This is a genomic window from Intestinirhabdus alba (assembly GCF_009711095.1).
In the GTDB taxonomy this organism is placed as follows: domain Bacteria; phylum Pseudomonadota; class Gammaproteobacteria; order Enterobacterales; family Enterobacteriaceae; genus Intestinirhabdus; species Intestinirhabdus alba.
This window is the reverse complement of the sequence record NZ_WMJZ01000008.1, coordinates 56,355-114,025: the sequence shown is the minus strand read 5'-3', so window position 1 is coordinate 114,025 and position 57,671 is coordinate 56,355. Positions and strand designations below refer to the sequence as shown.

At 57.7% G+C, this 57,671-nt stretch carries 44 protein-coding genes and 4 pseudogenes (2 of these 48 cut by a window edge); 15 read left to right on the top strand and 33 right to left on the bottom strand.

From position 1 onward, the window contains the following. Positions 1-429 carry the final stretch of a D-alanyl-D-alanine-carboxypeptidase/endopeptidase AmpH gene (ampH, locus tag GJV78_RS08100; RefSeq protein ID WP_155107843.1) on the top strand. It extends 729 nt beyond the left edge of the window, so only the last 429 of its 1,158 coding nucleotides appear in the window; the start codon falls outside the window, past its left edge; it ends in the stop codon at positions 427-429. Here ampH and iprA read toward each other — a convergent pair whose 3' ends face one another. Beyond that, positions 430-1,053: a hydrogen peroxide resistance inhibitor IprA gene (iprA, locus tag GJV78_RS08095; protein ID WP_155107842.1), complete on the bottom strand. Its 624-nt coding sequence runs from the start codon at positions 1,051-1,053 to the stop codon at positions 430-432. It abuts the gene before it with no gap. An 83-nt stretch (positions 1,054-1,136) separates the two neighbouring features. Next, positions 1,137-4,055, bottom strand: coding sequence for an autotransporter adhesin EhaB (gene ehaB / locus GJV78_RS08090; protein WP_155107841.1), 2,919 nt, complete (start codon positions 4,053-4,055; stop codon positions 1,137-1,139). A gap of 617 nt (positions 4,056-4,672) precedes the next feature. On the opposite strand from ehaB, the gene hemB reads away from it, so the two are divergent. Continuing rightward, on the top strand, positions 4,673-5,647 hold the full coding sequence (gene hemB / locus GJV78_RS08085) for a porphobilinogen synthase (protein ID WP_155107840.1): 975 nt from the start codon (positions 4,673-4,675) through the stop codon (positions 5,645-5,647). Positions 5,648-5,697: 50 nt separating this feature from the next. Here the strand turns inward: hemB and tauD are convergent, their stop codons facing one another. From tauD to tauA, 4 genes are read right to left on the bottom strand one after another with little or no spacing between them, the layout of a single operon-like run. Beyond that, positions 5,698-6,549: a taurine dioxygenase gene (tauD, locus tag GJV78_RS08080; protein ID WP_155107839.1), complete on the bottom strand. Its 852-nt coding sequence runs from the start codon at positions 6,547-6,549 to the stop codon at positions 5,698-5,700. Beyond that, on the bottom strand, positions 6,546-7,370 hold the full coding sequence (gene tauC, locus GJV78_RS08075; protein ID WP_155107838.1) for a taurine ABC transporter permease TauC: 825 nt from the start codon (positions 7,368-7,370) through the stop codon (positions 6,546-6,548). Before tauC ends, tauD begins: the two co-directional genes overlap by 4 nt. Continuing rightward, complete coding sequence (tauB, locus tag GJV78_RS08070) at positions 7,367-8,134, bottom strand: taurine ABC transporter ATP-binding subunit (protein WP_155107837.1); 768 nt, start codon at positions 8,132-8,134, stop codon at positions 7,367-7,369. Before tauB ends, tauC begins: the two co-directional genes overlap by 4 nt. 10 nt (positions 8,135-8,144) lie before the next feature. Continuing rightward, positions 8,145-9,104 (bottom strand): taurine ABC transporter substrate-binding protein, encoded by a 960-nt coding sequence (gene tauA / locus GJV78_RS08065; protein WP_155107836.1) that lies wholly within the window; start codon positions 9,102-9,104, stop codon positions 8,145-8,147. 247 nt (positions 9,105-9,351) lie between these two features. Between tauA and GJV78_RS08060 the strand changes: the two genes are divergently transcribed. From GJV78_RS08060 to GJV78_RS08030, 7 genes and pseudogenes are all read left to right on the top strand, one after another. Next, positions 9,352-9,981, top strand: a complete 630-nt coding sequence (locus GJV78_RS08060) for a response regulator transcription factor (protein ID WP_155107835.1) — start codon at positions 9,352-9,354, stop codon at positions 9,979-9,981. Then, a complete protein-coding gene (locus GJV78_RS08055; protein ID WP_155107834.1) occupies positions 9,981-11,522 on the top strand; it encodes an MASE1 domain-containing sensor histidine kinase in 1,542 nt (513 codons plus the stop codon). The genes GJV78_RS08060 and GJV78_RS08055 overlap by 1 nt, the downstream gene beginning before the upstream one ends. An 84-nt stretch (positions 11,523-11,606) precedes the next feature. After that, positions 11,607-12,908: an MFS transporter family glucose-6-phosphate receptor UhpC gene (uhpC, locus tag GJV78_RS08050; RefSeq protein WP_155107833.1), complete on the top strand. Its 1,302-nt coding sequence runs from the start codon at positions 11,607-11,609 to the stop codon at positions 12,906-12,908. Then, positions 12,908-13,939: an ABC transporter substrate-binding protein gene (locus tag GJV78_RS08045; protein WP_155107832.1), complete on the top strand. Its 1,032-nt coding sequence runs from the start codon at positions 12,908-12,910 to the stop codon at positions 13,937-13,939. The genes uhpC and GJV78_RS08045 overlap by 1 nt, the downstream gene beginning before the upstream one ends. A gap of 64 nt (positions 13,940-14,003) precedes the next feature. After that, positions 14,004-16,082: an ABC transporter permease gene (locus tag GJV78_RS08040; protein WP_155107831.1), complete on the top strand. Its 2,079-nt coding sequence runs from the start codon at positions 14,004-14,006 to the stop codon at positions 16,080-16,082. 11 nt (positions 16,083-16,093) lie between these two features. Beyond that, positions 16,094-17,143 (top strand): ferric ABC transporter ATP-binding protein, encoded by a 1,050-nt coding sequence (fbpC, locus tag GJV78_RS08035; protein ID WP_155107830.1) that lies wholly within the window; start codon positions 16,094-16,096, stop codon positions 17,141-17,143. 341 nt (positions 17,144-17,484) lie between these two features. Continuing rightward, a pseudogene (locus GJV78_RS08030) lies at positions 17,485-17,805 on the top strand (MFS transporter); the annotation flags it as partial. Positions 17,806-17,845: 40 nt separating this feature from the next. On the opposite strand, the pseudogene foxA reads toward GJV78_RS08030, so the two are convergent. The 24 genes and pseudogenes from foxA to GJV78_RS07910 form a co-directional block, all read right to left on the bottom strand. Next, positions 17,846-19,953 (bottom strand): annotated as a pseudogene (gene foxA / locus GJV78_RS08025) (ferrioxamine B receptor FoxA). Between the two features lie 121 nt (positions 19,954-20,074). Beyond that, positions 20,075-21,061, bottom strand: a complete 987-nt coding sequence (locus GJV78_RS08020) for an AraC family transcriptional regulator (protein ID WP_155107829.1) — start codon at positions 21,059-21,061, stop codon at positions 20,075-20,077. A 604-nt stretch (positions 21,062-21,665) separates the two neighbouring features. Beyond that, positions 21,666-22,223, bottom strand: coding sequence for a hypothetical protein (locus GJV78_RS08015; protein WP_155107828.1), 558 nt, complete (start codon positions 22,221-22,223; stop codon positions 21,666-21,668). A 346-nt stretch (positions 22,224-22,569) separates the two neighbouring features. Continuing rightward, entirely contained in the window at positions 22,570-23,115 is a 546-nt protein-coding gene (locus tag GJV78_RS08010; protein WP_155107827.1) for an OmpH family outer membrane protein, read from the bottom strand. A 192-nt stretch (positions 23,116-23,307) separates the two neighbouring features. Further along, a complete protein-coding gene (locus GJV78_RS08005; RefSeq protein WP_330998790.1) occupies positions 23,308-29,886 on the bottom strand; it encodes an autotransporter outer membrane beta-barrel domain-containing protein in 6,579 nt (2,192 codons plus the stop codon). 651 nt (positions 29,887-30,537) lie between these two features. After that, positions 30,538-30,927, bottom strand: a complete 390-nt coding sequence (locus tag GJV78_RS08000; protein ID WP_155107825.1) for a winged helix-turn-helix domain-containing protein — start codon at positions 30,925-30,927, stop codon at positions 30,538-30,540. Positions 30,928-31,591: 664 nt separating this feature from the next. Beyond that, positions 31,592-31,995, bottom strand: a pseudogene (locus GJV78_RS07995) (IS630 family transposase); the annotation flags it as partial. A gap of 45 nt (positions 31,996-32,040) precedes the next feature. Then, positions 32,041-32,688 (bottom strand): annotated as a pseudogene (locus GJV78_RS07990) (cytochrome ubiquinol oxidase subunit I); the annotation flags it as partial. A 93-nt stretch (positions 32,689-32,781) separates the two neighbouring features. Further along, positions 32,782-32,883 (bottom strand): hypothetical protein, encoded by a 102-nt coding sequence (locus GJV78_RS07985; RefSeq protein ID WP_155107824.1) that lies wholly within the window; start codon positions 32,881-32,883, stop codon positions 32,782-32,784. 303 nt (positions 32,884-33,186) lie between these two features. Beyond that, positions 33,187-33,489, bottom strand: a complete 303-nt coding sequence (locus GJV78_RS07980) for an NTF2 fold immunity protein (protein ID WP_155107823.1) — start codon at positions 33,487-33,489, stop codon at positions 33,187-33,189. 117 nt (positions 33,490-33,606) lie between these two features. After that, positions 33,607-35,157, bottom strand: coding sequence for a peptide MFS transporter (locus GJV78_RS07975; protein ID WP_155107822.1), 1,551 nt, complete (start codon positions 35,155-35,157; stop codon positions 33,607-33,609). Between the two features lie 467 nt (positions 35,158-35,624). Continuing rightward, the gene (locus tag GJV78_RS07970) at positions 35,625-36,461 is read right to left on the bottom strand and encodes a hypothetical protein (protein ID WP_155107821.1); all 837 of its coding nucleotides are present in this window, start codon (positions 36,459-36,461) and stop codon (positions 35,625-35,627) included. Next, on the bottom strand, positions 36,454-37,488 hold the full coding sequence (parM, locus tag GJV78_RS07965; RefSeq protein ID WP_209439239.1) for a plasmid segregation protein ParM domain-containing protein: 1,035 nt from the start codon (positions 37,486-37,488) through the stop codon (positions 36,454-36,456). The genes GJV78_RS07970 and parM overlap by 8 nt, the downstream gene beginning before the upstream one ends. Positions 37,489-37,531: 43 nt before the next feature. Further along, positions 37,532-38,257, bottom strand: a complete 726-nt coding sequence (locus GJV78_RS07960) for a C40 family peptidase (protein WP_167519442.1) — start codon at positions 38,255-38,257, stop codon at positions 37,532-37,534. A 94-nt stretch (positions 38,258-38,351) separates the two neighbouring features. Continuing rightward, positions 38,352-39,344 (bottom strand): MotB family protein, encoded by a 993-nt coding sequence (locus GJV78_RS07955; protein WP_155107819.1) that lies wholly within the window; start codon positions 39,342-39,344, stop codon positions 38,352-38,354. Further along, a complete protein-coding gene (motA, locus tag GJV78_RS07950; RefSeq protein ID WP_155107818.1) occupies positions 39,344-40,207 on the bottom strand; it encodes a flagellar motor stator protein MotA in 864 nt (287 codons plus the stop codon). The genes GJV78_RS07955 and motA overlap by 1 nt, the downstream gene beginning before the upstream one ends. Before the next feature lie 7 nt (positions 40,208-40,214). After that, a complete protein-coding gene (locus tag GJV78_RS07945) occupies positions 40,215-40,910 on the bottom strand; it encodes a FliA/WhiG family RNA polymerase sigma factor (RefSeq protein WP_155107817.1) in 696 nt (231 codons plus the stop codon). Positions 40,911-40,929: 19 nt separating this feature from the next. Next, complete coding sequence (locus GJV78_RS07940) at positions 40,930-41,397, bottom strand: flagellar basal body-associated FliL family protein (protein WP_155107816.1); 468 nt, start codon at positions 41,395-41,397, stop codon at positions 40,930-40,932. A gap of 13 nt (positions 41,398-41,410) precedes the next feature. Then, positions 41,411-42,472 (bottom strand): flagellar hook-length control protein FliK, encoded by a 1,062-nt coding sequence (locus tag GJV78_RS07935; protein WP_230979096.1) that lies wholly within the window; start codon positions 42,470-42,472, stop codon positions 41,411-41,413. Positions 42,473-42,483: 11 nt separating this feature from the next. After that, positions 42,484-42,786: a hypothetical protein gene (locus GJV78_RS07930; protein WP_155107815.1), complete on the bottom strand. Its 303-nt coding sequence runs from the start codon at positions 42,784-42,786 to the stop codon at positions 42,484-42,486. After that, positions 42,783-43,175 carry a flagellar export chaperone FliS gene (fliS, locus tag GJV78_RS07925; RefSeq protein WP_155107814.1) on the bottom strand — a complete coding sequence of 131 codons (393 nt, stop codon included), beginning with the start codon at positions 43,173-43,175 and terminating at the stop codon, positions 42,783-42,785. Before fliS ends, GJV78_RS07930 begins: the two co-directional genes overlap by 4 nt. Positions 43,176-43,198: 23 nt before the next feature. Beyond that, the gene (gene fliD / locus GJV78_RS07920; protein ID WP_155107813.1) at positions 43,199-44,527 is read right to left on the bottom strand and encodes a flagellar filament capping protein FliD; all 1,329 of its coding nucleotides are present in this window, start codon (positions 44,525-44,527) and stop codon (positions 43,199-43,201) included. A 205-nt stretch (positions 44,528-44,732) separates the two neighbouring features. Beyond that, positions 44,733-45,602, bottom strand: coding sequence for a flagellin N-terminal helical domain-containing protein (locus tag GJV78_RS07915; protein ID WP_155107812.1), 870 nt, complete (start codon positions 45,600-45,602; stop codon positions 44,733-44,735). A 207-nt stretch (positions 45,603-45,809) separates the two neighbouring features. Then, positions 45,810-46,688, bottom strand: a complete 879-nt coding sequence (locus tag GJV78_RS07910; RefSeq protein ID WP_155107811.1) for a flagellin N-terminal helical domain-containing protein — start codon at positions 46,686-46,688, stop codon at positions 45,810-45,812. 892 nt (positions 46,689-47,580) lie between these two features. Between GJV78_RS07910 and GJV78_RS07905 the strand changes: the two genes are divergently transcribed. From GJV78_RS07905 to GJV78_RS07880, 6 genes are all read left to right on the top strand, one after another. After that, the gene (locus GJV78_RS07905) at positions 47,581-48,513 is read left to right on the top strand and encodes a winged helix-turn-helix domain-containing protein (protein ID WP_155107810.1); all 933 of its coding nucleotides are present in this window, start codon (positions 47,581-47,583) and stop codon (positions 48,511-48,513) included. Then, entirely contained in the window at positions 48,485-48,964 is a 480-nt protein-coding gene (locus GJV78_RS07900; RefSeq protein ID WP_155107809.1) for a hypothetical protein, read from the top strand. The genes GJV78_RS07905 and GJV78_RS07900 overlap by 29 nt, the downstream gene beginning before the upstream one ends. A gap of 898 nt (positions 48,965-49,862) precedes the next feature. Beyond that, on the top strand, positions 49,863-51,416 hold the full coding sequence (locus GJV78_RS07895; RefSeq protein ID WP_155107808.1) for an L-lactate permease: 1,554 nt from the start codon (positions 49,863-49,865) through the stop codon (positions 51,414-51,416). 119 nt (positions 51,417-51,535) lie between these two features. Continuing rightward, positions 51,536-52,255 (top strand): (Fe-S)-binding protein, encoded by a 720-nt coding sequence (locus GJV78_RS07890; protein WP_167519441.1) that lies wholly within the window; start codon positions 51,536-51,538, stop codon positions 52,253-52,255. A 10-nt stretch (positions 52,256-52,265) separates the two neighbouring features. Further along, positions 52,266-53,693, top strand: coding sequence for a LutB/LldF family L-lactate oxidation iron-sulfur protein (locus GJV78_RS07885; RefSeq protein WP_155107806.1), 1,428 nt, complete (start codon positions 52,266-52,268; stop codon positions 53,691-53,693). Beyond that, positions 53,686-54,381 carry a LutC/YkgG family protein gene (locus GJV78_RS07880; RefSeq protein ID WP_155107805.1) on the top strand — a complete coding sequence of 232 codons (696 nt, stop codon included), beginning with the start codon at positions 53,686-53,688 and terminating at the stop codon, positions 54,379-54,381. The genes GJV78_RS07885 and GJV78_RS07880 overlap by 8 nt, the downstream gene beginning before the upstream one ends. 153 nt (positions 54,382-54,534) lie before the next feature. On the opposite strand, the gene GJV78_RS07875 is transcribed toward GJV78_RS07880, so the two are convergent. The 3 genes in view from GJV78_RS07875 to flgK are tightly spaced (at most 21 nt apart) and all read right to left on the bottom strand, a layout consistent with a single transcriptional unit that may run on beyond the window. Beyond that, positions 54,535-55,542 carry a hypothetical protein gene (locus GJV78_RS07875; protein WP_230979095.1) on the bottom strand — a complete coding sequence of 336 codons (1,008 nt, stop codon included), beginning with the start codon at positions 55,540-55,542 and terminating at the stop codon, positions 54,535-54,537. A gap of 2 nt (positions 55,543-55,544) precedes the next feature. Further along, the gene (gene flgL / locus GJV78_RS07870) at positions 55,545-56,462 is read right to left on the bottom strand and encodes a flagellar hook-associated protein FlgL (RefSeq protein WP_155107804.1); all 918 of its coding nucleotides are present in this window, start codon (positions 56,460-56,462) and stop codon (positions 55,545-55,547) included. Positions 56,463-56,483: 21 nt separating this feature from the next. Then, a protein-coding gene (flgK, locus tag GJV78_RS07865; RefSeq protein ID WP_155107803.1) for a flagellar hook-associated protein FlgK crosses the window boundary here: on the bottom strand, positions 56,484-57,671 show its 3' portion. 195 nt of this gene lie beyond the right edge of the window; the window shows 1,188 of its 1,383 coding nt (coding positions 196-1,383); its start codon lies beyond the right edge, outside the window — the gene reads right to left on this strand; its stop codon occupies positions 56,484-56,486.

Here is a 57,671-nt window from a genome sequence, read left to right as displayed (position 1 = left end):
AATACGCTGGCGGCGGTGGGCAGCGGCGGCGTCTATTCCACGCCGGGAGATATGATGCGCTGGATGCAGCAGTATCTTTCTTCAGATTTTTATCACCGCAGCAGTCAGGCCGATCGTATGCAAACGCCGATCTATCAGCGCTCGCAGCTGACTAAAGTCATAGGGATGGATGTGCCCGGAAAGGCGGATGCGCTCGGTCTCGGCTGGGTGTATATGGCACCGAAGAACGGCCACCCGGGCATCATACAGAAAACCGGCGGCGGCGGCGGATTTATCACCTATATGGCAATGATTCCGCAGCAAAATATCGGCGCTTTTGTCGTGGTAACCCGTTCTCCACTCACCCGATTTAGTAATATGAGCGATGGGATCAACGATCTGGTGAGCGAGTTGAGCAGAAGTAAGGTGCAGAGTGTTCCTGCCACCTGATTAATATTCAAAAGGCAGGCGGGTAATATTGACCAGTTTGCCTTTTTTCATTTCGATGTAGCCGCCCTTGCGCAGGGCCGCAAGGATCTCCGCCACGACCGAGCGAGAAATACGGGTTTTTTGATGAATATAATTCATTACGCCAATTCGACTACGCAACTGCTCATCCCACTTTATCATTGACAGCAGGGTGGCGCGAATTTGTTCATAAGAGTTGTTGCCTATTAACTGAACATCGCGTAGTTCCAGCGTACGATTTTGCCATGCCAGCCAACAAAACGCCTCCCGCCACAGCTGTTTTTCTTCAATAATTTTTATCATTTTAGATGCGGGGAGATAATAGCCGGTACAGTTACTTTCAGTTATTAATTTATAATCAACCTCATTTTTTATTACGCCATCAGCTAACCCCATAATAAACGGTGCCTGGTCAATGCCGATCAGTACATTTTCTCCCCTACGCAGGGAAAAAACGCCCTCTGTAATAAAAAATGTGTTGTCTTTATTTAAATCGGTAGAATATAGAGGTTGTTTTTCATCGGCGATCTCAAAACGTGTGCCGTATGCAGACAAACATTTATCAAGCTTCCCAAACTCCCGTAAAGGTTTACTTAGTGATAGCATGCATACTTCCCTTGCATTAATGCCCGTCATATCCATGACGGGCATTTTTTAGTAAATAACTTTACTCCCTTAAAGGGAATTGATTACCAGGTGTACTTCACGCCCAGGTTAGCAGACCAATCCTGGTCTACATCGCCACCACCCAGATAGTTAACATCGGTGTACGCGCTGAAGTTTTTGGTAAAGCTGAACTGCGTACCCAGACCCACGCGAACCGCAGAGCCTTTAACGCCGTTGTCGATGGAATCACGGTTTACGTCGCCATCGTTGCTGGCGTCGTCATAAACGTAGGCCAGTTTGAAGTACGGCGTCAGCGCCTGGTCATCACTGTAAGTGAAAGTGTAGCCCGCATCAACACCCAGTTCATAACGGATGCTGTCATAAGACTGCCCGTCAACCTTCATGTTGTTGCTCAGACGATAGTCATCACCAGACTGGAACAGACCGGATACGCTGCCGTAAGGCGTAACGTAGCCCGCTTCGCCCAGTTTCCAGTCGTAGCCCAGCTTCAGGCCAAAGCCCCATGCGTCGGAGGAGGTGTCGCCGCTGACGTACTGGCCGTTGCTCATGTTAGCCGTTAAATCACTGTTGAAGTGAGAGTAGCTCAGAGAGCCATCAACAAAGATATCATTGGCGAAGCGAGCGGACGAGTAGATGTACGCAGACTGGCTATCCTGATCGACCTGGCCGCTGTGGTGGCTCATGTCACCCTTAGCAAAACCGGCCGCCGCACCGACGATCCACTTAGCGTAGTTGCCGTCAACTTTGGTATCAACACCAACCATAATACCGTGAACGTCCTGGTCGTAGCGGATGGTGCCGTTGTCGCCATCGAAGCTACCGCCGAAGTAGGAGACCCATACGCCGCCGTTGTCCGCCAGGCCATGACGCGCGTTGGTCAGACGGTTACCGAGGGTATCCTGCTCCAGGTTCCAGATATTGGTGTTGGCCGACGGAATGCTCAGCGCCATGTTAGCGTAGTCGGTCAGGCCCATCTGCTGCAGAACAACGGTGTTGCCTTCCTGCCTTGCCTGGTAGGTATAAGCACCCAGATCGGCTTTGTTAGCAGCAAAGAATGTAGCGGTGCTGTGCTGGTCATTCACGTAGATCAGCTCTTTGCCTTTGTAATCAGCGACGGAGCCTTCGCCCGTTGCATTATCAACGCGCACCTTGTAGTTACCAACCGCGGCAGCCACGTTATCGCCCGCGTTATCCACCTCTTCCAGAACGGCATCGTTAGCATCGCCGTTGCCGTTAATGGTCAGGTGACCGTCAGAGTTCATGGCGATCAGGCCGTAGCCGTAGTTAGACTTAGTGGTGTCGTTGGTACGATCGTTCACCAGGTCGGCGCTCAGCACAAAGCGGTTGCTGTTGATGTCGAACACGCCGGCGTTCACGTGGCCGTTTGCGTCGGTGTAGCTGGTCAGGTTCAGCACATCAGCCTGCAGGGCATAGGCCGCATCGCTCTTAACGTTCAGCAGACCGTTATTGGTGATATTGATGGTGTTGGCGTAGAGCGCCGCGCTATCGGTGCCCCAGCCAGCCGACACGTCTTCGGACAGCGTAACGGTACTGTTGTTGATGGTCAGCGCATCGGTCGCCACGTGACCATCTTCTTTGATGTTCAGGGCAGAACCGTCGGTCAGCTCAACGGTGTCGGAAATCAGCCAGGAGTCCGCCACGTTCACGCGGGAGCCGCTGGTGATTTTCAGGCTGTCGATGAGCGAAGTTTTGGTGGTATCCCACTGGGAGCCGTTTTTCAGCGTTACGTTGAACAGGCCGCTCTGGTAAACCTTGTTACCGACAACGTGTCCGCTTTCATCGTAGACGGTGTCGCTGTTGTCGATCCCGAAGACTGAACCATGCCACAGGCTGTTCGCTTCAATGTCGTACAGAGTCGCCGTCGCGTCGGTTCCAGGCTTAAAGCTGTCGTAAACGCCGTCGCCATCGCTATCAACCTGATGCACGGAGATCGCCGCGCCCACCCACTTGCTGCCGTTGTCCAGCGTCACGTCCATACGGTCGGTGCCGTCCCAGCCGTTGGTGTCCGGCAGGGAGTCGCTGTCGCGATAGCTGTCTGCGCCCTGCGGGAAGAAGTTATGGTCAAAGTTGCTGGAGAAGAAAACGTCGCCCATCAGGGTGGAGTTGCTGAGGTTGACCACCGTCTGCATGGCGTTGTCAGCGTTCGGATTAGCGATAGCGGAAATCGCATGATCGTCGGCGTCATAAATATCAACGCCGTTGTAGTCGCTGGCGTTGCTGGTATTGCCGAACCAGCCGGAGGTGCCTTCGTCAGACCATGAGCCGGAGGTCACGGTAGAGTTCGACACGTTGATGGTGTTGTTAAAAATTTCTTTGCTGTCAACGCCGGTGCTGACGGTGTTGTCGTCAGTATCAAGCCACTGATAGCCCTGCGTCAGGCTGATGCCCGCAACGTGGGAGTTATTTTTAATAACCAGATCAACTTCCTGATCCAGCGTAATCGCGGTGCCTAAGTTATAGGTATCAACAGCGTGAGAGTCCGGGGCGTCGTTATAGGTGCCGTTATAGACATAGTGCTCGTAGTTGTCGTCAATCGTTGTGTTATCAACGGTCAGCGCCAGACGGTTATAGATATAGTCGGCGTCACGGTCAACACAATCCGTCGTCAGGCACTTTGAAGTAATCATACCGTGGATGGTGCTGTTTTTAATGGTCAGGCTGTTCGGATTGCTGTTGGTAGAGAGACCATTATCCAGATAGTAGGTGGAGATAACGCCGTTAACGGTTGACTTATTAATAACCGGATAGATGTTGCCGTTGTAAACGCTATCGGTGCCGAAATTATTCCAGCCCACATAGCCTCTATATTTAACACCATGATCCGACGTATCGTGAAGGTGATAAAAGGTTTCGTAAGTCGTACCGGAGACATCCGTAGAAGCATTTGCCTGAGAAGTGATTGCCAGCGTGCAAGCCAATGCTAATTGTGATACTACAAGTTTCTTTTTCCAGGAGTGCATTTGTCATCCCTCCTCAGGGATTTAATATCGTTGATCCATCAATTATTAATGCATAAAAAACATTGTAATGTTTCGCCAAACGATTATGCGATGTCATAGATGAAAGGTTCAATTACTGTTTTCTCTAAGTCCGGAACCGGACGAATATATAAATTACCTCTCTGCCGACGCCCATCACCACGCGCGTCCACAACCCCCGGAAAAATAAGTTTAAAATTGCATATAAAACAGAGTAAAAATAGCAGAGTGGCGCAACAAATCCAGGATAAAATGACGGCAAAAATCCTATTTAAATTATTCTTAAAACGCGCTCATCCATCGCTTTTAAAAATAAAAAATCAATATTTGATTCCAGTAACAAATATAAGAATTTTAACCTGGTCGATAAGATTTTATTTAACACCACGCTTCTCGCGGAAAATTGCGTTTAGCTTCCGCTTCGCCGCGGCGTAGCCAATTCGGTATTTTACCCTTAGCGCCTGGCCCATCGGGCACCCCGCCGAAACCGCAGCGTACAGGCCAGGCCCGGCCAGCCGCTAATGGGCCACATTCATAAAACACCCCAGGCCCGCTTCGGGTATACTAGCGGCTTTGGTTCCACAAACATCAGGCATCCCATGAAAGACTTAATCCATCGCCCCCGCCGCCTGCGCAAATCTGCTGCGCTGCGCGCTATGTTTGAAGAGACAACACTCAGCCTGAACGACCTGGTGTTGCCGATTTTTGTTGAAGAAGAGCTTGACGAGTACAAGGCCATCGAGGCCATGCCCGGCGTCATGCGTATCCCGGAAAAGCATCTGGCACGTGAAATCGAGCGCATCGCCAACGCCGGCATCCGCTCGGTCATGACCTTCGGCATTTCCCACCACACCGACGACACCGGCAGCGACGCCTGGCGGGAAGAGGGGCTGGTGGCGAGAATGTCGCGCATCTGCAAGCAGACGGTGCCGGAGATGATCGTCATGTCCGACACCTGCTTTTGTGAATACACCTCTCACGGCCACTGCGGCGTGCTGGGCGAGCACGGCGTGGATAACGACGCCACCCTGGTGAACCTGGGCAGACAGGCCGTCGTTGCCGCCGCAGCGGGAGCCGATTTTATCGCGCCTTCCGCGGCGATGGACGGCCAGGTGCAGGCGATCCGCCAGGCGCTGGACGCCGCAGGTTTTACCGATACCGCCATCATGTCCTACTCCACTAAGTTCGCCTCCTCGTTCTACGGCCCGTTCCGCGAGGCGGCGGGCACGGCGCTGAAGGGCGATCGTAAAACCTACCAGATGAACCCGATGAACCGTCGGGAAGCGATCCGCGAATCGCTGCTCGACGAAGCCCAGGGCGCGGACTGCCTGATGGTGAAACCGGCGGGGGCCTACCTCGACGTGCTGCGCGAGATCCGCGAGCGCACCGAGCTGCCGCTGGGGGCGTACCAGGTCAGCGGCGAGTATGCGATGATCAAATTCGCCGCGATGGCGGGTGCTATTGATGAAGAAAAAGTGGCGCTGGAGAGCCTGGGCGCAATCAAACGCGCGGGCGCGGATCTAATCTTCAGCTACTTTGCGCTGGATCTGGCCGAGAAAAAAATCCTGCGTTAATGCCTCCCCGGACGCTGCCGGCCCCTCCGGCAGCGCCTGTCTGTAAATGCTCACCCCGCCCGCCAGAAGGGCCGATCCCCGAGAACGGTCGCCCGGTGCATGATCCGCCGCTGGGGCAGATAGTCGGCGTTGGCGTAATGCTGGGTAACGCGATTATCCCAGATAGCCAGATCGTCAGGCTGCCAGCGCCAGCGCACCTGAAACTCCGGTCGGGTCACGTGGGCGAACAGAAAGGCCAGCAGCGCTTCGCTCTCTCTTTCCGTCACATCGACAATCCGCGTGGTAAAACCTTCATTAACGAACAGCGCCTGCCTGCCGCTCAGGGGATGGGTGCGCACCACCGGGTGCAGCAGCGGCGGATGCGCGGCGGCCACCTCCCGCCAGCGACGGTGCTCCTCATCGCTTCTGCGGTGCTTATGCTCCGGAAACGACTTGCGAAAGTCATGCTCCGCCCGCAGGCCGCTCAACAGGCGACGCAGCGGCGCGGAGAGGGCCTCAAAGGCGGCGATGCCGCTGGACCACAGGGTATCGCCGCCGGCCGCCGGCAGCGTTTTCGCCGCCAGAATCGCCGCGGCGGGGGGCGTTGCAATAAAGGTGACATCGGTGTGCCAGTTATCATTATCCGGCGGGTTATCGTTGTGGGTGTCCAGCACGATAATCTCCTCAACCCCTTCGGTGTGCGGATAGACCGGATGAATATGTAGTTCGCCGAAGCGCTGGGCCAGCGCGCGCTGCTGCTGCGGGGTCACGGCCTGTTCGCGCAGAAACACCACCTGATGACGCAGCACCGCATGGTACAGCTGCTCAAACTGGTTATCGCTCAGCGGGCGGGTCAGATCGACCCCGGAGACCAGCGCGCCGATGTGCACTCCCAGCGGGGTAATCTGTAAACGTTCGCTCATTGTCCTTCTCCATGCCAGGGCGTCAGACAGCGCTGAAGCGCACGCAGCCCAAGTTCTAAAATAAAGGCAATCGCCGCAATCACCGCGATGCCCGCCAGCACCACGTCGGTGGCGAGAAATTCGCCGGCCGACTGCACCATAAAGCCTAAGCCGCGCGTCGCCGCAATCAGCTCCGCCGCCACCAGCGTCGACCAACCGACCCCCAGCCCGATGCGCAGGCCGGTGAGGATCTCCGGCAGCGCGCCGGGCAGGATCACCAACCGCAGCACCTGCATCCGGCTGGCTCCCAGCGAACGGGCGGCGCGAATGCGCACCTGGCGCGCGCTCGTCACCCCCGCCAGGGCCGACATGGCGACGGGGGCAAAAATGGCCAGATAGATCAGCAGGATCTTCGAGGTTTCACCAATCCCGAACCAGATCACCATCAGCGGCAGATAGGCCAGCGGCGGCACCGGGCGATAAAGCTCAATAATCGGATCGAGTATGCCGCGCACCGTCTGGCTCAACCCCATAGCAATCCCCACCGGCACCCCCAGCACCAGCGCCGCCAACAGTGCCAGCACAATGCGCGTCAGGCTGGCCGCCAGATGCTGCCACAGCGTGGCGTCCATAAACCCCTGCGGCCCGGCAATGACGATCAGTTTTTGCAGCACCAGCCCCGGCGGCGGCAGAAACAGCGGGCTAATCAGCTGCAGCCCCGTCACCGCCCACCATGTCGCCGCAACAACCGCCAGAGTGCTCATGCTGAGCGTTATCCGCCGGGAAAACGGCCAGCGCCACTGCATACTCCGCCGCGGCTTGTCGTTGGCAACCTCATTCATGAGAAGGCCTCCCGCTGTGCAAAAACGCGGCTTAAAACATACTCGCGCATCTCGATAAACTGCGGATCGGACTTAATGCTGCGTACCGGCTCTCCGGCCACAAAGCGACGGGAGAAGTCGAGCGGCAAATGTTCCACTATCCTCCCCGGCCCAGGAGAGAGCAGTACCAGTCCGGTGGCCATAAACACCGCTTCTTCAATATCGTGGGTAATCAGCAGCACCTGCCTGCCGGTCTCATACCAGAGCGTCAATAGCAGGGTTTGCATCTGCTCGCGGGTAAAGGCATCCAGCGCGCCGAAAGGCTCGTCCAGCAGCAGAAGCTGCGGGTTCGCCGCAAGGGCGCGGGCAATACCGACGCGCTGGCGCTGACCGCCGGAGAGCTGCCAGATAAAGCGCCGCCCCGCCCCCTCCAGCCCAACCTTTTTCAGCATCTCCGCGGCGATTTTCCGCCGTCGCGCCTTCGCTATACCGGCCAGCTGTAGGCCAAAGGCCACGTTATCCTCTACGCTGCGCCAGGGGAGCAGCCCCTCATGCTGGAACACCACGCCGCGATCGGCACCCGGTCCATTCACCCGTCGCCCCGCCAGCCGGATGCTGCCGTGCTGATACGGCACAAAGCCAGCAATCAGATTCAGCAGGGTGGTTTTACCGCAGCCGGAGGGACCCAGCACCACCAGCAGCTCGTCGAGATCCAGCGACAGCGTGATATCCTCCAGCACCGGTTTCCCCGAATAGCTGGCGGAAAGATGAGAGATTTGCAACATCTGCGCCTCCTTATTGCACAAAGCGGCTGGTGACGTACTGGCTGTAGTCGGCGGCCGCGGCAGGCACTTTGCCCTGCGCCTTAAGGAAGCGTACGGTATCGATAATAACTTTATTCACCGCCCCCTCCAGCTCGGTGACCTGCTGCCGCTGCGTCAGCCAGACGTTACCTTTAAGCAGCGCCGGCACGTCCGCTTCCGGCACGCCGCTTAAGCGCGACAGCTTACTGAGGTTCTGCGGCTGCTTCAGCCAGGCGTCGGGGCTGGCAATATAGGCCTGCTGGGCCGCGATGGCGCTTTTGGCGAAGGCTTTCACCACCTGCGGATATTTTTCAGCAAAATCTTTGCGCACCACCCAGACGTCCAGGGTGGGCGCTCCCCATTCGCCTACCTGCCTGGAGTCGGTCAGCACCCGGCCCTCCTTTTCCAGCTCGTTCACCGCCGGTGCCCAGACGTAGGCACCGTCAATATCCCCGCGCTGCCAGGCGGCGATAATCTCCGGCGGCTGGAGATTGACAATTTCCAGTTGGCCGGGCTTGATGCCCCAGTGCTTCAGCGCCGCCAGCAGGCTGTAATGGGTAGTGGAGGTAAACGGCACCGCGATGCGCTTACCAATCAGATCCTCCGGCCGGCCGAGGTTTTTTTTGACTATCAGCGCTTCGGAACTGCCGAGCTTTGCGGCGAGCAGAAAAACCTCAATGGGCACCTGCTGACCGGCGGCCACCGCCAGCGGGCTGGAGCCGAGATTGCCGATCTGCACATCGCCCGAGGCCAACGCGCGAACAATGCTTGCCCCGCTGTCGAATTTGCGCCAGTCGACGGTCGCCCCGCTCACGGTAGCGAAGGTGTTATCCGCCTGCGCCACCTTCGCCGGATCGACGGAAGTTTGATACGCAACGGTGACGTTAACCGCCTGCGCCTGAAAGGCGATAAACGCCAGCGCGGCAAGAAGTGTGCGCGATGTGCTAACCATTGTGTCTGCTCCCCTGTCTCGTTGTGGGTGCAGTATTTCGTGGTGCCGGGGGTTAATAAAGGAATTAAAACGTCTAATTAATAACCAACTGTTTTTAGAAAAAAAAGCACAGGGTAGCCATTTTTATCATATAGCCTTCGCTGCCCGTGCCATTTTGTTACCTTCGTTACACATTCGGGCGCGGCCGATTGCCAGCGCGCCGCCGCCGGGCATCATAGAGCCATTTTACTGGGCAGGAGAGGTAGAGATGATTCGAGTGGCGCTGATCGATGACCATGTGGTTGTCCGCTCCGGTTTTGCGCAGCTGCTGAGCCTTGAGGAGGAGCTGGAGGTGGCAGGTCAGTACGGCTGCGCGGCGGAGGCCTGGCCCGCCCTGCTGCGCAATGCGATAGACGTCGCGGTGATGGATATCGCCATGCCGGACGAAAACGGGCTGAGCCTGCTGAAGCGGCTGCGCGCGCAGAAGCCGGGCTTTCGCGCCATTATCCTCAGCATTTACGACGCGCCAAGCTTTGTGCAAAGCGCCCTCGACGCCGGGGCCAGCGGCTATCTGACTAAGCGCTGCGGGCCGGAGGAGCTGGTACGGGCGGTGCGCGCCGTCGGCATGGGCGGGCACTATCTGTGCGCCGACGCGCTGCGGGCCCTGCGCGGCGGCGAACAGCCGCCCAGGGCGCTGGCGGCCCTGACCCCGCGCGAGCGCGAGGTCTTTGCGCTGCTGGTTAAAGGAGAGAGCGTGAAGGAGATCGCCTTCCGGCTCGATCTCAGCCATAAAACGGTGCACGTGCATCGCGCCAACGTGCTGGACAAGCTGCAGTGCCACAACGCCATTGAGCTGGTCCACTTCGCCCTCGAGCATCAGCTGTTGGCGAGCCACTAATGTCGGGCACGCTTCGCCGGGCGGCGGTTTCGCTGTTTATCGTACTGGCCTGGGGATGCGGCTGGCTGATGCTGTGGACCCTCGGCTTTCACCTGACCCACAGCGGTCTGCAGGCGGCGCTGTTCCTGCCCCACGGCGTCTGTCTGGCGCTGCTGATCCTGCTCCCGCGCCGCTACTGGCCCGCCCTGGCGCTGACGCCGACGGCGATCCTGCTCTGGCTGCACGGCGAAGGGCTGCTCGACGACTACGCGCCGCTGGCCGCACCGCTGATTAGCCTGCTTCCCGCCGCCCTCGCCCAGCGCTTCTGGCACCGTTTTCCACTCTACTGGCAGCGGCTGAGCCTGCTGCTGGCGGCGGTGACCGCCGCCTCGCTGCTTAATACCGCCCTGCTGTCGCCCTTTACGGCGGCCCCGACGATCCTGCCCGGACTGGCCTCTTTTACCGGCGGCGTGCTGCTGACCCCGTTCGTTTATTTGATCTTTGCCTTCCTTCGCCAGCAGCACCGCGAGCATCTGCTGGGGCTGGATATGCCCGCCCCGCCGCTGCGCAGCTCGCTGATCGTCTGGTGCAGCCTGTTTTTTATCATCGGCATCGCCACCCAGATGGTGCTGTCGCCGGAGATCGAGCGCCTGCTGCTGATCGTGGTCTTTCTGCCCAACGTGGTGATGGCGTGGAAGTTCGGCTGGCAGGGCGGCGTGCTCTCCGGCCTGCTCGGCAGCATAACCATCGCTATCGCTCGCCAGGTGGGCATCGGATTCAGTAACCTGGTGGAGCTGGAAATTTTTCTCGCCACCCAGGCGCTGCTCGGCGTCGGGCTGGGGATCGCCATCAGCCGCCAGCAGCACCTGGCGCGCAACCTGCACCACTATCGCCAGCGGCTGGAGACCGAGCTGGCGGCGCGGCGGGCGCTGGCCGAAAAGCTGATCCACAGCGAAGAGGATACCCGCAAACGCCTGGCGCGCGAGCTGCACGACGAAATCGGCCAGAATATCACCGCCATCCAGATCCAGTCCCAGCTGGTGAGCCGGGTGAACGAGCCGCAGCAGGTGCAGGCCGCCGCCGCGCAGATCGCCGATCTCTCCCGGCGCATTCATCTCTCCACCCGTCAGCTGCTGCGCCAGCTGCGCCCGCCGGCCCTTGACGAACTCTCCTTTAAAGAGGCGCTACACCATCTGCTTAACGAGTTCGCCTTTGCCGAGCGCGGCATCCGCTGCCGCTTTGACTACCGGCTGGCGGCCACGCCCCAAAGCGAAACGCTGCGCTTCACCCTCTACCGGCTGCTGCAGGAGCTGCTTAATAACGTCTGTAAACACGCCCGGGCCAGCGAAGTGCGGGTCTCGCTGCGCCAGCAGGACGAGGTGCTCTGTCTTGAGGTGGAGGATAACGGCGTGGGGTTCGGCCCGGAAACGTGCCCCGGCCTTGGCATCCAGGGGATGCGCGAGCGGGCCAGCGCCCTCGGCGGCGAGCTGCGCCTCGACGCCCGCTCCGGCACGCGGGTAACTGTTAACCTGCCCACAAATTTACATCAGGCCCGCCAGTAACCAGGAAAAAATCTTAGCCATCGCCGACTTTCTCTCATCTCCTTTGCGCCTGACTTTTTTATAGTCGGCAAAACGGAGACCGCCATGCCCTCACGCTCAACAAAAGATATCGATCGACGCTACCGGACGCTGCGCCTGCGGCTGCTGCTGTGCATGGTCATCGGCTACGCGGCCTTTTATCTGACGCGCAAAAGCGTTAACTACGTGCTCCCCGCCCTGCAAACGGATCTGGGGCTGGATAAGGGCGCTATCGGCCTGCTGGGATCGCTGTTTTACCTGGCCTACGGCCTGTCAAAATTTACCGCCGGGCTATGGCATGACGGCCACGGGCAGCGCGGCTTTATGGGAGTTGGCCTGTTCGCCACCGGCGCGCTGAACGTGGCGTTCGCCTTCGGCGAATCCCTGACGCTGCTGCTGATCGTCTGGACGCTGAACGGCTTTTTTCAGGGCTGGGGATGGCCGCCCTGCGCCCGGCTGCTGACCCACTGGTATTCGCGCAACGAGCGCGGCTTCTGGTGGGGCTGCTGGAATATGTCGATCAACATCGGCGGGGCAATTATCCCGCTTATCAGCGCCTTTGCCACCCTGCGCTGGGGCTGGCAGGCGGCGATGCTGTTCCCCGGCGTCATCGGCATGGCGACGGGGACGTGGCTGATGCTACAGCTGAAGGGCACGCCCAGAGAGGAGGGGCTGCCTTCGGTGGGCGACTGGCGCAAGGACCCGCTGGAACTGCGCCAGGAGCAGCTTAGCCCGCCGATGGGGCTGTGGCGGATGCTGCGCGTCACGATGTTGAAAAACCCGACCATCTGGCTGCTGGGCGTCTCATATGTGCTGGTTTATCTGATCCGCATCGCGCTCAACGACTGGGGCAACCTCTGGCTCACCGAAAGCCGCGGCGTCAACCTGCTCAGCGCCAACGCCGCGGTGATGCTGTTTGAAGCGGGCGGCCTGCTCGGGGCGCTGTTCGCCGGATGGGGTTCCGATCTGCTGTTCAGCGGCCAGCGGGCACCAATGATTTTGCTGTTTACGCTGGGGCTGATGGTCTCCGTCGCCGCGCTGTGGCTGGCACCGATGCATCACGATGCGCTGCTGGCGGCCTGCTTCTTCACCGTCGGCTTTTTTGTCTTCGGCCCGCAGATGCTGATTGGCCTCGCCGCGGTGGAGTGCGGGCATAAGGCGGCGGCCGGCTCGATCACCGGCTTTCTCGGCCTGTTCGCCTACCTGGGGGCCGCGCTGGCGGGCTGGCCGCTGTCGCAGGTGATTGAACGCTACGGCTGGTCGGGAATGTTCAGCCTGCTGGCGATGGCCGGGGCCCTGATGGTTTTACTGCTGATGCCGCTGCTGATGGCGGGCGTCACCTCTCTTCACAGACCAAGGATAAAATAATGAAAATGACCTTCACCTCGACTCTGCTCGCCTCCGCCCTGGCGCTGGCGGCCTTAACCAGCGCGGCGCAGGCCAAAGGCCGGCTGGTGGTGTACTGCAGCGCCACCAACGAAATGTGCGAAGCGGAAACCAAAGCCTTCGGCGAAAAATACGCCGTGAAAACCACCTTTATCCGCAACGGCTCCGGCAGCACCCTGGCGAAGGTGGACGCCGAGAAGAAAAACCCGCAGGCCGACGTCTGGTACGGCGGCACCCTCGATCCGCAGTCCCAGGCCGGAGAAATGGGCCTGCTGCAGCCGTATCAGTCGCCGAACCTTGCTCAGGTGATGGAAAAATTCCGCGATCCGGCCAGGGTGAAGGGCAACCTGACCTCCGGCGTCTACGTCGGCATTCTGGGCTTTGGCGTTAACACCCAGCGCCTGAAAGAGAAAAATCTGCCGGTTCCCCGCTGCTGGCAGGATCTGACCAAAGCCGACTATAAGGGCGAAATCCAGATCGCCGATCCGCAAAGCTCCGGCACCGCCTACACCGCGCTGGCGACCTTCGCCCAGCTGTGGGGCGACGAAAAGGCTTTTGACTACCTGAAACAGCTCAACGCCAACGTCTCACAATACACCAAATCCGGCATCGCCCCGGCGCGCAACGCCGCGCGCGGCGAAACGGCCATCGGCATCGGCTTTCTGCACGACTACTCGCTGGAAAAGGAGCAGGGCGCACCGCTGGAGCTGATCGCCCCCTGCGAAGGCACCGGCTATGAGATCGGCGGGATCAGCATTCTGAAGGGAGCGCGCAATGCTGATAACGCCAGGCTGTTCGTCGACTGGGCGCTGTCGAAAGAGGCCCAGGAGCTGGCCTGGAAGAGAGGCAAGTCGTACCAGATCCCAACCAACACCACCGCCGAAACCTCGCCGAACTCGCTGAAGCTCGACGACCTGAAGCTTATCGATTACGACATGGATAAATATGGGTCGACCGAAGTTCGCAAGCAGCTGATCAACAGGTGGGTCAGCGAAGTGAAGATGGGCAAATAAGCCCGCACTTGACGTTTAACGCCCGGCGCTGCCCGCCGGGCCACGATTACACAGCGGAAAACCTATGTCACAGACGCGCGCACAGCGTCCCGTAAACAAGCGGGATGCGATATTTTTTTGGGTTTTTCTCGGCTGGCTGGCCTTCGCCCTGCTGCCGAGCTGGAGCCTCGACTACGGCCTGCTGGAGTCCACCGGCGATGAGATCCTCGACGCCTACGGCTGGTCCAGGCCCAACCTCAGCTGGCTGTGGTATCTGCTGCCTGGCCTGCTGCTGATCCGCCCGCGCCGCCCTCAAGGGCGGGAGCGGCGCGGCCGCCACTACCTCGACGCGGGCTGGGCGCTATTGTGCATGGCCGTTATCGTGGTCAGCGCGACGCTGGAGGGCCGCGGCTTAGGCTACGCCACGGTCGTGCAGTTTGTCGCGCTGGGGGCCGTGATGACCCTCGCCCTGACCCGTCTTGACTGGCTGGGCGGCGACCGCTTCGTTATCGGCTCGCTGGTGGCCATCGTGGCGCTGATCGGCGTGTTTATCGTCTGGCCGAGCGTCGCCATTTTCATCCCGATGTTCACCGACGAGGCGGGGGGATTCGCCCCGCTGGCCTTTATGACGGTGCTGTCACAGGCGCATATCATCCAGGTGATCCTCAACTCCATCGCCCTGTCGATCGCGGTGGGCGTCGGCTGCACCTTCTTCGGGCTGGTGCTGGCGATCTATACCACCCGCATCGCCCGGCGCGGCGCGGTTATCGGCCGCGTCTTCTCGATTCTGCCCATCGTCACCCCGCCGTTCGTCGTGGGCCTGGGCGTCACGCTGATGATGGGGCGCTCCGGCTATCTCACCGAGCTGATGGTGACGTGGTTCGGGCTGACCAATACCAGCTGGCTGTACGGCTTCACCGGCATCTGGCTGGCGCAGGTGCTGGCGTTCACCCCGATGGCCTTTATGATCCTCGACGGGGCGATTAAAACCATTCATCCCTCGCTGGAGGAGGCCTCCTACACCCTGCGCGCCAGCCGCTGGCAGACCTTCAACGGGGTGTTTGTGCCGCTGCTGAAGCCGGCGCTGGCCAACGCCTTTCTGATCGTGGTGGTACAGTCGCTGGCCGACTTCAGCAACCCGCTGGTGCTCGGCGGCAGCTTCGACGTGCTGGCGACGCAGATCTACTTCTACATCACCGGCTCGCAGCTCGACTATCAGGCCGCCAGCACCCTCGGCGTCTTCCTGCTGCTGTTCTCGCTGCTGGTGTTCTGCATCCAGTATCTGTGGATCGGCAAACGCTCCTACGTCACCGTCTCAGGGAAATCCTACCGGGGCGACGTGCAGCCGCTGCCGGTGGCCCTGGTGTGGTGCGTGCTCGCCCTGCTGGTTATCTGGATCGCCTTCAACGCCCTGCTCTACGGCAGCATTTTCTACGGCAGCTTCACCGTCAACTGGGGCGTGGACTACACCCTGACGCTGGATAACTTTATCAAGCTGTTCGGCCAGGGGATGAGCGACGGCGCGTGGCCCTCCCTGCTCGACACCCTGCTCTACGCCGGGATCGCCGCGCCGATCACCGCCGCTTTCGGCCTGCTGATCGCCTGGGTAGTGGTCCGCCAGCAGTTTACCGGCAAAAAGGCCATCGAGTTCACCACGATGCTGTGCTTCGCGGTGCCGGGCACCGTGGCGGGCGTCTCCTATATTCTCGCCTTTAACGGTGCCCCGGTGTATCTCACCGGCACCGCGGCCATCGTGATTATCTCGATGGTGATGCGCAACGTGCCGGTGGGTATTCGCGCCGGGATCGCGGGCTTAGGGCAGATCGATAAATCGCTGGACGAGGCCTCGCTCAGCCTGCGCGCAGGCTCTCTGCGCACCATCACCCATATTCTGCTGCCGCTGCTGCGTCCGGCGATTCTGTCGGCGCTGATCTACAGCTTCGTCCGCGCCATTACCACCGTCAGCGCCATCGTGTTCCTTGTAACGCCGGATACCCGGGTGGCGACGGCCTGGATCCTCAACCGGGTGGAGGATGGAGAATATGGGGTGGCGATCGCCTACGGCTCGATCCTGATCGTGGTCATGCTGGCGATTATTTTCCTCTTTGACTGGCTGATCGGGGAAGCGCGAACGTCCCGTTCAAAGGCCAAAAACCAGGCGTAATGGAGCGCACTATGAGTCAGAAAAATTTTGTTGAGCTGCGCAACGTCAGTAAGCGATTCGCCAGCAACACCGTTATCGACGGCATTAACCTTACAATTCCCCAGGGGCAGATGGTAACGCTGCTCGGCCCCTCCGGCTGCGGCAAGACCACCATCCTGCGGCTGGTGGCCGGGCTGGAAAAACCGAGCGAGGGGCAGATATTTATTGACGGTGAAGATGTTACTCATCGTTCTATTCAGCAGCGCGATATCTGTATGGTGTTTCAGTCCTACGCCCTGTTTCCGCATATGTCGCTGGGCGATAACGTCGGCTACGGCCTGAAGATGCTCGGGGTGCCGCGCGGCGAGGTGAAAGCGCGGGTGAAAGAGGCGCTGGCGATGGTCGATCTGGAGGGATTCGAAGAGCGTTATGTCGATCAGATCTCCGGCGGCCAGCAGCAGCGCGTGGCCCTGGCCCGCGCCCTGATCCTCAAGCCGAAGGTGCTGTTATTTGATGAGCCGCTGAGCAACCTCGACGCCAACCTCAGGCGCAGTATGCGCGATAAGATCCGGGAGCTGCAAAAGCAGTTTACGATCACCTCGCTGTACGTGACCCACGATCAGAGCGAGGCCTTCGCGGTCTCTGACACCGTGCTGGTGATGAATAAGGGGCATATTATGCAGATCGGCTCGCCGCAGGATCTCTACCGCCTGCCGGCGTCGCGCTTTATGGCGAGCTTTATGGGGGACGCCAATCTGTTGCCGGCCACCTTTAGCGAGGCGTATGTCGACATCCACGGCTACCGCCTGCCGCGCCCGGCGCACTTTGCCGTCGACGGCACCGGCACCGTCGGCGTGCGTCCGGAGGCGATTACGCTGAGCGATCGCGGCGAGGAGAGCCAGCGCTGCGTCATTGAGCACGTGGCCTATATGGGGCCGCAGTATGAGGTGACGGTGACGTGGCACGGCCAGCCGCTGCTGGTGCAGGTTAACGCCACCCGGCTGCAGCCCAACGCCGGCGAGCGCTATTATCTTGAGATCCACCCGTACGGTATGTTTCCGTTAGCCCAGGCAGAAGCATAAGGGCAAGGTGAAAGCAAAAAGGCGGCTCCGGCTGCCTTTTTTAGGGCTTGCTCCCTCTCCCGGAGGGAGAGGGAAATGGCCCGGAGTCGCCAGGCAGCTGCGCACCCGTCGCCAGCCATTGGCCCGATATCATCGCTTAATGCCCATTTACCCAGGTTCAGCGGCGGCAAACTGTCTTAGGCTACGTTCTCTGTTCAGAATGAGAGGGAATAAACGCCATGAATATCATCCAGATCCGCAACCCCACCGTGGCGCTGCCCGTGGCCCTGCTTACCGCCCGGCAAAACGGCGCGCAGATCGTTGGCCTGTGTCCCGGTGCCTTTGTGCTGGGCTACGCCGGACTGCTGGCGGGGGCGATTATGTCGGTGCGCATCGTCGGATCGTCGTTCGCCACCCCGGCGCTGGAGGTGGTGATCCTCAAAACCCTGCATATGTTTGAGGTGCGCTTTTCGGCCACCATCTATCTGGTGTGCTTCTGCTTCTTCAAACAGCTGGCGATGATCTTTATGTCGATCTTCGCCGGCAATATGTATGAGAGCATCGGCTTCCAGGGGGCCTGCCTGGTGCTGGGGCTGGTTGCGCTGGGCTTTACGCTGCTCTCCGCCTTCACCCTCAGCGGGCCGGGGCCGATATCGCTGCTGCGCCGCCGGGAAGCGGCCTGAGAGTGCGACGGCCCGACGTCAGGCCGGGCCGTTTTCGCCATCAGAATGCCCAGGAGAGGCTGCCAACGACGCTGCGCTCCGCGCCAAAGTAGCAGTACGAGAGCGAGTTACAGGCCGCCACGTAGCGCTTGTCGGCAAGGTTGTTAACGTTGAGCTGCGCGCTGATTCCCTTCAGGCCGACGTTCGCCAGATCGTAGCCCACCGCATATCCACCAGCGTGTAGGACGGCAGGGTGTGGGTGTTCAGGCGATCGCTGGCGAGGCCGTTGACGTAGCGCACGCCGGAGCCGAGGGTCAGTCCCGCCAGCGGCCCGCTTTTCACGTCGTAACTCAGCCAGGCGCTGGCCTGGTTACGCGGGGCGTACACCGCGCGTCGCCCCTGCTCCTGGGGGCTACTTTTCCGGTAGCGAATGTCGGTGTAGGTATACGCGGCCTGCAGGCGTAAACCATCGCTCAGTTGGCTGATGGCCTCCAGCTCCACCCCTTTCGATTCGATCTCGCCAATCGCCCGCCAGGGATCGGTCGGCTCCTCTTTGGTAGCAATATTGGTCTGGTTGATGCGGAACAGCGAGGCGCTGAACTGACTGTTCAGCCCCTCCGGCTCATACTTCACCCCGGCTTCCCACTGGCGGCCCTTCATCGGCTCCAGCACGTTGCCATTCTCATCGGTAAAGCTGGTGGGGGTAAAGGCGGTGGAGTAACTGACGTACGGCGCCACGCCGTTATCAAACAGGTACAGCAGCGCCGCGCGGGTGCTGAGGTTATTTTTGTCCAGATCGCTGCGCGAACCGTGGAATTTATCAATGTTCGAGATGCTGACCTGGTCGTAGCGCCCGCCAAGGGTCAGACGCCAGCGCTCCCAGGCGATCTGATCCTGCAGGTAGTAGCCGGTCTGGCGCAGCTTGTGCTGCTCCCGGGCGTACTGAGCGATGGCGATGGGCTGCGCGCCGTAAACCGGGTTGAAGGCGTCAATGGGCGGAAACGCACCGGCGTAGCTGGCGGTGTGGTTGCTGCGATCCTGGTAGTCAATGCCCAGCAGCAGGCGGTGGTTTACCTCCCCGATGTCGACGCTGCCGTCGAGCTGGTTATCAACGGTGATGGCGTTCATTTTTTCGTCAGAGCCGGAATAGCCGCGGTTCAGCTCGGTCTCATTCAGCCAGCCCGCCGCGTAGACCTGGTTCAGCGTCACTTTGGTGTGCAGATAGCGCAGCTTCTGGCGCAGCGTCCAGCCGCCGTCGAACAGATGCTCCACGTTATAGCCGACCATATTTTCCCGGCGATCGTACTTGTCGTAATCGTCCTCGCCCTCAAAGAAAGTATTGGAGATTTTGCCGCCGCCGTGCGCAACGACGGTGCCGTCATAGGGCAGGCCGGAGTGGCTACCGCCTTCCGGATCCCGGTGCAGGTAGGCCATCAGGTCGAGGCGCGTCCGCTCGCCGATGCGCCAGGTCAGGCTCGGCATCAGGGCATAGCGCTCCTCTTTCAGCGTGTCGAACTGCGAGTCGGCGTAGCGCGTCATGCCGCTCAGGCGCGCCGCCACCCGCTCGTTATCGTCCAGCGGGCCGGTGAGGTCAAACGCCGCCCCGCGCTGATGATGGCTGCCCGCGGTGAGCTTCACTTCGCCGCCGGGGTCGAACGCAGGTTTGCGCGAAGTCAGGGCGACAATCCCCCCCGGCGAGGAGCGGCCGTAGAGCACCGAGGCCGGGCCGCGCACCACCTCAATGTTCTCTAAAAACCACGGATCGACCACCAGCGAGCTGTGCGAGTTGGTGTCGCCCATCAGCTTCAGGCCGTCAAGGTAAACGTTGTCGAGGCTGCCGTCGGAAAAGCCGCGCAGCACGATGTAGTCAAAGCGGTTGGAAGCGCCGATCTGGTTGCTGTAGACCCCCGGCGTATAGCTGACGGCCTGGCGCACGCTGGTGGCTCCCTGCTCCTCGAACTGCCGACGGGTGATTATCGACACCGACTGCGGGGTTTCCAGATCCGGAGTCGCCAGCCTGGTGGCCCCGCTCTGCATCTGCGAGGTGACCACCAGCGTATCGTTTTTTGTCGTTTCCTGAGCCAGCAGCGGGAACGCCGCGCCGCCCATCACCACTCCCACCAGCAGCGCGAGGCGAGTTTTCGCAACCATGAATATCTCCAAAGGCACACTTAATTGTTAATAAGAATTATTACCTTTTTGCACGCGCCGATAGCTATGCTGAACGCCAGGTCAGCTATGCGTAACGCCACAGTCGACGCCCGGAGGTCGCGCAGCCTGAAAAAATGGCTTAGCGCAGTTTGTGCACCTCACCCGGCGGAAAGCCATAGCGGCGGCGAAAGGCGGTGGAGAAATTGGTGGCGTGCTGATAGCCCGACATCCACGCCGCCTGCTGGACGCTGTAGCCCTCCAGCAGATAGCCGCGGGCGCGGGCCAGCCGACAGTCGCGCAGGTAGTCAAAGACCGAACGACCGTAGGCGAGGCGGAACTTGCTGCGCAGGCTGCTGGGGCTCATGGCCGCGCGGCCGGCCAGTTCGCTGAGGGTGTACTCTTTTTCAGGCTCCTGCTCCAGCAGGCGTCTGATCCGCTCCAGCCGCTGCCGCTCGCCGCTGGCCGCCGCCAGACACCGGCCGCTCTCCGCCTGGCATACGCTCAGCCCATGCCCGAACAGCTGCAGAATCAGCCCTTCCAGCATCAGCTGACGCGAAACCTCGCTGAGATCGGTCCGGCGGGCGTACTGCAGGCCGTTCAGCATGAAGCCCGGCACCGGCCAAATCAGCGCCGGCGCGGAGCAGCGCTGCCATTCGCGCATCAGCGACTCCAGCAGGCCGTTGCGCCAGCCGTCGTCCGGATGAAGCCCCAGGGAGAGGGTGCGCAGCCGACGCTCTGCCCGGTGGCAGGCGCGCATAACCTGCTGCTCGCTGAGGCGCGAGCTGAAGGCCATCCCGGCGCGCAGCTGATACGCTTCTCCGTTGAGGGTCAGCGCCACCTCGCCTTCCAGCACCACCAGCATATAGAGCGGGCTACTGTGGCGGGAGGTGGTCTCATAGGGCTGCAAAACCTGAACGTCCGAATGGGTCACGCACATGCCGCAGGGCAGCGTCAGCTCCTCAATTTCGCCCTGCAGAACCGGGCTAAGCAGGCGATCCGTCTTCGGCGTCAGGCCGGGAAAGCGATAGTCGATGCCGTAGCGCTCGCCAAAGTCCATAAATTCACTGACGGAGAAGATTTTTCCCGCCGCGGGGGCGGGGAAACCAGGGACGGAGATGTTATTCATGCCGACGTCTGCACAGGAAGTGGAGGTATTGAGTGCTGCACACCTTACCACTGCGCACAGACGCCGACAATTCAGATGAGAACAATTATCAGTCGTTATGCCGGTTTGCCCGGCGGCTCAGGCGGCGCGAAAGCCCGCGGAGGCCATCAGCAGCCGGAACAGCATTCCCACCACCGCCAGCCTTCGGTTATTTTCGCCTCTTCCAGGCCGCGCCGGAGATTATTCAGCAATAACAGCCGGATGGCGGTGTGAAATAGTGCCGCCGGAGGCGCGGTTTATTTAACGCTGAACGCGCGGCGGCTTATTAAGCGTAGACGTCTCCCCCCAACCTTCAAGCCGGCGAAAATAGCGAAGCGGCGGCATGGCTCCCCCGTATCCGATATCGCCGGTCACACCTCAGCAATTCCAGTGGCCCGTTACACCTTCCGGGTGGAGGGAGCTGAATAAGCGGCGTTGATATCGCTTCGCCGGATTGTCCTCGTTCACCCCGGTCACTGACTTCGATAAGCTTTTGAGGATTACCGGGAGCATCCCTCTCCCTTAGGCGGCCCGGGCCAGCTCCGGAAGTGGTCAAAACGCGCAGCGTTTTGTCCTGCAACTCGAATTATTTAGGGTATAAATACATTAAACGACTGTCGCGAAAAAAAGGCAGCGAGCTACAGTACATGAGTATTTTAGGGTGCCGGGTGGTTAGATGAAACTTCTTGAGAAGTCTCAATTTCACAGCATAGAGAATTTTGACATTAATCCCTGTTATTTTTGAAATGTCCTGCACGGATTTCAATTGATAAATAAACATACTGACAAATAAAACATCCATGTAGCTAAAGCGCTCTCTTTTTATCTCCCGATAATCAAACGACCATATTGCCTTAATCAACTCCAGAGCCGTAGCTTTTTTAGTGACATAACCCATGCGGATAGTATTATTATTATCAGCCGGCGTATCAAATATATAAATCACATTAAATTTATAAGCCAGAATATTTTCTACCGTTCTCCTTCGCTGATGCGACTCAATAGCGATGATATAAAGATCATAATTACTTCGCTGCAGAAAGCGCTCATCATTGACAAAAGTAAGATCCACACCATGTAAGGTTAAGCACGCTTTTACGCCCATAGTGTAAAAAAGGTCGTCACTTAAGAAAGCTATTTTCATGTTCCCTCACTTATAGTCTGGTCCATTAGGGCTATTATGTCTGTTACTTTGAACCTGGGCGGTATCCGCACAAAACGTATCGCGTTTTGAACGTCCGTCAGGTGGGCTCCCTGCCGGAGGAAGCTTCACGAATGCTCCTCACGTACTACCTGTACGCTCCGGTTGCCGCGCTGTCCGTATACAGCCTGCGCCAGTTACGCCTGATGGGTCAGGTATTTAGCCGCGCGTTTACTACCACATAAAAACAGACTGGAAGATTCGACATACGCCTGATGCCGCAATTTGGTTCGCCTATACCCGCCATGCGGCCTGAATCATTTTGGGGTTATATTCTCAAGATTCATGTCTATTTTTTACCAGAACCCGATTTATCCGTAACCGGCCGCGGGTCCTGCGGAGGAATAGCCTTAATCGTTATTTGAGGTAATGGCCCAAAATCAACTTTTACATCCTTCAGTAAAACGAGCGCCTTATTAGTGATTTCAACGTTTACTTCAGCCGCCACAACGTTTGTTTTATCAATAACCACCGCGTAACCTTCTTTCTGTTGAATTTCATTAATTACACTTCGTACTTCATCCATCACCGCTTCTCTTGCTGCTTTTTGTTGCATCGTCCAAAGCATATTAATCGTTTTGGTATCCGCCTGTTGCGCCTCCTGTGTTCGGCGGCGGTCGGTAACATCCTTATACTTTTCCTGGGCCTGCAGATTGGCTTGTAATAAAATTTTTTTCACCTCCTCCAGCCTTTTTTGCTCCTGCTGTGCAAGAGGCGAATTAGCTAACAAACCATTAATATCAACGGTGGCTATTTTGCTTTTTGTATCGCATCCAGAAATTAAAAACAGTAAAAATAATACGGTAGCATATAACGCAGTGAAACGTTTTCGCATTGAAACATCCTTTGTCTGTTAAGAGGCCTCTCCCTGGCCGGGAGAGGATTTATATCCGTCATACTTCAAATTGCATGTGCGTTGCCGCGTGATTCGACCTGAGGGCCTCACCCTTTCGGGGTCAGCCCGGGGGCTGTTCAAAACGCGCTGCGTTTTGTCCTGCAACTCGAATTATTTTGAGTATATTATTATTTAGAAATTAATTTTCAAACCTAACATTGCGCTGGTATCACTGTATCCTTTATCACCAATCTGTTGGGCCACGTTGCCCCACACATTAATGTTCTGGCTCAGCTGTCCCTCAACGCCAGCTTTAAGCTCGCCGATATTTTTCACGCCCGCCTGGCTTATTTTGACGTTATCCATTGTGACGCCAAAACTTCTGGTATTGTGGAGCCAGTTTGCTTCAACGAAAGGCTCAAAAGTACGCTGCTTACCCTCATCAATATGGCTGTGTCCTTTAATAAAGGCACGCATACCAAGACGGGTCTGTACGTTACCATCGCCATCGCCGGATACCCGGGTGCCATTTGACTCGTGATAGTCGTCAGCTTTTACGCCCATCCATATGATCTGCGCTTTTGGCTGGATATAAGAGCTTGTACGCTCATCACGCTGCCCCAGCTTCCAGATATAACCTGCCTCCAACGAGCCTGTCAGTCCCTTCGAACGGTAGCTTTCCCTGCCGAGAGACTCTCCGCTAACGTCGTTGTTAAACCAGGCGTACTGGAGCCATGTATCCACATATGCCCCCGTTTTTTCCTCATTATCCTGCAGCCAGGTGCCGTAAGCGCCTACGCTATAGCCATTGATACTGCCGTTGGCGCGATAACCACTTTGATGATTACGGCTGTTGCTTTTCTGGTTAGCATAGCCGCCCATAACCCCTAAGTGGAATCGGTTCTGACCATTGCTGCTCCACTGCGCAATATCACCGCCCAGCTGCATGACGTAGCGATTTGCCTGGGTGTTAAGCTGGCCGCTGCTGTCCTTAAAGCGATTATGGCCGCCGGTATTACGTAACCACATACTGGTTACCCGCTCTTCCCCCGTCAGGGCATCCACATAATGGGTTTCTCCCAGCCGATCGTGCAGACGATTCAGGAATACCGTGTTAGCCGCTGCAATATTCGCCGTATAGATCCCCGCTTCAGGACGAACCCAGGGCGCTGGATCTGGCGTTGGCTCCGGGGACGGTGCAGGCGATGGGGTCGGTTCAGGCGCTGGCTGCGGTTGAGTACCGCTGACCAGATACCAATTGCTGGCATGATTGCCTGAGCCGCGTACCAGCTGGTAATCATAAGCTCCAGCCACGATACGCCCCGTCTGGGTGAATTCACCGGCAGAACTACCACCAACGCGGATAAGCTCAATGCCGTTCAGAGTCTGAGCTCCGCTGCCGCCAGCGTTAGTAACCCTAACCGCAGTTGTACCGCTGGTTGAGCCATCAACGATCATTCTGTCGGTCAGAGAGTCATCATTACCCAGCACGGTATTAAAGGTAATCGTACCGCCATTACCGATATAGTCGCCGTTAACGCGCAGAACATTACCGATCGTTCCGACGCCTGCGCGACCAACAATAACACTCCCCGCATTCGTCAGGTCTCCTCCGACGGTAAAGAGGGCACCTGCTCCGCCATACGCCATAGCGCGCACCTGCGGCGAGACAGGATTGCCAACCACAACGGTTCCGGTGTTAGTAATGCTGCCCGCAGTTCCACCGTAGCCGCCGAAAATGGCTCCGCTATTCACATTCACGGAAGAGGAGGCCAAGGTAACATCGCCGTCCGGGTTGCCCAACGTGAGGGTGCCTGCCACAACATCCGTTAGCCCGGTATACCGCGCCGCGGCCTGGTGCAGAACAACGCTTCCGCTTCCCGTTTTGCGCACATCGCCGCTACCGCTGATGGCGTTTACCACCTGCCAACTGCCGGCACTGTCCAGCGTCAGGACACCTTCGTCAATGACGGTCCCCGTGCCCAGACTGCGCTGAGAGGTCGCGGTAAGCCGGCTGTCCGCAGAGATAGCAAAACCACCGCTAAAAGCGCCGTTATTACCCGCAAGGATGACGTCGCTGTGCTGCTCTGTCGCCACCAGGCCGCTCCCGCTCAGGGCATTGTTCAGCGTGCCCGTCGACTGTTTCAACGTCATTACGCCATCAACCTGTACGCTGCCGCCGCCTAATCCTGCGACGTGATTCAGCGCAGCCTGAGCGCCTGCGTCAATGCGGATGGCCGCGGTCAGTTCGCTGTTGGCACCGTTAATGTCCAGTACGCCGCCGTTCAGCGTCAGATTACCGGCCCCCGACAAAGCGCCATTCACGGCCCCTCCGTCAGTAACGGTTAGCGATCCGCCGTTCAGCATCGTCGCCGCTCCGGCTTCCGTATTCAGCAGACCGATGCGCTGACTATATCCCGCCATATCCAGAACGGTGTCTGCGGCCTGACGCAGCGCTACGGTTTGCCCCAGAACGTTGTCATTGGCCATCAGCAGCGTACCGCTGCGGATATCCGTTACGCCGCTATAGCTGTTATCGCTGTTAGAGAGTGACAGCGTATTCCCGGCACCGGTATCTACGGCCAGATCCCCCTCACCGGTCACCCGGGCGCTGAGGTCAGCGGCGGCCCCCTGGCGATCGGCTGCACTCAGCGACAGCGCATCCTCTCCCGTCGTCAGCAGCGCCAACGACGTCAGCCCATAGTTGATCCAGAGACCATCACCGCCAGTAAGACGATAGTCATAGGTCGCCTTTGCCACGGTTATCTCATTTTGCTCAACGGTGGTGGTTACCGCATCGCTGATGGCATTGCCATTAAGATCGATAAGTTTCAGGTTACCTCCACTTCCCACCACCGCGCCCGTCGCCCCTGCCAGCTTCAGGCCGGTTTGAGCATCGTCCTGTTCCAGCAAACTTAACGTATTATCCGGCAGCACCGGGGCATTCAGCACCGGATTAAGCATTACCTGCACCTGCCCTCTGCCGCTAATATCTAGCTGACCTGAAACTTCAATCAGGGATTCGGCCTCAGCCTTGCCGAGAGTGTCGGTATCAAAACGCGCTGTACCGCCGTTAAAGGTTAAACCGCCAATTGTCTGAACGCCTTTAGCGACGGTAGTGATGCTGTCATCGCTGAGCTTCAGCGTGGCACTGGAGAGCGCGGTTGTATTATCGCCCTCCAACAGGAAACGGCTGGCGGCCAGCTCTACGGTGCCGGAAAAAGCGTCTCCCGCGTTACCGGAGGTGAACGTAAAGGCGTTATCTGAGTTTCCAAGGTTAACCTGCACCAGACCGGAACCGCTCAGATGGCTGGCGAAAGCAACATCTTTATCCGCAATGATGCGCAGCGCGCTACCGGATTCAATGCGGTAGCCGGTCGCCGTAGCATCATCTTTATTATCACCCAGCGCCAGCGCCACATTATTCAGCGTAAACAGGGAGCGGTTAATAAGGTTGATGTTTTCAAAGCCATTCAGTACGCCATTGGCGTTAAGCGAATAGGACGATCCGTCCAGCTGCAGCGTATCGCTGCCCGTACCGGCATTCAGCGAGGTAAAAAGCGCTGTATCGGTGCTATCAATATTTTTCAGACGATAGCGGTCGTTACCCTCAAGGGTGTAGACGTCGGTTGCCTGGCTACCGTGTTCAAGATTAACGTGGTTCTCCCCGCCCTCCAGTTTGATCTTACCGCGCACGACGCCGCCGGCCGCGTTAGTAAAGTCAATGCCGGAAGAGTCGGCTGCCGCCTGTACGGCAACCTGGGCCGCAGTGCTGGCCAGAATCGAGCCGCTGTTGAGCATACTGTCAAGCCCGGTACTTTGAAGATCCACAACGGCAGTCACCAGCGAAGAGGAGGTCAGGATGCCGCTCTGTTCGATTCGGCTGGTTGTGCCGCCAATCTCCAGCGCCGACCCACCCTGTTCGTGATTGATATTAACGCTGACGCCACTTTTTACCGCCCCCCGGGTATCGGTAACCAGCCCTTTGCCTTGCGCAGAGTTGACGTTAATCACCAGCGCCTGGGAGTCAGAGAGATCGAAAGCCCCCTCGGTGGTGCTGCCATCTTTATTACGGAACAGGATACCTGTACCACTACCGTTAACGGTGATTGTCCCGCTGTTTTGCGCGGCTAAGGTAGCCGCAGTACGAATTCCGGCACCTTTCCCGACGTCAATAGCGGTGTTGGTCAGCGTAATGCCTGCTATTTCCGCCGTATTTTCGATAGCATTGCCCGTCCCCGCAGCGTCCATACGGATTCTGGCATCTGCCACTTTCAGTCCCTTCGCGCCGGTATCCAGCAGAACGCCGTGCGCGCTTCCCCCTGCGACCGTCGTCCCTGTGCCGTTCAGGCTCAAAGCGGCTCCGCTACCGACACGATAAGCTGCCGTGCCATCCGTTGCTGTCACCGTCCCGGTATTGGTGACAGACGAAGCCGGTCCCTCAATATCAACAGCGACGCCATTAACGACGATAGTGCTACTGTTTGCCAGCGTACCACCATTGACCTGCACTCCCGTGCCGTTAGCGGCGCGGGTAAAATCAATACTGCCTTTATGCTCCAGCGTCCCCCCGCTAAGCACTTTATAGCCCAGCGCCCCCGAAGCCGTATTATCTGCTGACAGTGAAGCATAGCTGGTCAGAATTGAGTCGCCTTTCTGACTCTCATCTTCTGCCCCATCCCTATAGCTAAAATAGCGCCCGTCAACGATACCTGCCGTTGCGCCCGTACCTGAAATAGTGATATTGGTAGCGGCGTCAATGACACCTTTCGCTCCCCCCTCTACACGTACGCCCGTCGCCCCTTCAGCATTAACGCTCAGCACCAGGCCACCTGTATTAAGCGTACTTCCCTCTCCCGTCGCGCGGATAATCGTGGAATTTTTTCCGTCAGCGCCCAGCACAGAAGTGCCCGCCGAGTCCCCCGCAAAAGCCGCCCCCATATCAATACGGTATAACGTAGAACCCGCAGTGGAAACGCGCTGCGAGCCGGTAGCGGTATTATTGACGGTAGAGTTGGCACCGTAGATCAGATAACCCGTCTGGTTCTGTCCGCTAATAAAGTTGATGGCTCCCTGATTATTGACATTGATGACGCCTCCGTCTTTGACGTAAACGCCCACGCCACGATCGCCATTAAGATTGATTTCGCCGGAGATAATCGCCAGAGCGCCCGTGCCTTCAGCGACAACACCATAGTTTGGATAGCCGCTGGCCGAATCAAAACCATGATTAATATTGATCGTTCCGCTATGCGTGGCCTGTCCTCCTGCCATCACATCAATCCCGATGGCGTTCAGACCATTCAGGTTAATGGTCCCGCTATTTACCACCCGCTCCGCACGGGTTGCGTCGCTGCGCACCAGTATCCCCGTATTACGCGCTGTCGATTTTTCATCTGACGGCACCACATTCCCGTTAATATTAATGGTTCCGGCGTGGTTCAGCGTAGCGGAGCCGCCAATATCAATCGCGGTTGCATTTTCAACAAGGCTGCCGAGCGTAATAGACGATCCCTGGGTAGCATTAAATACGGCATTGCCATAGATATGGATACCAATAGATGGCTGTTTGATCGCAATATCTACCGTACCGTCAGCAGGAGAACGCTGGGCCTCACGACCAATATAAATCTGCCCGTTATTGGTCACCTGAGCGCTATTCTGAGCCTCCACACCAATATTACTTTGGGTGCCAAGAATATTATTCACCTCCTGAGAAGCGGCGATATTCAACGCGCCATCATTGATAAACGTAGCATTGTCAAGCAGTATCAGTCCGGTATTTCCCTGATAATCCCCCCTGGCCGCAACGTTAATCACGCCAGTTGCATTATTCTTAACTCCGGCGTAACCATCAGCTCTAATCGCCGTATGTTTTCCGCTTGAAACGGTTGCCGTCAGATTTTGGTTCTGGAACCAGACCGCCATCTCCGGATTCGTCCCGGCATCCACCACGCCGTTATTTTCCACTGTAGAGTCATGATGCGCGGTAATAATATAACTATACTTAGCTGGGGTGCCGGCCGTGCCCAGGGTGCCGTTATTTATTAATGCGGCACCATTTTCCAGATTGACCAGCGTCGCTGTAGAGTTTACCAGCTGGATATTCGCATCATCGCCAATAATAACATTCGCCCCCTCACCATCAGCGTGAATATATGAGACAGCGGTGGCATTAGCCCAGGCCCGCACCGCATCATCAGTTGCAATATTCAGATCGGCGATGATCGGGTGCAGCGTATTATCCCAGGCTTTTTTCAACTCGGCGTTATACTGCGCCGCAGTAAGCTGGATGGTTCCAGCCTGGAGGGCGTTAATTAACGCACTGTTGTATTTTTTAAAATCGTCAAGGTTATTAACCGTCTGAGTACCTAATACGCTGTCAAACTCACCAACAAAACTATCGACCGTCATCCAGGCCAGCGGGTTGCCAGCATCGCTCATGTTATTATTATTATTGCCGAGATTGACAACGGTTTTAGAAAGATAGTTTAGCTCTGCCGGGCTACTGCCGCTGGCAGTAACATGGAATACAGAGGCGAGGTTGCGGTCGCTAACGCTACTTTTCAGAATGCCATAAAAAGAGTTATCGGGATCCGTTACCCAGGCGCTATCGGTTCTGCCGACATTGACATCCAGCCGGGCCCCTGCCCCCACCGAATAGAAATTTTTATCAACATATTGGCCATTAACGCCGGCAGGGATTGAGACAGCAACATTAAAATCGACCGCGGGCTCTTGCTCAAAATCGGCATTATCAAAGACCGACATCGTCGTATTAGCCCCGGTAATGGGATCTTTGATATCAATGGATTTAGTCTGTGAGCCAATCCGTATTATATTATAATCAAGCCACTTTAGAGAATCCGCACTGATATAACCCTTATCCCTCGCCTCACCCAGATTGAGCCACTGAAAGCCGGGATTACCACTCTGAACAGCTGAAAAAGATCCCGTCAACGTATTATTACCAGCCGCCATGACCTGCATTGCTATATTATCAGGTGCTGTTGCAGCAACGGTGAAATCCTGCGCCTGCACCGCTTGCAGCAGAGACACTGAAATAACCGTGGCCAGCACGCTAATTTTTATAGCCGGCAGCGCGTCGCGTAACTTATTTATCCCACCGGTAATTTTACTATTTCTGTTACCCAGCTCTGAAACCACATCGTAACGCCGTAAATTCCTGTTCCATTTCACTTTATATATTAAGTTCATGATAACCTCGGTAGTAAATATTTTAATTATTATTCGATACTAAAGCAGTAGCATATACATTCCTGAGCAATACCAGAATGCAGTTATCGCTATTTACTTTCAAAGAAACAAATATCTTCAATTAAGGCTTAACATTGACTTCATCCTTGATTTGTCATACTCACGAACAAAAGCAAATATCGGAAACTACCAGTCACCCGGCATTCAATAGAACAGCGGCGTTACTTGATATTTGCCTACATAGTATCCCGAACCGCGATCATTGACGATAAGATCCTGCGGCAGTCCGATAGATGATAGTTTAGCTCTCAGCTCTTTTATGGTATGCCAGAGTCTCTGGCTTGATGCGGTCTTATTATGTACCTCCCATACTTTTTTAAAGATTTCATCCTTGGTGGCGGCCTCATTAAAATTCATATGATTCTCAAAGAGAAGAATTAGAAGCCGAACCATGTTATCGTTTAATGAAACCGTACCAAAATATATAGATTGCTCAGCCGGTAAAATTGATATCCGAAACAATCTTTTGTGGGCTATGTCAAAATGGGTATCCCCATTAATGATAAATCCATAAAGATGTTTGTTTTTATCCATTAATATCTCCGGTCATTTAGCTCAGGCACATCCAACGGCTTCATATCCGGCCTCTTCAGGGAAGGCCTAATTAAAACTGGGGTCGTATAGGATGTAATATAAAAGGCTAAAAAAAATAATTCAATATCTATAGTCAGTGAATGAATAATGTTAATTTTCTGAAAACAGCAGAATAATGCACTACTCAATCTCATAATTAAGTATAATAAGTCATAACGATCCCATTATCAAGTGAATAACTCGATTTACACTTCGCGCTATAAACAGAGCAAATAACTTCACCATAATGAAAACACAGAGTATATTCTGCTGCCGGCCATCTGTAACAGGCTGTTTTACGAGAGTAAGCGAATAAAGCAGAAAACTCTTGTTATTATATAAAAAACTGACAGATATCAGAAAAACGAATTAATGTTAAAAATATGTTTTTTGCAATCACTTGATTGGGAGTTTTCTTATTGAGTATTAAATTTAGATTTCACAAATAATAAAAATATCAGTTCCATTATTACACAATTGCCGTTAAATAATGAAATAAAAAATCATTTAAATAAGATATTTCTGTTTTGGATTACGGGCAATTAATTTATATCCTAAATAATTCGGGTTGCAGGACAAAACGCAGCGCGTTTTGAACAGCCATCTTCGGTGAGGGTCAATCATTCCCGGCGGCAGGTAACCATCGCCGGATGGTTGAAGCATGTAGCGGACAACCGGTGACATCACGGATTTTTATCGCCAGCAGTTCGGTACTCCAGCGGGAACGCTGATAACCGAAATCGCCGGGAGAATGCTTAACAAGCTCACGCAGCAATGCGCAAATATGTTCGAACGGCCAGCGTCTCCCACGTCCTGACGGTAATGACTTCAGGCCTTCAGGACCAGACAGCGTGAACCAATCGATGAGCAGGCGCAGCAGAGCGTTCTGGCAACATGACTGACGGTGTCACCACTATGCAGCATCAGCATGGCGGTGAGCCGCGGGTCGTGGTTTTGGTTCTTTGTTTTATGGAAAGTTTTCTGCATCAGGCATCGTTCGGTTCTGGGTATGGGTACTATGATCGGCATTGCTCAGGCCGGCTGGTGATTTGGGATATTCAGCGATTGATCAGATCGCATAAACCGGGCTGAGTTCCCCCTGAGCAGATGCCAGGCGGCGGAAGCGCCGACAAACATCGCGCTGTTCACAAAGGCCGCCACCGACATATGCAGCAGGCGGTAAGAGAATGAGGGGTTAAAGATCACCGCCAGCCAGTCCACCGGCACCACCTGGCCGTTGTGGATTTCAAAGCCCTGCGGGGTGTGCATCCAGCTGTTGGAGGCGAGGATCCAGAAGGTGGAGAGCAGCGTGCCCAGCGCCACCATGCAGGTGGCGAAGAAGTGCAGCCCCGGCCCGACCTTGTTCCAACCGAACAGCATCACCCCCAGAAAACCGGCCTCGAGGAAGAAGGCGGTTAACACCTCGTAGGTAAGCAGAGGCCCGGTGATGCTGCCGGCGAACTGGGAAAAGCCGCTCCAGTTGGTGCCAAACTGATAGGCCATCACCAGCCCGGAGACCACGCCCATACCGAAGTTAACGGCGAACACCTTCAGCCAGAACTGGTAGAGGGCGCGCCAGACGGGATTATGGGTTTTCAGCCACAGCCCCTCCAGCACCGCCAGATAGCTGGCGAGACCGATGGTAATGGCGGGAAAGATGATGTGAAACGAAACGGTAAAGGCAAACTGGAGCCTCGCCAGAAAAAAAGCATCAACGTCCATATTTTCTCCCGATAGAAATAACCACGCCCGCCGCGCCCGCGCAGGCCCGGCGAAAAACCTCCCCCGGCGCTGCCGGGAGAAGGATCAGGACGGTCAGGATTTTTTCTGCGGCGTGCTGTCCGGCTTATCGCCGGATTCCGGTGCTTCGGACGGATCGTCTTTTTCGACAGCGAAACGGTTATTCAGATATCGCATAGCTTACCCCTTCGGTTATTTTCGCCCCTTCCAGGCCGCGCCGGAGATTATTCAGCAATAACAGCCGGATGGCGGTGTGAAATAGTGCCGCCGGAGGCGCGGTTTATTTAACGCTGAGCGCGCGGCGGCTTATTAAGCGTAGACGTAACCCCCCAACCTTCAAGCAGGCGAAAATAGCGAAGCGGCGGCATAACGATTATTTTGTCCGGGAAAGCCGGGGCGTTCGCCCGTTATGACAGGGCTGCGCCGCGCAGGGCGGGGAGATAGAGTGCGAGGGTCGGCGGCTTATTGAGAACCGGCTTTTTATTTAGAATGCGATAACTGAATGACCGCACCGTCCCGTTTGGCGATTTCGATAGTAATATTACCGCCCAGGGCCTCAGGCGGCCTGCCGATTAAAATCCAGGCGTCGCCGTTATCTTTAATCTGCCAGGGCCGCTGCCTGCGGGCCGTCTCTTCGTCGTAGACCGCGCTGACATGCCGGTCTGCCAGCGCGGAGGCCATCGCCGGATCGGTAACCCGGCCTCCGGCTTCCCCAGCCTGGCTTTGCGGCAGCCAGCACAGTCCAGTCAAAAAGAGCAACAGCCCGCCGTTTTTATGTAACATCCTGACGCCTCCCGCGCGTAATAAGCGCCCATATCCTTCCGGGCGCGCCCTCTCGTCACCGATTATACCCCGGCAGAATAAAAGACACAGCTTAATCCTGCGACGGCGGAAGGGCCGTCAGGCGCTGGTGGCCGGCTTTGTCGTGGCGTTAGCCTGAGCGTTTTCCAGCATCCGCCGCACCGGCACGATCAGCAGCACCAGCACCGCCGCGCAGATCAGCAGCGCAACCGAACAGCGGGCGAACAGATCGGGCAGCACGTCAAGCCTGTCGGCCTTCACCTGGCCGCCGATCAGCCCCGCCGCCAGGTTGCCCAGCGCGCTGGCGCAGAACCACAGCCCCATCATCTGCCCGCGCATTCTCTCCGGGGCCAGCAGAGTCATGGTCGCCAGGCCGATCGGGCTGAGGCACAGTTCGCCAAGGGTCAGCATCAGAATGCTGCCCACCAGCCACAGCGGCGATACCCCCGCCCCGCCGTTGCCGGGCACGTTCTGTGCCGCCAGCATCATCAGGCCAAAGCCCGCCGCGGCGAACAGAATGCCAATCACAAACTTGGTAATACTGCCCGGACGCACATTTTTTTGCGCCAGCATCGGCCACAGCCAGCTGAAGATCGGAGCCAGCAGGATAATAAACAGCGCGTTAATAGACTGGAACCACACCGCGGGAATTTCAAAATCCCCCAGCATACGGTCGGTGTAGTCGTTGGCAAACAGGTTAAAGGAGGTGGGCTTCTGCTCAAACGCCGACCAGAAGAACGCGGCGGAGACCAGCAAAATAAAGCACACCAGCAGCCGGGCGCGCTCTTTGCGGTTCAGGCCGGCAAAGGCGAACAGCCAGATAAAGTAGAGCACCACCGAGGCGGCAATCACGTAGACCAGCACGCTGGCGACCGCCACCGGGTTAATCACGACGATCCCCTGGGCCACCAGCAGAATCACCGCCGCCCCGGCGATGGCGATAGCCAGCAGCCAGCGGCCCACGCCGTCTCGTTTCCTGACCGGGCTGTTCCAGGTGGAGTCCAGCCCCACCTCGCGGTCATAGCGATGCATCGCCGGAACGGCAAACAGGCGGAAGATGACCAGCGCCACCAGCATCCCGATGCCGCCGATGCCGAAGCCCCAGTGCCAGCCGTGGGTTTTAATCAGCCAGCCGGAGATCAGCGGCGCAATAAAGGAGCCGAGATTGATCCCCATATAAAATAGCGAGAAGCCGCCGTCGCGGCGGGCGTCGCCCTTTTTATACAGGGTGCCCACCATCACCGAGATACAGGTTTTAAACAGGCCGGAACCCAGCACGATAAACACCAGGCCGATAAAAAACAGGCTGTCGCCCATCATCGCCGAGAGGGCAATCGCCAGGTGCCCAAGGGCAATCAGGATCGAGCCGTACCACACCGCCCTCTGCTGGCCAAGCCAGTTATCCGCCAGCCAGCCTCCCGGCAGCGCCGCAAGATACATGCTGCCGGCAAAAATACCGACGATCGCCGACGCATTTTCGCGCGCCAGCCCCATGCCGCCGTCATAGACGGTCGCCGCCATAAACAGGATCAGCAGCGGCCGGATACCGTAAAACGAGAAGCGCTCCCACATCTCGGTGAAAAACAGCGATCCCAGCGGATACGGATGGCCGAAAAACGTTCGGCTCTCTTTTTTAACAGAGGAATGCATAAATAATAAATTCTCCCAAAAGGTATGACATTGTGTTGTGTAATGCTGAAGCGCGCGGCGGCCCTGTTTATTTTCCGCATACGTCAGATGCTGGCGTTATCCGGTGATACAGCGCTCTGCTTTTTTACGGTCTTTGCCCGCCATACCGCAGGCTACATACGCGCTGAGTAACGCGCCATACGGCCTGAATATGGCAGAACATAAAGGCCGCTCTTTTACATTCAGCTCGATCTTATTTAACTCCATAATAACCAGAACAGGGTATTGTCTGGTGAAAAGCGGGAAACTTCAGGATGGAAATTTGACAAACATCCTGTTCCGAATATTTTTCGCCGGATAAGAGGTAGAACGTATTGACTTTCCCGCACGCCGACAGAAGAGCAAACCGTCTGCGTCGGTGTATAAAGCAAGAGGGCGTCGTGGAGAAAGGCTCCTTTTTTCGTCCGGGCGACGCGCTGCGCCAGGGTTTAAAAGATCCCTTTCTGGCGCACTTTGTTCATCTTCTGGGTCGGCGCGTCCACAGCGCTGAGGTCGACCTCTTCCGTATTCGTCGACCGGGCCGGCTCCGCCGTCGTACGGCCCGCCACCCGCAGTTGCTGGAGCAGCAGGTTTTGCTGTTGCAGCAGCACCTTCAACTGGGCAACCTCTTCCCGCAGCTGCGCGGTTTCCTCACGCCGGGCGTCGTCCGCCGGGGCGGCGGCCTGGGGCGCTGACTCCAGCAGCTGCGCCAGCCGGGCGATATCCTCGCGCAGCCGGGCCGTCTCTTCCCGCTGCGCCCCCTCCGCCGGGGCGGCGGCCTGGGGCGCTGATTCCAGCAGCTGCGCCAGCCGGGCGATATCTTCGCGCAGCCGCGCTGTCTCTTCCCGCTGCGCCTCGTCCACCGGGGCGGCGGCCTGGGGCGCTGACTCCAGCGCCTGCGCCATCAGCGCCCGCATCTGCGCCAGCTGTCCCTCGCTGAAGTCGTTCGCCCCGACGGCGTCGCCGCCGGCGCGCAGCTCTACGGGCAGCAGCTTGCTCTGCTGCAGCTCGGCGCACAGGGCGTCGAGGCTCAGCTCCTCGCGGCTGAGGGACTCGGCGATATAGCTGCACAGCTGCGGGCTGAGAAGGTGCAGCTGCAGGCCGGACAGATAGATATTGCGATGAAACAGGCGGATCTCCATGTTGGCGTCATTGACGTCGCTTCCGTCCCGCTGCACCGAGCCGTACCACTTTTTAAGCTGTAGCATAGCGCGCAGATCCGCGCGCGACTGCTCTGGCGACAGGTGCAATGAGAGGTTAACACGGCGGATCTGCCTGTTACTCATCGTCGCCTACCTCAACCATCTGCGGCGAAGCCACCTGCTCCACCTCCGTTTCGGCGTGGTAGAGGCAGATTTCGCGGGAGAGCGCGCTTTGCGGGTTATCGAGGGTGACCACGCGATCGCCGAGGGTGGCGTAGGCCTGGCGCAGCGCCGCCTCAATCAGATGCGCGCCGCCGCCCACCAGGTACACCCGGTTGGGGTTTTTGGCGAATTTCTTCGCCTCGTAGGCCACCTGATCCCCCAGCTCCTGAATTTTGATCTCGATCTTTCTGAGGATCTCCTCAATCTGCGACTCATCGTTAATCACGCTTCTGACGAAATCCGCATCGTGGCGGCGCTTGATCAGCTCGTTCGCCACCAGGTAGCTGGAGTCGCTGTCCGCCGCCGCCAGCAGCTTGCGGGTGGCGTCGGTCACCATCGCCACGCCGATTTCGTTGTTGCCGTAGATCGCGGAGACATCGTCAAATTCGCCGACGATTACCCCCATATCCAGGGTGGTGCCGCCGCAGTCGATCACCAGCGACTTGGTGAACTCATTGACGTTGGAATTGAGCAGATGCGACAGCGCCGCGGGCAGGCTCTCCGGCATCACGTGGACGTCGACGATGCGGAACAGTTCGCCTTTATTGAGGGTGATGTCGCGCATCAGGTTACGGCGCTTGGCCTCGATCCGCTCATCGTTGCGCTGGCAGTCGTCCGGCCGGTAGAACTGAGTGATCGGCAGGGTGACGATCACCTCCACGTCGCGCGGCGTCAGGCCCGTTTGCAGCAGCGCGTGGTGCACCGCCAGCAGATTGAGATCGTCATACTGGTACTCAATGTGCGTGGTGGACAGCGCCTTGTCCGAGGTGGCGTCATAGGTATATTTGGTGGTGCCGATGGTGTAGTTATACACCGCCTGGCCGCGCAGCAGCGCCGCGCTTTTCCAGTCCTTGCGGAAGGAGTTCGGCGATACCACGGTCTTCAGCGTACCGTTCTCAATCCAGCTAATTTTAACGTTGGTGGAACCATCATCGATGGCGAATTTCATACGAGTTGCGGTCATGGGTTTTAACTCAATCTAAGGGTCATTCTTACAGCGTCGCCTCGTCCGTCAGAATGCGGCGAGCGCCGAGATAGTGCGATTGCCAGAAATTGTCCGTCAGCTGGCTGATGCGAATAGTGAGGCCGCGGCGCGGAGCCTCAATAAACTCGCCGTTGCCGAGGTAGACGCCGACGTGGTCAGCGCCGGGCCGCTGGTTGATGTTAAAGAACACCAGATCGCCCCGACGAAGCCGGTCGGCGCGAACGGGCTTCAGGTGCGGGTCCTGATACATGCCGTTGGCCGTGCGGGGCAGCTTGCGCTCCAGAACGTGGTTAAAGGCGTAAAACACCAGCCCGCTGCAGTCGAAGCCCTCCAGCGGGTGATGGCCACCCCAGACGTAGGGTTTGCCCAGCTGCGCCTTCAGACGCTCCATCACGGTACGCAGCCGGGACGCCAGCTGCGGGCTGACGCGCTCCTTTTTCGCCTTTGCGCTCTGGGACCGCCGCCATAGCGCGTCGGAGCCTCCCAGGGTGCCGGGCTGCCAGCGGCTATGCATGGCCAGCATTTCGCGGTTTCTGGCGCGTTCCGCCCGCTTTTGCTCCGCCTCCCGCTGCTTCTGCTGCGGCGTCAGCGGCACGACGGCGGCGCGCTTTTTCACCTTCGCCATCAGCCGCTCGCGGTTCTGCTGGCGAAGCTGTAACGCCCTCTCCTGCTGCGTTATTTCCCGTTCAACAGGGGCTGGCTGCGCGCCGGCATAGCCCGACGGCAGCAGCATGAGAACAAGAAAAAGCGCCCGGCGGCAGATAGTGGGCCGAACGAAGGCACAACGGACAGAGCGGAGAAAGCGTTTCACTGCGGTACTTATCTGATTAACGGCTGTTGTTCAGCTTATCGGCCAGCGGCTTAATGACTTTTTCGCCGTGCTGACCAAAGAACTGGTAGAGCGAATCGCTGGCGGTGCGCGTCAGCACCATAATTTCAATGCGCCGGTTCGCCGAGCTGAGCGGCCGCTGCGGATCGAGCAGCATCTGATCCGCCATGCCGCTCACCTGCAGAATTTTTTCCGGGGCCAGCCCCCCTTTGGTCAGCACCGCCCGCGCCTGCATGGCGCGTTCGCCGGACAGGTTCCAGTTGTTATACCGCTCCTGATCGCGGTAGTGGGTGGCGTCGGTATGGCCGGTAATAATGATCTTGTTGTCGATCTTATTCAGCTCCGGCGCGAACTCGGTCAGCAGACGCCGGAAGAACGGAGTCAGAATGGCGCTGCTGCGCTGAAACATTTCGCGTTTTTGATCGTCCGAAACCAGAATGCGCAGCCCCTGAGGAACGATCTCCATCTTCAGGTTGGCCTGCGCGTCGTAGGTCGAGGTAATCTTCATAATGATGCGCGCCAGATCGTCAATCTCGCTGTGCGAGCGGGCGTTCACCTCGTCCAGGCTCTCTGCGTCCGTCGTCAGCCCAAGCCGCGCGTCACCGGCCCCCTCAGAACCTTCGCTCTCCTCAGCGCTGGTCGACACGTCCCCGGAAGACTTACTTCCCGCCGCCGACCGCTGCGATGTCGACGATAGCGTCGGCCGGCCGCCGCCTATCAGCGCCAGTTGCCCGCCCTGACCATTTTTTTGCGAAATCGGCGTCAGGGTGTTGCCGTCAAAAATCGACTCGCCGTGCAGCATGGAGACGATCTCTTTCCGCTCCTCTTCGGTTACGGATCCCATGATCCACAGCACCATAAACAGCGCCATCATCGCCAGCGTAAAGTCGGCGAAGGCCACCTTCCAGGCTCCGCCGTGCACTTCACCATGATTTTTACGCGCCGAACGCTTAATGATCGTAGTGTGGTGTTCATTGCCGCGGTTACGCATCAGGCCTCACCCGTCATTTCGTTAACCCAGCCGTCGAGCGTCGCAAATGTCGGTTTGGTATCCATCGGCAGCATTTTGCGTCCGGCGTCGACCGCCAGCAGCGTCGGCTTGCCGGCAACGTGGTTAACCAGCACGGTACGCACGCACTCCAGCACCGAGATCTGCTTTTTCGTGCGCTGCTCCATGGCGTTCGCCACCGGGTCCATCAGGCAGTAGCAGAAGAATACGCCAAGGAAGGTGCCCACCAGGGCGGCGGCGACCTTCACGCCGATCACCGCGATGGAGCCGTCGATGGACTGCATCGTAATAATGATGCCCAGCACCGCCGCGCAGATGCCGAAGCCCGGCATCGCTTCCGCGGTACGCTGCAGGGAGCGCGAAGGCTGCAGCAGGTTCTCTTCCACCGCCACCAGCTCCTGCTCCAGTATCCCCTCCAGCTCGTGCTCGTTGATTTTCCCCATCGCCATCAGGCGGAAGTTATCGGAGATAAACATCACCAGCGCGTTGTCGCGCAGCATCAGGGGATATTTCTGGAACAGCGCGCTGTTTTCCGGCGCTTCGATATGTTCGTCCAGCACCTTCAGGCCGCCGTCCTGCACCAGCTCAAGCAGCTCATACAGCAGCATCAGCAGCTGGCGCTGGTACTCGTTGGTATATTCATCTTTACGCATAATGCCGCGAAACTGACGGTACATTTCACTCAGCACCGCCTTCGGGTTCGCCAGCACCATCGCCCCCAGGCCGGCACCGAGAATAATAATGATCTCCCCCGGCTGCCAGAACGACGAAAGCTTCCCACCTGACATCAGAAAGCCGCCGACCACACACCCCATAATGATGAGAATACCTATAAATTTCTGCATAACCCTTTCACTTCCGGAAAAAAGACTGAATTTTTTGCGCGATGATTTTATTGAGTTGACATACCCTGGCCTCGGTTAAATCGAGCACCAGCGCAATCTCCTTAAGGCTCATCTCATGCTGATAATAGAGCGAGAGAATAAGCTGCTCGCGCTCATTAAGAGTGGCTAACGCGCTGCGCAGCGTTCTGCTGACGACCACCTCGTCCTCCAGCGGGCGGCTGTCCAGCGCCCCCGCACAGCCGTCATTGCTCAGCAGATCGTCAAGACTCTCGAGGGTTTTGGCGCAGTCGAGCAGAAGGTACTCCTGGTACTCCTCGGCCGTAATAGAAAGCTGATGGCTGATATCCTCAAAGCTGGGCGTCCGACCCAGCCGGTGCGCGATTTCGCGGATCGCGTCGTTGAGCTTGTGGGTCTTCTGCCGCAGGCGGCGCGGACGCCAGTCCAGCAGCCGCAGCTCGTCGAGCACCGCCCCGCGCACCCGCTGGATGGCGTAGGCGGCGAACTGCTCGTCCGGATGCCCGTAGCGCCGCAGGGAGGTCAACAGCCCCATCAGCGCGATCTGCTCCATATCATCCCGATCGATGACGCTGCTGGTCTGATAAGCGAGCTGCTTCACCACCTTGTGAACCAGCGGCAGATACTGTCTGACATAGCGCGCTTCATCCGCCGGGGTCAGCGTTTCACTTGCGATAAAATCCATCATTTCCACTACGGCACATCAATCACTGGAAAACCATTTTGCTGATGATGACGTCGTTAAACGGAACGTCCATCTTCAGGCTGGCGAATTTCTCGGCATAGGCCGCCATGAGCCGGTCGTGCAGTTCGTTGACGCTGAGCGCCCGCACCGCCTCGTAGTCCATGCCGGAAAGCAGCCTGACGGTCGCCCCGCGAATCGCCGGCACCATTGTCTGGGCCGTCTTCGCGTTATCCGCGCTCAGCGCCACCAGGTTCAGCTCCAGCAGCAGATAGCGCTCCGCGCTGCCTTTGCCCTTCAGGGTGATCAGCAAATTTTTAATTTCCACAAACTCCACGTGCTGGGGCGCGGAGGATTTAAAGAGGTTGGTTAGCAGGTTTTCACCCTTCCCGTCCGCGCGTAGTACATGGGTGCCGACGACGGTTAGCCCCGCCGTCAGGACGGCGGTGATCAGCGCGATCGCCAGCCCAAAGATGATTGTTTTTGCGTTCATAGAGTTCTTTTTATTAAACGGTCAGTAGTACCGAATCATCCTCACGTCGGGAAGCGTCTGATTCCGGCATCCCTGCCGCAATATCATCTCCTGCACGAAGGATGGCGTGTTGTTGTGCAAACGGCTGTTCTTTGCCCTGCTGCTGCCCCGACTGGGAGGAGACCTGCACGTTAACCTGAACGAAGTTCTGCTCGGTCAGGCTCTGGCGCAGATCGCCGCTCGTTTGCTGAAGCGCGCGATAAACCTCCGCGTGGCTGGCGCTAATCTGCACCTGCACCCGTCCGTTATCGAGCTGCAGGGCGATATCGATCTTGCCCATCTCGGGCGGATCGAGACGAATGGTGGCGTGCTGGATCTGGTTCTTCACCTGCAGCTGCAGGCGCTCCCCCAGCGCGCTTTGCAGCTGCTGCGTCCAGCGGCTGTTCTCGCTGTCCAGCCTGAGCGTCGACGCAGGGGCGGAAGCGGGGGCCTCCGGACCGGAGGTCGGCGCGGCCGTCGCCGGCGCGGCCTGGGCGCTCAGCGTGGGGGCGACGGCGCTCAGTGCCGTCATCAGGTGCGGCGCAACGGCTGATGGCGCAACGCTCGCCGTCGGCAGCGTCTCTGTCGTCACCATCGCCGGGGCGACGATGCCCGCCGTCAGCGGCCGGGGCGCTATTCGCTCCGCCACGCCGTTGAACGGCTGCGGCTCCGCCAGCGGCGACGCCCGCATCTGCAGCCTCAGCGTCTCGCTTCCGGGGGTTTCGGTCGCCGCGTCGTTGACGGGGCTGGCCGGCATCTGGCCGGTCATCAGCAGCGCCTGCAACAGCTGCTGCTGCGCATCTTCCTTCAGCGGCGAAGCGTCCGCCTGGGGCTTCTCCGCCGTCTCCTCATCCTGCGGGTCGACCGCCCGCCCGCCGATGCCGGGGGCGATTTTTCCCTGTGCGGCCATCAGCGTACTGACCACGTTCAGCAGTGCGTCGCTGAACCCCGCCTGGGGCTGACCGGACGGCAGCGCCTCGCCGCCCTGTCCGGCGATCGGCTCCGCCTGCGTCGACAGGCCGGATGCCGGCCCCGCATTCTGCATAAGTGTGAGCATATCCATTTACCCTATAAATCCCCTTCGTCCATAAACGCGGCATAGGCCGCTGCGCCTTCACGATTGCGCATGGTTAGCGCCATTTTGTCGGCGATGATGCCGCTCTGGCCCTGGCAATACTCGAAAACCTGGCGGTGAATGTCCCGCAGCGCCTGCAGCGCCTGGCGCTCCTCCGCGTTGAGGGTTTTCCCCCGGATGGCGGTAAGCAGTTCGGCAATCTGCCGATCGACGTTCACCACGGCCGGCCAGTTGTGATCGGCCGCGGCCTGGCGTAGCGCCTGCCTCAGCGTCCCCATCGTTAACGCATCGCTCATTTGCCCTGATCCATTTTTTCCCAGCCTTCCTGGATATTGCCGAGGATGCCTTCCACCTCTTCGATAATGTCTACCGAAAGCTTGTTGCTGGCGTCATACAGGCGGTAAACGCAATAGTCATACAGATTCGCCAGGCTTAGGGCCAGCTCGCCGCCTTTTTCAAAATCCAGCGCGCTGGTCAGCGCATTCAGGATATCGATGCATTTGTTGATGCTCTGGGCCTTACGCTCGTAGCGACGCCCCGTAATATGGCTTTTGGCGCGTATCAGCTCATCCATCAGGCCGTTGAACAGCATCAGCACCAGCTGGTGCGGGTTCGCCGCCGCGGCCTGAATCGCCAGATCGGATTGATGGTAAAGGCCATAGCCTTCCTGCTCGTTACCGTACATTGAAGGATCCATTCCCTTAACAATTAGCTAAACATACTCATGGTGTTACTCATCTGGGTCATCACCGCCTGCAGCTGTGAAAACTGCTTCAGGTAGCGGTTGTAGGAGGAGGTGTAACGGGCGTCCATTTTTTCTTTGTTGGTCTCATATTCACGCTCCTGCCTGTCGAGGGTCTCCTGACGGCCTTTTAATAAGCCGGTGCTGCTGTTCAGGTATTTATCCAGCGACTTATCCATGGATTTAATCAGGCCGTCGCTGCCGTTGAAGAATTTGGCCACCGCCTGCGGGTCCGCCTTCAGCTGATCGTTTAGCCGATCGCTGTCAATGGAGAGCTTGCCGTCTTTGTCGGCGGTGATGCCGAACTTCGTCATGTTCTGCCCGCCGAAGGTACCGCGCAGCAGGCCGCTCAGCTCGCTGGTCAGCGAGGAGATGCTGGCGTCACCGGCAAACGCACCGCGTGAATCGGCATCGGTGCCGGTCTTTGTCAGCCCGGAAATGGTGTCCTGCAGCGTGTTGTAGGCGTCGATAAAGGCCTGAATCTGCTCTTTGGTGCCCGACGTGTCGGTATCGATGGAGATCACCAGCGGCTTATTGGCCTCGGTGGTGCCGGTCAGGGTGATGGAGACGCCGTCCACCAGCTTGTCCAGGGTGTTGGAGCTGCTGGAGTAAACGGTGTCGGAGTCGCCGATGGTAAATTTGGCGTCTTTGCCCTGGGTGATGATCTTCTCAGCGCTAAAAATGGTCTGACCGCTGGTCATGCCGCTGGTGTCCAGCTCAATATTGTACTTCTCGCCGCTCTGATCGCTGCTCATCATCAGCGTTACCTTGCCGTCGATGCGCATCAGCGACGCGGTAACGCCGTTCTGGCCGTCGGCGGAGGTGGAGGAATCAGAGGCGCTCGGAAACTCCGCGCTATTAATAGCGTCGGCGAAGTCCGCAAGGCTGTTCAGATCGTCCATATCAATCTCAAGGCTTTCGCCGTTAAGCTCGATCTTCAGCGTGCCGGTGGCGTTTTTAATCGCCGCGTCGTCCAGTCCGTCAAATCCCTTCTGCTGGGCGGAGGCCAACTGGGTGACGCTCAGGCTGTAGGTGCCTTTACGGGCGGACGCGCTGGCGTTAATCGTCGCAATCCCTTCCTGGTTCATAGTGGCACTGTTTTTCAGCACGCTGGCGCTGGTCGAGTTCAGCCCGGTGATGGTGCTACGGAAATCCGTCAGGGCGCTGCGCAGGGAGGAGAGCGCTTTTTTCTGGGCATCCAGCGAGGTTCTCTGGGAAGAGAGCGAGTTTTGCAGCGCGTAGATGTCGAGGCCCGCCAGCTGCGTGGCCCATGTATCTGGTTCAAAATTAGCCATAATAATTTCCTCCGGGCACGTCCGCCGCTTTCTTCCTGTAACGAATTTAGCAAATTTCGTGCCAATTATTTAATTGAGAGTTATCAAGAGATTAAGTGATAAGCGGAATCTTTCCTTCCGCCGCTTCCGGCGGAAGGAAAGGCCTTTCCGTATACAAAAACACCGCCATACAGCGGTGTTTTAACAAGCGGTGCGCGGTGAGGTATTAGCCCAGCAGGGACATCACCATGCTCGACATGCTGTTGGACTGCTTCAGCATCGACATGCTGGTCTGGGCCAGCATCTGGTTACGGGTCATCGAGGAGGCCTCGTTGGCGAAGTCCGCGTCCTGGATGTTGCTCAGGGCCAGGTCGGTGTTGTCCTTCATGTTGGCCAGGTTGGCCGCGGTGTGGCCCAGACGGTTGATGCTCGCACCCATTTTGGAGCGGACCGCGCCGACGTCGTTCAGCGCCGTTTCCAGCGACTGCATCATCGTCTTCGCGCCGGAAGCGTCGGCAATATTAATACCGGAAGCGGAGCCCCAGTCGCCGATATTCTTGAAGCCGGAAGCGGTAAACAGGCCCGTGCCGCCCAGCTCCGTCTTCAGATTAACGGTCATGGTTTCGCCGGAGGAGGAGCCGATCTGGAAGTTCAGGGCCTCGCCAAACTTACCGGATGCGCCGAACAGCTTGTCACCCGCATAGGAGGTGTTGTCCATGATGTTTTTCAGTTCGGCGTTCAGGTCGTTCATTTCGGCGTTGATGGCGGTACGGTCTTTCTCGGTGTTGGTGTCGTTCGCCGCCTGGGTGGCGAGGTCCTTCATGCGGTACATGATGTTGCTCACCTCGTCGAACGCCCCTTCCGCGGTCTGCAGCAGCGCGGTGGCGTCAGAGATGTTGCGCTTCGCCACGGTCATGCCGTTGGTCTGACCCTGAAGACGGGTGGCGATCTGCAGGCCCGCCGCGTCGTCCGCCGCGGAGTTAATGCGCTTGCCGGTGCCCAGACGCTCCATCGCCGTGGAGAGCAGGTTGTTGGACTTATTCAGGGCATTGGTGGATGCCATAGAGGATGCGCTGGTAAAAATAGAAAGTGCCATAGTGATTCCTTTTCTTCAGGTCATTCATTGGTTGTACTTTCTAAAAACGACACCCTGACGGTGGAAATTAAATCCATCGGCGTTCAAATGACCACTTTTTAAGCAATCCATCCGCATTTATCGGCAGGAGGCAACAAAAAGCCGGCCCCTTGCGGGAGCCGGCCTGAGTAGACGATCGCGCCCGCCGCCGCGGGCGAGGACGCAGAATTAGCCCAGCAGGGACATCACCATGCTCGACATGCTGTTGGACTGCTTCAGCATCGACATGCTGGTCTGGGCCAGCATCTGGTTACGGGTCATGGAGGAGGCCTCGTTGGCGAAGTCCGCGTCCTGGATGTTGCTCAGGGCCAGGTCGGTGTTGTCCTTCATGTTGGCCAGGTTGGCCGCGGTGTGGCCCAGACGGTTGATGCTCGCACCCATTTTGGAGCGGACCGCGCCGACGCTGTTCAGCGCCGTTTCCAGCGACTGCATCATCGTCTTCGCGCCGTCGGCACCGGAGATGTTAATACCGGAAGCGGAGCTCCAGTCGCCGATACCGGCGAAGCCGGAAGCGGTAAACAGGGTGCCCGCCGTGCCGCCCTTCAGCTCTGCGCTCAGGTCAACCTTCATGGTTTCGCCGGAGGAGGAGCCGATCTGGAAGTTCATGGCGCTGGCGAACTTACCGGATGCGCCGAACAGCTTGTCACCCGCATAGGAGGTGTTGTCCATGATGTTTTTCAGTTCGGCGTTCAGATCGTTCATTTCGGCGTTGATGGCGGTACGGTCTTTCTCGGTGTTGGTGTCGTTCGCCGCCTGGGTGGCGAGGTCCTTCATGCGGTACATGATGTTGCTCACCTCGTCGAACGCCCCTTCCGCAGTCTGCAGCAGCGCGGTGGCGTCAGAGATGTTGCGCTTCGCCACGGTCATGCCGTTGGTCTGACCCTGAAGACGGGTGGCGATCTGCAGGCCCGCCGCGTCGTCCGCCGCGGAGTTGATACGTTTGCCGGTGCCCAGACGCTCCATCGCCGTGGAGAGCAGATTGTTGGACTTATTCAGGGCATTGGTGGATGCCATAGAGGATGCGCTGGTAAAAATAGAAAGTGCCATCAGTATTCCTTAATACATTCAGATCGTTCATGGGATGTATTCAGTTAAAGCGACCGCGCCAAAGCAAAATTAAATTCATCTAACGAAAATTTCTTTAACGTTTTGTTGCCCGCCGTTGGCTAAAGCAAAAGCCTTTTATTAGCGGCATTTACGTTTATTCTTGCAAGAGAGCCTGACGCTGCGATCTATTTTTTTTCTCGCCCATAATTAAAACAGCATAGCGACACACTTCATCGCTTCGTTAAGCCCGCACCTCTCTTTTTTCACTTTAATGGCTTAATTTGTCTGAAACTTAACCACAACCGCAGCACCTGTGCGTGAAGAAACAATTGTTTTACATTTTTAAAACCCATTTTCACATCAGTATCTTTTAACTATTTCGCTTAACTTTTAATCGGGTTTATTAATAATAAAGCGAATCTTCCACTGCAAATGAGGTTGCACATCACATTTTTATCGCGTAAAAAGAGCGCCAGGAAAAGATAACTCCGCAACGGCGGTTCTTGCTACTGTCCGTCATGCGGGCTGGCGGCGGGTTCAGACGCCAGAAACGCGCTTTTCATTTCCTCACTCCTCGCAGGCAAGCGGCAATACACCATATTACTTAAATGGAATTAACAGATAGCCAACGTTATGTTCGGGCTATCTTTTGCGACCTTTGACGGCTGGTTCGCCAGACGTAGCTGGCGCAGATATTTTAAACGCGGACAGCGCACGCGTGCAGATACCGAAGCGTAAGCAGAGTACCTGAGGATTGATTCGCTACGCTCCCCCTTCAGGGCTCATCTATTTTACCTGGCGCTGTCCAGGCAAGTGAAATAGCCATGACGGGACAGGCTCTTAGCCATTGCATTTACCAGGATGGTGTAACCATCAATGAATAAATGAATAAATGAATAAACGCTATTACTCCATAAATAACTGGCTGGTTGATATTCCTTCAGGCTCGATTCTCCATTTAACAACCGGGGAACGTAAACGTCTGGGCGAGTATCAGCTAAAACTGTTGGAAACGCTGATCCAGGGCGCAGGGAAAATCTTTACCCGCGAAGAGCTGACCCAGCTGGTGTGGGAACACCGCGTTATCGGCAACAACAGCCTGCCCAACGCCATTCACGCGCTGCGCGCGGCGCTGGAAGACGACGGTAAAAAGCAGAAAATCATCAAGACCATCCCCAGAAAGGGGTATCTGCTGGAGCCGGACTACTGCAGCTTTATTGAAAAAGAGGAGAGCGAGGTTCGCGATCCTGAAGAAGAGACGCTGCCGCCGGAGCCGGTTGCCCTTTTCGACGAATTCCCCGGAGACGGCGGGGCGAGAGAGAGCGAAGCGGAGCCGCAGCCCGTTGAGATACCCGCCGTCGCGCCACCGGCGGTAAAAAAATCACTCCACTGGACGACGCTGCTGCTGCTGGTGCTGGCGACCCTCGTCGGCGGGATCGCCGCCGGCTGGTATATGCAGCAGAACCACGACGAGCGGCTGGCCGCGCGCGAGATACAGCCCAACGTCTACAGCAATATTCATCTGTACTCGCTTGAGGCGACGGGAGTATCCACACTCGAAGCCAACAACGTTTATGACAAGCTGAAGGACACCTTTTATACCATTAATCAGCAGATCAAAATGCAGTCCGTGCGGATGAACGTTTACTTCCACATCACGCATTCCTCGCTGAACTACACCTTTTCGCTCACCGGCCAGTGTGACAAAAAGCAGCTGGCGATGACCATTTATCACTGGCGGATTGTTCCGGCGCGGCTGAACAACCTGATTATACGTGAAACCCGGAGAAAGCTTAATGAAATGGCAACCTGTAAAGAAAATTAATGCTTTGATTTTTCTATGCATTCTTCTTACTGTCGCCGTGGCGTTTGGCAAAGGTTCGCTCTCCGGCGGGGCGAGAAGCGCCTCTCTGCCCCTGGCGGATATGGAGGGCACGTTTCAGTTGGGCTTCTATGATCTGATGTCCCAGACGAAAGAAATTTATAACGCCCAAATGAAGGCGACGAAGGGGTCCATTCTGGCCACCCTTACCAACCCGGATGATAACCGCTTCGTTCTGAAGGAGAAATTCACCCCCACGGCGGAAAAAAAGGGCAGGCTCTACTTCAACCTGATGCCGATTTACCACACCACCACCCACGAGGGGCTGATGATAGACGGGCTGGTTGATATGCTGATGCACGCCAATTTCTGGATGGCACCGCTGACGCTTGACGGCCAGCGGCTGGTGGTCGGGCAGAGCGGGATGATTGTTCTCTACCCGCTTCAGCCCTAGCCCGCCGCCGGGCGGCAGAAAGCTCCGGCTTAACGGATGTAAGCGGCTCCCCCTGCCGGCCTTTATGGCCCTAAGCCTGCCCCATTGGCCCGAGCGGTTTGCCCCCGGACAGCGCGCAGCAACCGGAGCGTATACCCGGTAGGTGACAGCCCTGGGAGGCTGTCCTTACGGCTGTGCGAAACGCGCTGCGTCCATCATACCCCGAAGGATTCGAGTATATCCCCGTCATACTTCAGGCTACCTGCGCGTTGGCCTTTGGTTACTTGTCTCATCCATGACGGCTCGTCCTGACGGGCCACCGCGTGGCGTTCATTTCTGTTCCGGACAGAGTGACTGGGGTGAGCGAGGACAAACCGGCTTAGCCGATTTGAACGCCGCTGGCGGCGGTCCTTCAGGGTGAGGCCTCTGGGCCGAATAAAGCCAACGCACATGCAACTTGAAGTATGACGGGTATATTAATTTGATTTCACAGGGCAGCATAACCAGAAAAGGGTTATTTCGCCAGCCGAGAAAAATAACCTTCGGGATAAATCAACTTATTTTTTTGCATAATTTTTGCTTTTATTAACTGCCAGCAGATTTAAATTTATGCGCTACGGATAATCCGCTTACCGCGCCACGGCGAAACATGCGCAAAAAACAGACAGTGGAGCTATTTTTGATCCGTAGTCAAATAAATAGATTATCGGCCCCATGATCTACTCCCTTTTTTCGTGATTAATACTTAAGAGGTAGCTTTATTTAAAGATAAATTAACATTAGCTAAACAGAATATTATCTTTCATCCCTCTCATAAGTTTTATTTTTTTAGTGAAGCGATCCAGCAGAACGTTTTATCCGGCTTATTCAGGTATAAACTCCGCCGTTCTGGAATACAAAAATACAACAGGAATACATAATGCACGAGTATCTGCTGTTTTCTCTGGGCGTCGCCCCGCTTTTATTGATGGTTTTTTTAATTTTAAAAATTAAAATGCCTATCCACTATTCCGTTTTGATTACGCTGGCGCTGACCTGTGTATTAACCTTTTTCTTCTGGCATACCCCGCTTAAAACGCTGGAATCCGCCATTATCTACGGCGCGATAAAGGGTCTGTGGCCAATAATCATCGTCATTTTAGGCGCGATTTACAGCTACAACCTGATGCAGGCCACCCGCGCGCTGGATATCCTCCGGGAGGTGCTGACCAGCATCAGCGACGATAAGCGTATCCAGGTACTGCTAATCTCCTGGTGCTTCGGCGGCTTCCTTGAAGCGGCAGCGGGCTACGGCACCGCGGTGGCGATTCCCATCGGTATTCTGATCGCGCTGGGGTTCAACCCGCTGAAAGCGGCCATCGCTTCGCTGGTCGCCAATACCGTTCCCACCGCCTTCGGTGCCGTGGGTATTCCGGTATCGATCCTCGCGGAGCAGGTTAACCTGCCGGTGAACATCCTCGGCGGCACCATTATCCTGCAGCTGGCGCTGTTCAATATCATTTTGCCCTTCGTCATCATCAGCATTATCGGCGGCGGCCTGAAGGCGATCCGCGGCGTGTTCGGTATTACCCTGCTGTGCGGTATTACCACGCTGGTGCCGCAGTATTTTGTGGCGATCCATTTAGGCGCTGAGCTGCCCGCCTTCGCCGGTAGCCTCGTCAGCCTTATCGCCGTTGCCGTCGCCGGTCGCCTGCGCAACGGGAAGACCGATCCGGCATGGCTTATCAACGCCGATAAGAAAAGCGACGCGCCCCCACGTTCGCCCGCGGTACTGCTGAAGACCTGCTCTATCTATATCCTTATTTTCGTCTTCATTCTGCTCTGCTCTCCGCTGTTCCCCGGCATTAAGGCGGCCGTGTCGTCCATCGCCTCGGTGCTGCACTTCACGCTGGCTAACGGACAGACCCTGTCGCTGCGCATCGAATGGATCGCCACGCCGGGCGTACTGATTATTCTGGCAACAATCATTGGCGGCTTTATTCAGGGCGCGTCCGCAGGCGGAATGCTGCATATTTTCGTTAAAACCATCCTGCAGCTGAAAAACTCCATTATCGCCATTATGGCCATCGTGGCCCTGGCGACGGTCATGGACGTCAGCGGCCTGATCGGCACCCTTGCCCAGACGTTGGTCGACATCACCGGCGGCTCCTACGTCTTTATTGCGCCCGTTATCGGTGCCCTGGGCACCTTCGTTACCGGCAGCGATACCAACTCCAACGTGCTGTTCGGCAAGCTGCAGACCATGGCGGCGCAAAAACTGAATATAGATCCCAATTGGCTGGCGGCAGCTAACACCTCCGGTGCCACCGGGGGTAAGATGATCTCTCCCCAGAGCATCGCCATCGCGGTTTCCGCTACCCGCATGGAGGGTCAGGGCAGCCAGATCATGGCTGGCACAATGAAATACTGCGTCGCCTATATCGTTATTCTTGGACTGAAGATTGGTCTTTTCTATTACTGGTTTATGGCATGACGTACCGGGCTGCGTCTCTTACCCGCATCTGAACGACCTTCAGGGACACACATCAACGGTAAGGGACACAGCCTGCGATTACGCGCTGCAATAAATAACAATGAGCAATGGAGTTTTTAGTGAACATAAATTTTTACGTTACCTGCATCGGTGACGCTCTCAAATCACGCATGGCCCGTGACTCGGTGCTGCTGCTGGAGCAGCTGGGCTGTAAAGTGAATTTTCCTGAACGGCAGGGATGCTGCGGCCAGCCGGCCATCAACAGCGGCTACATCAAGGAAGCCATTCCGGGGATGAAAAACATCATCTCCGCGCTGGAGGAGAACGACGATCCGATCGTCTCTCCCGCCGGCTCCTGCACCTACGCCATCAAAAGCTACCCCGGCTATCTGGCCGACGAGCCGGAGTGGGCGCGCCGCGCTGAGAAAGTCGCCGCGCGGATGCACGACCTCACCTCGTTTATCGTTAACACGCTGGGCGTGGTCGACGTCGGCGCGCGCCTGCCGGGCAAGGCGGTGTATCACCCCTCCTGCAGCCTGTTCCGCAAGCTGGGCGTGAAGGAAGAACCGCTGACCCTGCTGAAGAACGTGCAGGGCCTGGAGCTGCTGCCGTTCCAGAATCCGGAAACCTGCTGCGGCTTCGGCGGCACGTTCTCGGTTAAAATGGCCGAAATTTCCGGCGAGATCGTTAAAGAGAAGGTTGAGCATCTGATGGAAGCACAGCCGGAGTACCTGATCGGGGCCGACGTCAGCTGCCTGCTGAACATCGGCGGTCGCCTGCAGCGCGAGGGCAGACCGGTGAAGGTCATGCACATTGCCGAAGTTCTCATGAGCCGCTGAGGAAAAGACCATGTATTTAAAAACCAGTGAAGTAGATTTTAAAACGCGCGTCCGCCAGCAGGTTGAGAACCCAATCATGCGCAAAGCGGTGGCCAATGCCCAGGAGCGAATCGGCGCTAACCGTCAGAAGATGGTTGACGAGCTGGGGCACTGGGAGTTCTGGCGCGAGCACGCCAGCGAGATCCGCGACCACGTGCTGCAGAATCTCGACGCCTATCTGTACCAGCTGTCGGAGAAGGTCACCCGGAACGGCGGGACGGTCTATTTTGCCAAAACCAAAGAGGACGCCACCAACTACATTCTGCAGGTGGCGAAGGCCAAAAACGCCCGCAAGGTGGTAAAGGCCAAGTCCATGGTGACCGAAGAGATCGGCATGAACCATGCGCTGCAGCAGGCCGGGGTACAGGTGATTGAAACCGACCTGGGTGAATATATTCTGCAGCTGGATCAGGACCCGCCTTCCCACGTGGTGGTGCCGGCGATCCATAAAGATCGCCATCAGATCCGCCGGGTGCTCAACGAGCAGCTGGGCTATGACGGCCCGGAAACGCCGGAAGCGATGACGCTGTTTATCCGCCAGAAGATCCGCCAGGACTTTCTGAGCGCCGAAATCGGCGTGACCGGCTGTAACTTCGCCGTCGCCGAAACCGGCTCGGTGTGCCTGGTGACCAACGAAGGCAACGCGCGTATGTGCACCACCCTGCCGAAAACCCATATCGCGGTGATGGGCATGGAGCGCATCGTGCCGACCTTCGAAGAGGTCGACGTGCTGATCACCATGCTGGCGCGCAGCGCCGTCGGCGCACGGCTGACCGGCTACAACACCTGGCTTACCGGCCCGCGCGAGGCGGATAACGTCGACGGCCCGGAGGAGTTCCACCTGGTTATCGTCGACAACGGCCGCTCCGCCGTGCTCGGTTCCGAATTTAAAGATGTGCTGCGCTGCATCCGCTGCGGGGCGTGCATGAACACCTGCCCGGCCTATCGCCACATCGGCGGCCACGGCTATGGCTCCATCTATCCCGGCCCCATCGGTGCCGTGATCTCTCCGCTGATCGGCGGCTATAAGGACTTTAAAGATCTGCCCTACGCCTGTTCGATCTGTACCGCCTGCGACACCGTTTGTCCGGTGGAAATCCCGCTGTCAAAGCTGATTCTGCGCCACCGCCGGGTGATTGCTGAACAGAACATGACGCAAAAGTCAGAGCAGCGGATGATCAAAATGTTCACCTGGGCCAACAGCCATCCGGGTATGTGGAAGGTTGGGATGGTCGCCGGCGCTCGCGCGGCGAAATGGTTCATTAAGGGCGGTAAGCCGATGATAAACGTCGGGGCTATCGCCGAGTGGACCCAGGCGAGGGATTTACCCGATGCGGACGGCGAGAGCTTCCGTAGCTGGTTTAAGAAACATAAAGCGCAGGAAAAAAATAATGGATAACAGAACTGAGTTTTTAGCCAATATCGCCCAGGCGCTGGGCCGCGAGCCGCAGACGATCCCGCAGCCGCGCCCGACTCCGGCCAAAAACTATGCGCAAACGCGGCTGACCGATCGCAGCCAGCAGCAGCTCTGCGACGCCTTCGTGGAATTTGCCTCTTCGGTGATGATGGTGCACTGCGAGCTGACCAGCGAGGAGCAGGCTCCGGAAGCCGCGCTGCGCCTGTGCGAAAAATATGGCAAGCAGCCGGCGATCGTCAGCGGCGACGCGCGTCTGGCGGCGCTGGGCATCACCCCGCGCCTGCAGGAAGCCTGCGCGGCGACGGTGTGGGACCCGGCGCAGGGCAACGAAAATATCGCCCTGGCGGAACAGGCCAAAGTGGGGGTGGTTTACGCCGAGTACGGCCTGACCGAGTCCGGCGGCATCGTACTGTTTTCCGCGCCTGAGCGGGGCCGTTCCGTTAGCCTGCTTCCCGAATCGTCCATCTTCGTGGTACGCAAAAGCACGATCCTGCCGCGGGTGGCGCAGCTGGCGACAAAGCTGCACCAGATGGCCGAACAGGGGACGAGAATGCCCTCCTGCATTAACATCATTGCCGGTCCCAGCTCCACGGCGGATATTGAGCTGATCAAAGTGGTGGGCGTTCACGGTCCGGTCAACGCCTCGTACTTAATCATCGAAGACTGCTGATCGTTATCCGGGCCGCGATGCGGCCCGTTCGGGCGGGGCCGACGGCCCCGCCTGCAGAAAGGCGTTAGCGCTCCGGACGGCTCGGCCAACGCCCCTCTCCTCTTCTCCCTTTACCCCTTTCGGACGCCGGAACAGGCCAGCCCGCCGCGCGCCTCAGCCCAGCAGATTTTTCACCGTCGCCAGCCTGACGTTCGCCTGCGCCCCCAGCGCCCGGGAGAGATCGCCGTAGCTGTTGCCGCTGTTGGCCAGCGCCGCCCCCAGCCCGCGCGAAATCTCCTGGGCCTGGGCCGGACTGTAAACCGTCGCCATATCGTTAATGCGCGACGCCACCCGGTCCTGCTGCTGGCGCAGCCTGCTGCGCTGGCCGGTGATATGCTCGAGGGTGGTTTGTAGCTTCAGCTGGCTTTCACGCTCCCGGCGCGTCGCCAGCGCCACCACCTCGTCGCTGCTGGCGGCCTCCGCCTGCGGGGCCAGCAGGGTAAAGGCGTCCCCCGGATAGTGCCGTCCCTCCCCGCGCACGGTCAGCTGCTGGCTGACCCGCTCCCAGCGGCTTTCGTCGACGCTGAACATCAGCTGCCCGCCCGCCGTCTGCCGCGCGTGGATCCCCAGCCGCCCCAGCCCGACGTTCAGCCGGGTCAGCGTCTGGCGCGGGGTGGCCTCCTCCGGCAGGGAAACGGCGGTCATTTCCCGCTGCCGCCCGCCGAGGCAAAACACCAGCGTTTCGCCGTCCGGCTGACTGAGCAGCTTCTCGCTGCCGGGCAGCGTAAAGTTAACCGTACTCTTTTGCTCCAGCGTCGCGGTGAGATGGCGATCGATGGTGCCGCCGGAGAGCTGCGACCGGCGCTGAAGGTGCTTTTGCAGCGCGTTCGCCTGGGGCGCTGCGTCGCCGCGCAGCGACGACTGACGCAGCTGCAGGAGCTGAGTTTCGGTCTGCGCCAGATAGCTGTCGGCCTGCTGCACCGCCGTGAGCTGCTGATTCAGCTGCACGTTGTAGCGCATCGGCCGACGGGAGAGCAGCGCCGATTCGGGGAAGGCGCTGCGGGGGGTAATGACCTCCGGCGCGGCCGGGCGGCCGATGGTTTGCGGCGCATCAATCCCTCCGCGCCCGGCGGCGGGCGTGGAGGTGGTGAGGGACGTTGTTTTTAAACCTACCTGCATCATGTTTACATCAGACTAAATAGATCGAGCTGGCTCACCATGGTGTAAGCCTTATAGGTGATCTGCACCGACTGCGTATACATCTGCAGGTTGGTGAAGGCGGTGGGATAGTCCGTGGCGGAAAGCTCCTTCACCACGTCATCGTTGGCCAGGCTGACGTCGCTGTGGGCGTCGTTCAGCAGGGTCAGACGGTTCTGGCGGCCGCCGAGGTCGGTAAACAGCCCGGCGAGGCTGTCGCTGGTGTTTTGCGCCATGCCGATCATCTGATCCATCTCGTCCTGATAGTCGGCATAGCTGGCGTTCGGGTCCTGCATTTTGTCGCTGAGCGCCTTCAGCTTGTTGAGCATCTCAAGGTCGTTGCCGGAGCCGGAAAAGGCGTGGGTGACGTTGGTGTTCTCCGTGATGGAAACGCCGTTGGCCACAATGGTTTCACGGGTGCTGTCGTTGCCGCCGTAAACGTAGGCCTTTTTCTGTTCATCCCAGGTCACCGTCTGGCTGTCGGTCTGCGTGCCGGAGAACAGGTAGCTGCCGTTTTCATTTTTGGCGTTCAGGGTCGCCACCAGCGAGTCCACCATGGAGGAAAGCTCCATGCCATAGCCCGCCATATCCTTCTGGCTGAGGGTGCTGTTATTGGCCAGCTTCAGCTTATCGCCCACCGCCAGCATCTGGTTGCTGAGCGCGCTGATGTTTGACTCCTGAATCGACAGCGCCCCGCTCAGGCTGGTGATATTGCTCTGATACTGCTTAATCGCCGACTGCTCGCGGTTCAACTGCACCAGGCGGCTGGCGGAGACGGGATCGTCAGACGGCACGTTAATTCGCTTCAGCGTCATCAGCTGTTCCGACAGCTTACTGTAGCGCGTGCCGTTAATGTTTAACTGCGCCAGCATGGCGTTGGTGTTGTACAGGCTACTAATACGCATAAATTTATATTCCTGATGACGTTAGAACATCCCCAGCAGGTCGCTGAAAATCTGATTGCCGGTGGAGATAACCTTCATATTGGCCTGGTAGGCCTGCATATAGCTCTGCAGGTTAAGGGCCTCCCGATCTTTATTCACCGCGCTCAGGTTATCGCGCTGATCCTGCGCGTCCTTCAGCACCGCCACCGCCGCCTCCGCCTCCGTTTTGCCCTTCTTACTGGCGATACCGATGGTGGAGATAATGGCCGCCGCCCCCTCGTTGAGGCTCATATTGCCCAGGCCCGGAATGTCCGTTTTCTGATTTTTCAGCTCGATCAGCAGCTTCAGGTTATCGCCATTGCCCGGTACGCCCGAACCGTCCGCCGCCTGGGCACCGGAGAGCGCCAGCTCCTCGGGCTTCAGATCCGTGACCCGCAGCATCCCGGCGGGATCGCTCGGATCGAAGGTAAACAGCGGCTTGCCCTGGTTGCCGTTCAGGTCGAAGCCCTGCGCCAGCTGGCCGTTGAACAGGGTGGCGATGGATTGCGCCATCCCCTGCACGGAATCTTTCATCTGCGCCAGGGTGCCGGTTTCGTAATCGTACAGCGCACCAAGCTGGCCGCCCGCCGACGGGTTGATGGAAAATTCGCTGGTGGAGAACTTTAGCGTCAACGTGGAATTACCGTTGTTGTCCTTCCCGGCGCTGAGCTGCCCGGCGGTTTTACCGCTGACCAGCGGCTGGCCGTTGGAGAGCGAGACGGTGTAGCCGCCGCTGCCATCCTCGGTTACCTTCACTTCCGCCAGCGTGCTGAGCTGCTTCACCAGCTCGTCGCGCTGATCGCGCAGCACGTTGCTGTTGCCGCCGGTGGACTCCGTATCGGTAATTTTTTTGTTGTAGTCGGCGATACTGGCGCTCAGGGTGTTGATCTGCTCGACCATCGCGTTGCGCTGGGTGTCAACCGACTCTTTCTGGCTGGAAATGAAGTTGTTAACGTTATTAAAGCGGGTCGCCAGCGCGCCGGCCTGGTTGATCAGCTGCTGGCGCAGGGCCGGCGACTCCGGGGTCTGGGTCAGGGCGCTCAGGGCGCTGAACATATCGTCCAGCCCGTTGCCAAGGCTGGTGGAGTCGGTGCCGATCACCTGCTCCAGCGCGCTGATGTACTGATCCCCGGTGTCAAAGTAGTTGGCTTTGCTGGTGGTTTGCCAGAGCTGGTTGACCAGATACTGGCT

What these genes read in the sequence shown, in the direction of transcription:
- tauC (WP_155107838.1), bottom strand. Translation starts at nt 7,370, where the DNA reads ATGAATGAGGTTGCCAACGACAAGCCGCGGCGGAGTATGCAGTGGCGC.
- GJV78_RS07880 (WP_155107805.1), top strand. Translation starts at nt 53,686, where the DNA reads ATGGATAACAGAACTGAGTTTTTAGCCAATATCGCCCAGGCGCTGGGC.
- GJV78_RS07935 (WP_230979096.1), bottom strand. Translation starts at nt 42,472, where the DNA reads ATGCTCACACTTATGCAGAATGCGGGGCCGGCATCCGGCCTGTCGACG.
- GJV78_RS07955 (WP_155107819.1), bottom strand. Translation starts at nt 39,344, where the DNA reads ATGCGTAACCGCGGCAATGAACACCACACTACGATCATTAAGCGTTCG.
- GJV78_RS07945 (WP_155107817.1), bottom strand. Translation starts at nt 40,910, where the DNA reads ATGATGGATTTTATCGCAAGTGAAACGCTGACCCCGGCGGATGAAGCG.
- GJV78_RS08000 (WP_155107825.1), bottom strand. Translation starts at nt 30,927, where the DNA reads ATGGATAAAAACAAACATCTTTATGGATTTATCATTAATGGGGATACC.
- GJV78_RS07915 (WP_155107812.1), bottom strand. Translation starts at nt 45,602, where the DNA reads ATGGCACTTTCTATTTTTACCAGCGCATCCTCTATGGCATCCACCAAT.
- uhpC (WP_155107833.1), top strand. Translation starts at nt 11,607, where the DNA reads ATGCCCTCACGCTCAACAAAAGATATCGATCGACGCTACCGGACGCTG.
- GJV78_RS07940 (WP_155107816.1), bottom strand. Translation starts at nt 41,397, where the DNA reads ATGAACGCAAAAACAATCATCTTTGGGCTGGCGATCGCGCTGATCACC.
- GJV78_RS07905 (WP_155107810.1), top strand. Translation starts at nt 47,581, where the DNA reads ATGAATAAACGCTATTACTCCATAAATAACTGGCTGGTTGATATTCCT.
- GJV78_RS07980 (WP_155107823.1), bottom strand. Translation starts at nt 33,489, where the DNA reads ATGTTACATAAAAACGGCGGGCTGTTGCTCTTTTTGACTGGACTGTGC.
- fliS (WP_155107814.1), bottom strand. Translation starts at nt 43,175, where the DNA reads ATGTACGGTAACGAGCAGGAAGGCTATGGCCTTTACCATCAATCCGAT.
- GJV78_RS07975 (WP_155107822.1), bottom strand. Translation starts at nt 35,157, where the DNA reads ATGCATTCCTCTGTTAAAAAAGAGAGCCGAACGTTTTTCGGCCATCCG.
- ehaB (WP_155107841.1), bottom strand. Translation starts at nt 4,055, where the DNA reads ATGCACTCCTGGAAAAAGAAACTTGTAGTATCACAATTAGCATTGGCT.
- tauB (WP_155107837.1), bottom strand. Translation starts at nt 8,134, where the DNA reads ATGTTGCAAATCTCTCATCTTTCCGCCAGCTATTCGGGGAAACCGGTG.
- fbpC (WP_155107830.1), top strand. Translation starts at nt 16,094, where the DNA reads ATGAGTCAGAAAAATTTTGTTGAGCTGCGCAACGTCAGTAAGCGATTC.
- GJV78_RS08040 (WP_155107831.1), top strand. Translation starts at nt 14,004, where the DNA reads ATGTCACAGACGCGCGCACAGCGTCCCGTAAACAAGCGGGATGCGATA.
- tauD (WP_155107839.1), bottom strand. Translation starts at nt 6,549, where the DNA reads ATGAGCGAACGTTTACAGATTACCCCGCTGGGAGTGCACATCGGCGCG.
- fliD (WP_155107813.1), bottom strand. Translation starts at nt 44,527, where the DNA reads ATGGCTAATTTTGAACCAGATACATGGGCCACGCAGCTGGCGGGCCTC.
- GJV78_RS08055 (WP_155107834.1), top strand. Translation starts at nt 9,981, where the DNA reads ATGTCGGGCACGCTTCGCCGGGCGGCGGTTTCGCTGTTTATCGTACTG.
- iprA (WP_155107842.1), bottom strand. Translation starts at nt 1,053, where the DNA reads ATGCTATCACTAAGTAAACCTTTACGGGAGTTTGGGAAGCTTGATAAA.
- GJV78_RS08015 (WP_155107828.1), bottom strand. Translation starts at nt 22,223, where the DNA reads ATGAAAATAGCTTTCTTAAGTGACGACCTTTTTTACACTATGGGCGTA.
- GJV78_RS08045 (WP_155107832.1), top strand. Translation starts at nt 12,908, where the DNA reads ATGAAAATGACCTTCACCTCGACTCTGCTCGCCTCCGCCCTGGCGCTG.
- GJV78_RS07910 (WP_155107811.1), bottom strand. Translation starts at nt 46,688, where the DNA reads ATGGCACTTTCTATTTTTACCAGCGCATCCTCTATGGCATCCACCAAT.
- GJV78_RS07895 (WP_155107808.1), top strand. Translation starts at nt 49,863, where the DNA reads ATGCACGAGTATCTGCTGTTTTCTCTGGGCGTCGCCCCGCTTTTATTG.
- GJV78_RS08020 (WP_155107829.1), bottom strand. Translation starts at nt 21,061, where the DNA reads ATGAATAACATCTCCGTCCCTGGTTTCCCCGCCCCCGCGGCGGGAAAA.
- GJV78_RS07960 (WP_167519442.1), bottom strand. Translation starts at nt 38,257, where the DNA reads ATGCTGCTGCCGTCGGGCTATGCCGGCGCGCAGCCAGCCCCTGTTGAA.
- flgL (WP_155107804.1), bottom strand. Translation starts at nt 56,462, where the DNA reads ATGCGTATTAGTAGCCTGTACAACACCAACGCCATGCTGGCGCAGTTA.
- parM (WP_209439239.1), bottom strand. Translation starts at nt 37,488, where the DNA reads ATGAAATTCGCCATCGATGATGGTTCCACCAACGTTAAAATTAGCTGG.
- tauA (WP_155107836.1), bottom strand. Translation starts at nt 9,104, where the DNA reads ATGGTTAGCACATCGCGCACACTTCTTGCCGCGCTGGCGTTTATCGCC.
- GJV78_RS07930 (WP_155107815.1), bottom strand. Translation starts at nt 42,786, where the DNA reads ATGAGCGATGCGTTAACGATGGGGACGCTGAGGCAGGCGCTACGCCAG.
- hemB (WP_155107840.1), top strand. Translation starts at nt 4,673, where the DNA reads ATGAAAGACTTAATCCATCGCCCCCGCCGCCTGCGCAAATCTGCTGCG.
- GJV78_RS07900 (WP_155107809.1), top strand. Translation starts at nt 48,485, where the DNA reads ATGAAATGGCAACCTGTAAAGAAAATTAATGCTTTGATTTTTCTATGC.
- GJV78_RS08005 (WP_330998790.1), bottom strand. Translation starts at nt 29,886, where the DNA reads ATGTCGGTCTTTGATAATGCCGATTTTGAGCAAGAGCCCGCGGTCGAT.
- GJV78_RS07875 (WP_230979095.1), bottom strand. Translation starts at nt 55,542, where the DNA reads ATGATGCAGGTAGGTTTAAAAACAACGTCCCTCACCACCTCCACGCCC.
- GJV78_RS07970 (WP_155107821.1), bottom strand. Translation starts at nt 36,461, where the DNA reads ATGAGTAACAGGCAGATCCGCCGTGTTAACCTCTCATTGCACCTGTCG.
- motA (WP_155107818.1), bottom strand. Translation starts at nt 40,207, where the DNA reads ATGCAGAAATTTATAGGTATTCTCATCATTATGGGGTGTGTGGTCGGC.
- GJV78_RS07985 (WP_155107824.1), bottom strand. Translation starts at nt 32,883, where the DNA reads ATGCGATATCTGAATAACCGTTTCGCTGTCGAAAAAGACGATCCGTCC.
- GJV78_RS08010 (WP_155107827.1), bottom strand. Translation starts at nt 23,115, where the DNA reads ATGCGAAAACGTTTCACTGCGTTATATGCTACCGTATTATTTTTACTG.
- GJV78_RS08060 (WP_155107835.1), top strand. Translation starts at nt 9,352, where the DNA reads ATGATTCGAGTGGCGCTGATCGATGACCATGTGGTTGTCCGCTCCGGT.
- GJV78_RS07885 (WP_155107806.1), top strand. Translation starts at nt 52,266, where the DNA reads ATGTATTTAAAAACCAGTGAAGTAGATTTTAAAACGCGCGTCCGCCAG.